This is a genomic window from Rhodococcus sp. IEGM 1306, from assembly GCF_036541985.1.
Lineage (GTDB): Bacteria > Actinomycetota > Actinomycetes > Mycobacteriales > Mycobacteriaceae > Rhodococcus_F > Rhodococcus_F qingshengii.
Window position 1 is genome coordinate 575769 of record NZ_JAZHFF010000003.1, and the last position, 57099, is coordinate 632867.

General features: G+C 62.2%; 51 protein-coding genes, 1 rRNA gene and 1 riboswitch (1 of these 53 cut by a window edge). Of the genes, 22 read left to right on the top strand and 30 right to left on the bottom strand.

The genetic code is table 11. The features are described from left to right. The 4 genes from V3587_RS12205 to V3587_RS12220 form a co-directional block, all read right to left on the bottom strand. Window positions 1-1627, bottom strand: the 5' portion of a protein-coding gene (locus V3587_RS12205; protein ID WP_283376456.1) for an NAD-glutamate dehydrogenase domain-containing protein. It extends 1565 nt beyond the left edge of the window; 1627 of the gene's 3192 nt are visible here — the first part of the coding sequence; the start codon lies at window positions 1625-1627; its stop codon lies beyond the left edge, outside the window. Between the two features lie 127 nt (window positions 1628-1754). Next, window positions 1755-3443: a flavin monoamine oxidase family protein gene (locus tag V3587_RS12210; protein WP_124568996.1), complete on the bottom strand. Its 1689-nt coding sequence runs from the start codon at window positions 3441-3443 to the stop codon at window positions 1755-1757. Next, entirely contained in the window at window positions 3440-4285 is an 846-nt protein-coding gene (locus V3587_RS12215) for a carbon-nitrogen hydrolase family protein (RefSeq protein ID WP_331700434.1), read from the bottom strand. The genes V3587_RS12210 and V3587_RS12215 overlap by 4 nt, the downstream gene beginning before the upstream one ends. Before the next feature lie 133 nt (window positions 4286-4418). After that, window positions 4419-5054: a helix-turn-helix domain-containing protein gene (locus V3587_RS12220; RefSeq protein ID WP_200314458.1), complete on the bottom strand. Its 636-nt coding sequence runs from the start codon at window positions 5052-5054 to the stop codon at window positions 4419-4421. Between the two features lie 146 nt (window positions 5055-5200). Between V3587_RS12220 and speB the strand changes: the two genes are divergently transcribed. Then, window positions 5201-6157, top strand: a complete 957-nt coding sequence (speB, locus tag V3587_RS12225) for an agmatinase (protein WP_124568998.1) — start codon at window positions 5201-5203, stop codon at window positions 6155-6157. Here the strand turns inward: speB and V3587_RS12230 are convergent. After that, window positions 6121-6795 carry a class I SAM-dependent methyltransferase gene (locus V3587_RS12230; RefSeq protein ID WP_283376455.1) on the bottom strand — a complete coding sequence of 225 codons (675 nt, stop codon included), beginning with the start codon at window positions 6793-6795 and terminating at the stop codon, window positions 6121-6123. The genes speB and V3587_RS12230 overlap by 37 nt on opposite strands. A 111-nt stretch (window positions 6796-6906) precedes the next feature. Here V3587_RS12230 and V3587_RS12235 point away from each other — a divergent pair, with 111 nt between their 5' ends. Together V3587_RS12235 and V3587_RS12240 are read left to right on the top strand one after the other, a co-directional pair. Then, complete coding sequence (locus V3587_RS12235; RefSeq protein ID WP_331700437.1) at window positions 6907-7344, top strand: hypothetical protein; 438 nt, start codon at window positions 6907-6909, stop codon at window positions 7342-7344. 163 nt (window positions 7345-7507) lie between these two features. After that, the gene (locus tag V3587_RS12240) at window positions 7508-9109 is read left to right on the top strand and encodes an ABC transporter substrate-binding protein (protein WP_283376453.1); all 1602 of its coding nucleotides are present in this window, start codon (window positions 7508-7510) and stop codon (window positions 9107-9109) included. A 41-nt stretch (window positions 9110-9150) separates the two neighbouring features. Here V3587_RS12240 and V3587_RS12245 read toward each other — a convergent pair whose 3' ends face one another. The 3 genes from V3587_RS12245 to V3587_RS12255 all read right to left on the bottom strand — a co-directional run bounded on the left by V3587_RS12245 (window position 9151) and on the right by V3587_RS12255 (window position 10877). Beyond that, window positions 9151-9555, bottom strand: a complete 405-nt coding sequence (locus V3587_RS12245; RefSeq protein WP_235171215.1) for a 6-carboxytetrahydropterin synthase — start codon at window positions 9553-9555, stop codon at window positions 9151-9153. Between the two features lie 11 nt (window positions 9556-9566). Further along, entirely contained in the window at window positions 9567-9932 is a 366-nt protein-coding gene (locus V3587_RS12250) for a metal-sensitive transcriptional regulator (RefSeq protein WP_206029789.1), read from the bottom strand. Window positions 9933-10130: 198 nt separating this feature from the next. Further along, a complete protein-coding gene (locus V3587_RS12255; protein WP_166812604.1) occupies window positions 10131-10877 on the bottom strand; it encodes a hypothetical protein in 747 nt (248 codons plus the stop codon). 312 nt (window positions 10878-11189) lie between these two features. Here V3587_RS12255 and V3587_RS12260 point away from each other — a divergent pair, with 312 nt between their 5' ends. The 4 genes from V3587_RS12260 (at window position 11190) to V3587_RS12275 (ending at window position 15577) form a co-directional block, all read left to right on the top strand. Next, window positions 11190-12620 carry an MFS transporter gene (locus tag V3587_RS12260; protein WP_095970775.1) on the top strand — a complete coding sequence of 477 codons (1431 nt, stop codon included), beginning with the start codon at window positions 11190-11192 and terminating at the stop codon, window positions 12618-12620. 73 nt (window positions 12621-12693) lie between these two features. Further along, window positions 12694-13221 carry a carboxymuconolactone decarboxylase family protein gene (locus V3587_RS12265; protein ID WP_124569005.1) on the top strand — a complete coding sequence of 176 codons (528 nt, stop codon included), beginning with the start codon at window positions 12694-12696 and terminating at the stop codon, window positions 13219-13221. Beyond that, window positions 13205-14539 (top strand): MFS transporter, encoded by a 1335-nt coding sequence (locus V3587_RS12270; protein WP_283376452.1) that lies wholly within the window; start codon window positions 13205-13207, stop codon window positions 14537-14539. The genes V3587_RS12265 and V3587_RS12270 overlap by 17 nt, the downstream gene beginning before the upstream one ends. A gap of 219 nt (window positions 14540-14758) precedes the next feature. Beyond that, the gene (locus V3587_RS12275; RefSeq protein WP_283376451.1) at window positions 14759-15577 is read left to right on the top strand and encodes a CPBP family intramembrane glutamic endopeptidase; all 819 of its coding nucleotides are present in this window, start codon (window positions 14759-14761) and stop codon (window positions 15575-15577) included. Between the two features lie 233 nt (window positions 15578-15810). Here V3587_RS12275 and V3587_RS12280 read toward each other — a convergent pair whose 3' ends face one another. Continuing rightward, a complete protein-coding gene (locus tag V3587_RS12280; protein ID WP_124569008.1) occupies window positions 15811-16089 on the bottom strand; it encodes a YHS domain-containing protein in 279 nt (92 codons plus the stop codon). A gap of 277 nt (window positions 16090-16366) precedes the next feature. On the opposite strand from V3587_RS12280, the gene V3587_RS12285 reads away from it, so the two are divergent. Then, a complete protein-coding gene (locus V3587_RS12285) occupies window positions 16367-17326 on the top strand; it encodes a DMT family transporter (protein WP_283376450.1) in 960 nt (319 codons plus the stop codon). On the opposite strand, the gene V3587_RS12290 is transcribed toward V3587_RS12285, so the two are convergent. Next, the gene (locus V3587_RS12290; protein WP_095973444.1) at window positions 17316-17990 is read right to left on the bottom strand and encodes a TetR/AcrR family transcriptional regulator; all 675 of its coding nucleotides are present in this window, start codon (window positions 17988-17990) and stop codon (window positions 17316-17318) included. The two genes, V3587_RS12285 and V3587_RS12290, sit on opposite strands and share 11 nt — an antisense overlap. Window positions 17991-18148: 158 nt before the next feature. Between V3587_RS12290 and V3587_RS12295 the strand changes: the two genes are divergently transcribed. Next, window positions 18149-19651 (top strand): MFS transporter, encoded by a 1503-nt coding sequence (locus tag V3587_RS12295; protein WP_283376449.1) that lies wholly within the window; start codon window positions 18149-18151, stop codon window positions 19649-19651. Window positions 19652-19990: 339 nt separating this feature from the next. Here the strand turns inward: V3587_RS12295 and V3587_RS12300 are convergent, their stop codons facing one another. After that, a complete protein-coding gene (locus V3587_RS12300; protein ID WP_095973445.1) occupies window positions 19991-21598 on the bottom strand; it encodes an ABC transporter substrate-binding protein in 1608 nt (535 codons plus the stop codon). A 184-nt stretch (window positions 21599-21782) separates the two neighbouring features. Then, on the bottom strand, window positions 21783-22361 hold the full coding sequence (locus V3587_RS12305) for a CGNR zinc finger domain-containing protein (RefSeq protein ID WP_095973416.1): 579 nt from the start codon (window positions 22359-22361) through the stop codon (window positions 21783-21785). A gap of 63 nt (window positions 22362-22424) precedes the next feature. On the opposite strand from V3587_RS12305, the gene V3587_RS12310 reads away from it, so the two are divergent. Beyond that, window positions 22425-22802 (top strand): hypothetical protein, encoded by a 378-nt coding sequence (locus tag V3587_RS12310; protein ID WP_283376448.1) that lies wholly within the window; start codon window positions 22425-22427, stop codon window positions 22800-22802. 94 nt (window positions 22803-22896) lie between these two features. Further along, a complete protein-coding gene (locus tag V3587_RS12315) occupies window positions 22897-23241 on the top strand; it encodes a hypothetical protein (RefSeq protein ID WP_095973418.1) in 345 nt (114 codons plus the stop codon). Here the strand turns inward: V3587_RS12315 and V3587_RS12320 are convergent, their stop codons facing one another. Next, a complete protein-coding gene (locus V3587_RS12320; RefSeq protein ID WP_283376447.1) occupies window positions 23242-24453 on the bottom strand; it encodes a saccharopine dehydrogenase family protein in 1212 nt (403 codons plus the stop codon). Further along, entirely contained in the window at window positions 24446-25444 is a 999-nt protein-coding gene (locus V3587_RS12325; RefSeq protein WP_283376446.1) for an alpha/beta hydrolase family protein, read from the bottom strand. The genes V3587_RS12320 and V3587_RS12325 overlap by 8 nt, the downstream gene beginning before the upstream one ends. Window positions 25445-25553: 109 nt before the next feature. On the opposite strand from V3587_RS12325, the gene V3587_RS12330 reads away from it, so the two are divergent. Beyond that, window positions 25554-26462, top strand: a complete 909-nt coding sequence (locus tag V3587_RS12330) for a PaaX family transcriptional regulator C-terminal domain-containing protein (RefSeq protein ID WP_095973420.1) — start codon at window positions 25554-25556, stop codon at window positions 26460-26462. On the opposite strand, the gene V3587_RS12335 is transcribed toward V3587_RS12330, so the two are convergent. From V3587_RS12335 to V3587_RS12370, 8 genes are all read right to left on the bottom strand, one after another. Then, a complete protein-coding gene (locus V3587_RS12335) occupies window positions 26441-27055 on the bottom strand; it encodes a hypothetical protein (RefSeq protein WP_124569017.1) in 615 nt (204 codons plus the stop codon). The two genes, V3587_RS12330 and V3587_RS12335, sit on opposite strands and share 22 nt — an antisense overlap. 210 nt (window positions 27056-27265) lie before the next feature. Further along, window positions 27266-28591 (bottom strand): aminotransferase class V-fold PLP-dependent enzyme, encoded by a 1326-nt coding sequence (locus V3587_RS12340; RefSeq protein WP_095973422.1) that lies wholly within the window; start codon window positions 28589-28591, stop codon window positions 27266-27268. 53 nt (window positions 28592-28644) lie between these two features. Further along, window positions 28645-28759, bottom strand: a riboswitch (SAM riboswitch). Between the two features lie 60 nt (window positions 28760-28819). Continuing rightward, entirely contained in the window at window positions 28820-30355 is a 1536-nt protein-coding gene (locus V3587_RS12345) for a PucR family transcriptional regulator (RefSeq protein WP_283376445.1), read from the bottom strand. Beyond that, window positions 30352-31410, bottom strand: coding sequence for a DUF917 domain-containing protein (locus V3587_RS12350; RefSeq protein ID WP_283376444.1), 1059 nt, complete (start codon window positions 31408-31410; stop codon window positions 30352-30354). The genes V3587_RS12345 and V3587_RS12350 overlap by 4 nt, the downstream gene beginning before the upstream one ends. A 6-nt stretch (window positions 31411-31416) precedes the next feature. Continuing rightward, window positions 31417-32526 carry a DUF917 domain-containing protein gene (locus V3587_RS12355; protein ID WP_283376443.1) on the bottom strand — a complete coding sequence of 370 codons (1110 nt, stop codon included), beginning with the start codon at window positions 32524-32526 and terminating at the stop codon, window positions 31417-31419. Beyond that, complete coding sequence (locus V3587_RS12360; RefSeq protein ID WP_235171199.1) at window positions 32523-34103, bottom strand: hydantoinase/oxoprolinase family protein; 1581 nt, start codon at window positions 34101-34103, stop codon at window positions 32523-32525. Before V3587_RS12360 ends, V3587_RS12355 begins: the two co-directional genes overlap by 4 nt. 27 nt (window positions 34104-34130) lie before the next feature. Beyond that, entirely contained in the window at window positions 34131-35498 is a 1368-nt protein-coding gene (locus V3587_RS12365) for a purine-cytosine permease family protein (RefSeq protein WP_235171198.1), read from the bottom strand. A gap of 165 nt (window positions 35499-35663) precedes the next feature. Then, entirely contained in the window at window positions 35664-36395 is a 732-nt protein-coding gene (locus V3587_RS12370) for an SDR family oxidoreductase (protein ID WP_095973428.1), read from the bottom strand. A 297-nt stretch (window positions 36396-36692) separates the two neighbouring features. Between V3587_RS12370 and V3587_RS12375 the strand changes: the two genes are divergently transcribed. Next, window positions 36693-36833, top strand: a complete 141-nt coding sequence (locus tag V3587_RS12375; RefSeq protein ID WP_003941170.1) for a hypothetical protein — start codon at window positions 36693-36695, stop codon at window positions 36831-36833. On the opposite strand, the gene V3587_RS12380 is transcribed toward V3587_RS12375, so the two are convergent. Next, window positions 36821-37147 carry a hypothetical protein gene (locus V3587_RS12380; protein ID WP_095973429.1) on the bottom strand — a complete coding sequence of 109 codons (327 nt, stop codon included), beginning with the start codon at window positions 37145-37147 and terminating at the stop codon, window positions 36821-36823. The genes V3587_RS12375 and V3587_RS12380 overlap by 13 nt on opposite strands. 39 nt (window positions 37148-37186) lie before the next feature. Here V3587_RS12380 and V3587_RS12385 point away from each other — a divergent pair, with 39 nt between their 5' ends. The 7 genes from V3587_RS12385 to V3587_RS12415 all read left to right on the top strand — a co-directional run bounded on the left by V3587_RS12385 (window position 37187) and on the right by V3587_RS12415 (window position 47720). Next, window positions 37187-37591 carry a hypothetical protein gene (locus V3587_RS12385; RefSeq protein ID WP_283376442.1) on the top strand — a complete coding sequence of 135 codons (405 nt, stop codon included), beginning with the start codon at window positions 37187-37189 and terminating at the stop codon, window positions 37589-37591. A gap of 125 nt (window positions 37592-37716) precedes the next feature. Next, window positions 37717-37944: a hypothetical protein gene (locus V3587_RS12390; protein WP_166812646.1), complete on the top strand. Its 228-nt coding sequence runs from the start codon at window positions 37717-37719 to the stop codon at window positions 37942-37944. A gap of 75 nt (window positions 37945-38019) precedes the next feature. Then, on the top strand, window positions 38020-39873 hold the full coding sequence (locus V3587_RS12395; protein WP_095973431.1) for a BCCT family transporter: 1854 nt from the start codon (window positions 38020-38022) through the stop codon (window positions 39871-39873). A 122-nt stretch (window positions 39874-39995) separates the two neighbouring features. Beyond that, a complete protein-coding gene (locus V3587_RS12400) occupies window positions 39996-43889 on the top strand; it encodes a Pls/PosA family non-ribosomal peptide synthetase (RefSeq protein ID WP_283376671.1) in 3894 nt (1297 codons plus the stop codon). Window positions 43890-43900: 11 nt separating this feature from the next. Then, the gene (locus V3587_RS12405) at window positions 43901-45202 is read left to right on the top strand and encodes a M1 family metallopeptidase (protein ID WP_172436802.1); all 1302 of its coding nucleotides are present in this window, start codon (window positions 43901-43903) and stop codon (window positions 45200-45202) included. A gap of 419 nt (window positions 45203-45621) precedes the next feature. Further along, complete coding sequence (locus V3587_RS12410; RefSeq protein WP_095973435.1) at window positions 45622-46137, top strand: DUF1449 family protein; 516 nt, start codon at window positions 45622-45624, stop codon at window positions 46135-46137. Window positions 46138-46148: 11 nt separating this feature from the next. Further along, the gene (locus V3587_RS12415) at window positions 46149-47720 is read left to right on the top strand and encodes a flotillin family protein (RefSeq protein ID WP_095973436.1); all 1572 of its coding nucleotides are present in this window, start codon (window positions 46149-46151) and stop codon (window positions 47718-47720) included. 47 nt (window positions 47721-47767) lie between these two features. Here the strand turns inward: V3587_RS12415 and V3587_RS12420 are convergent, their stop codons facing one another. After that, complete coding sequence (locus V3587_RS12420; RefSeq protein ID WP_124569028.1) at window positions 47768-49042, bottom strand: MFS transporter; 1275 nt, start codon at window positions 49040-49042, stop codon at window positions 47768-47770. Then, window positions 49042-49686 (bottom strand): GntR family transcriptional regulator, encoded by a 645-nt coding sequence (locus V3587_RS12425; RefSeq protein WP_283376441.1) that lies wholly within the window; start codon window positions 49684-49686, stop codon window positions 49042-49044. The genes V3587_RS12420 and V3587_RS12425 overlap by 1 nt, the downstream gene beginning before the upstream one ends. Before the next feature lie 175 nt (window positions 49687-49861). Between V3587_RS12425 and V3587_RS12430 the strand changes: the two genes are divergently transcribed. Continuing rightward, window positions 49862-50983 (top strand): GGDEF domain-containing protein, encoded by a 1122-nt coding sequence (locus tag V3587_RS12430; protein WP_283376440.1) that lies wholly within the window; start codon window positions 49862-49864, stop codon window positions 50981-50983. A 14-nt stretch (window positions 50984-50997) separates the two neighbouring features. On the opposite strand, the gene V3587_RS12435 is transcribed toward V3587_RS12430, so the two are convergent. The 4 genes from V3587_RS12435 to V3587_RS12450 form a co-directional block, all read right to left on the bottom strand. Further along, window positions 50998-51795: an SDR family NAD(P)-dependent oxidoreductase gene (locus V3587_RS12435; protein WP_283376439.1), complete on the bottom strand. Its 798-nt coding sequence runs from the start codon at window positions 51793-51795 to the stop codon at window positions 50998-51000. A gap of 38 nt (window positions 51796-51833) precedes the next feature. After that, window positions 51834-52532, bottom strand: coding sequence for a class F sortase (locus tag V3587_RS12440; protein WP_283376438.1), 699 nt, complete (start codon window positions 52530-52532; stop codon window positions 51834-51836). A gap of 130 nt (window positions 52533-52662) precedes the next feature. After that, a complete protein-coding gene (locus V3587_RS12445) occupies window positions 52663-54117 on the bottom strand; it encodes a hypothetical protein (protein WP_283376437.1) in 1455 nt (484 codons plus the stop codon). Between the two features lie 622 nt (window positions 54118-54739). After that, a complete protein-coding gene (locus V3587_RS12450) occupies window positions 54740-55198 on the bottom strand; it encodes a carboxymuconolactone decarboxylase family protein (RefSeq protein WP_283376436.1) in 459 nt (152 codons plus the stop codon). Window positions 55199-55247: 49 nt separating this feature from the next. Between V3587_RS12450 and pdxR the strand changes: the two genes are divergently transcribed. After that, window positions 55248-56639, top strand: a complete 1392-nt coding sequence (gene pdxR / locus V3587_RS12455; protein ID WP_283376435.1) for a MocR-like pyridoxine biosynthesis transcription factor PdxR — start codon at window positions 55248-55250, stop codon at window positions 56637-56639. Between the two features lie 161 nt (window positions 56640-56800). Here pdxR and rrf read toward each other — a convergent pair. Further along, window positions 56801-56917, bottom strand: a 5S ribosomal RNA gene (gene rrf, locus V3587_RS12460). Between the last annotated feature and the right edge of the window lie 182 nt (window positions 56918-57099).

Below are 57099 nucleotides of genomic sequence, written 5' to 3' on the forward strand. Positions count from 1 at the left end.
GGGCCGCACGCGCCTCGAGCGGAAGGCGGATCGACTTCGCGCTGCGCGGCCAGACGCCACCACCCGGCGACATCACGGTGCGGTCGAAGTCGTCCCAGGACGAGCGCGGCACGGTGAAGAGTCGAGCGCGTTCGGCGAACGTCGTCTCGGTGTCGGGGGTCGGGTCGATGAAGATGTGGCGGTGATCGAATGCCGCGACCAGACGGATCTTGCGCGAGAGCAGCATTCCGTTACCGAACACGTCGCCGGACATGTCACCGATGCCCGCGACAGTGAAGGGATCGGTGTCGACGTCGAGGTCGCGCTCGGCGAAGTGGCGTCGTACCGCTACCCAGGCGCCGCGAGCGGTGATGCCCATCGCCTTGTGGTCGTAGCCGGCCGAACCGCCGGAAGCGAAAGCGTCGCCGAGCCAGAAACCACGCTCGACGGCGATGCCGTTCGCGACGTCGGAGAACCGTGCTGTCCCCTTGTCGGCAGCCACGACGAGGTAGGAGTCCTCACCGTCGTACTCGATCACTTCGGCCGGATGTACTGCTGCGCCGTCGACGATGTTGTCCACCACGTCCAGCAGGCCGCGAATGAAGGTGCTGTACGACTCCTGCACCTGCGCCGGAGTCGGTGACGACGTGCCCCGAACCACGAACGCGCCCTTGGCTCCCGAAGGAACGATCGGCGAGTTCTTCACGCTCTGGGTCTTCATGAGACTCAGAGCCTCGGTGCGGAAGTCCTCGTATCGATCCGACCAACGCAGGCCACCACGGGCGACGGAGGAACTACGCAGATGCACGCCTTCGACATTGGGTGCGCTGACGTAGATCTCGCGGAAGGGAACGGTCTTCTGCGGAGTGGAGAGCAACTGCGAGTCGATCTTGAACGACGCGTACGGCAGCGGTTCGCCGCTCTCACCGCGCAGGTACCAGTTGGTGCGCAGAGTCGCCTGCAGGAACGAACGCACGCCGCGCAGAACACGGTCCTCGTCGAGAGTGTCTGCACCGTCGACTGATTCGTCGATGGCTGCCGTTGCGGTAGCCACAGCTGTCTCACGCACACCCGCCACGGCGGGGTCGAAACGCGCGGTGAAAAGTTCGATCGCCTGCCGTACGAAGAGTGGCTTCGCTGCCAACACTCCGACGATGTAGCTCTCGGACAAACCGATACGAGCCTGAGCGAGGAAACGGCACGCAGCGCGCAGCAACTCTGCATCGCGCCAGGTGATGTCTGCTCGTCCGATCAGACTGGAGAACGCGTCCATCCGGGTCTGTCCGGCGATGACGGCTTCGAAGGCGTCCGCCATCTTCTCCAGCGCACTGCCGTCGAAGGTGCTCGGCTCGAAGGTGAAGTAATGCGCCGAACCCAGAACGGTCGGAAGCGGGCGGTGCGTCGAAACTCGGAGTCCGAGAGACTCGAAGTTCTCGCACAGATCGGAGAGGGAGGGCTCTCCGGACGGCCACAGCACCACGCAGGTCAGATCGTCACTGTTCAGGTTGTCACCCTGACGGAAGACGAGTCGCTGGCCCGCTGCGGCCAATTCGGCGACCAGTTCGAGCGCCGGGTCACCGGATCGATCACCGCCTGCCGCTCTCGATTCTGCAGCTGCGGTCTTGGTCGCCGATGATGTGCTCGCCATTGAACACCCTCCTGGAAATTATTGGATCCGAACACTTTCCAGTGTTGCGTGGATCACCGGAAAGAGGTCGTGCCCGATAGGAGTACCAACCCCCATCGGGCACGACATTTCGGCAGTTGCGGTGAGCTCAGTCGCCCAACCTGATCGGAGCGAGCTCCTCGAACACGTCGCCGGGTCCGGGGTTCTCGGTAGGCGCAGCGCCGCCGAGATGGTTGACGACACCCCACACCGCGTTGATCGCGGTCTGGATCGCGCCCTCGGCCCAGCCGGCGGTCCACGACACGTCGTCACCGGCGAGGAAGATTCCCCGATGACGCGGTTCGAGATCATTCTGCACGAAGTGCGAGAACAGGCGTTCCTGGTAGCGGTAGTGCCCCGGAAGATTCGCCTTGAACGCACCCATGAAGTCGCGCTCGGTCTCCCACGACAGCGTCACCGGGCTCGAGATGATGTGGCTGCGGAAGTCCACGCCCGGGTAGATCTCTTCGAGAGAGCGCAGCATGATGTTCATGCGCTCGGTGGCGTCGAGCGCCAGCAGCTTGAGCGAGTCGTCCGACCAGGTGTACGACAAGCAGATCAGGCCGGGCTTGCCCTCACCTTGATCGAGCAGGTACGTGCCGCGACTCATGCGGTCGGTCAATGTCATCGACACCGAATCACGCCCGGTCTCGGGATCCTTGTCCTTCCAGAACGGGCGGTCGACGAGCACGAACACCTTGGTCGAACCCATGTAGTGAGTCCGCTCGATCGCAGTCCAGTGGTCGATCGGGAACAGGTCGTCGTCACACCTGATGTTGTTGAGCAGCATCCAACTCTGCACTGTCACAACGGCACTCGCATAGGTACGAATGAACCCGTCGGAGTCGGTGACCGTGATGTTGCCGGGCTCGGTACGGCGGAGTTCGGTGACGCGGGGACGGGTCTTGCCGTCGTTGAGCGAAGCGACCGTCGTACCGGCAGGCCAATGCGCCATCTGCGCCGGGGCGCGGTTCCACAACCGCATCGGCAACTGCTGCGATCCACCCACGATGCCGCGATGGTCGTCGTCGGCGGCCGTGATGACCACACGAAGGATTTCGAGGATCGAGTTGGGGTAATCGGTATCCCAACCGCCCGTACCGAATCCGACCTGCCCGAACACTTCCCGCATGTGGAAGGACTTGAAGTGCTTCGACGCGGCGAGGAATCCGTAGAACGTCTGGTCGTCGTAGCGCACCACGAGGTCGTTCCAGATCCGCTTGATTTCTGCGGTGTCGCGGTCACGAATGGCCTGCTGCAACGGAATCAGATCGGCATGCTCTTCGAGAGTGCGCTGCCAGGCCTGCGCCACCTCGGTGTAGATCGGCGGCAGATCCTCGAGAGTGTGCGCGTAGTGGCTCTCACCCTTGAGATCGATGACCGTGCTCGGTGTGACCTCGGCAAGGGGATTGGGGAACTCTTCGGTCTGCAGACCCAGTTCGTTCAGGTAATGGAACAACGTCGTCGACGACGGTGGGAAACGCATTGCGCCCATCTCGGCGACAACCCCGGGGTGCCCGTCGAACTCGACCGACCGCATCCGGCCGCCGATCTGATCGGCTTCGTAGACAATCGGTTTGAGACCGATCTTGAGCAACTCGTAGGCCGCGATCATGCCGGAGAGTCCGCCACCGATCACGGCAACCTCGGTACCCAGTGCCAGGTCGGGCACCGAGCCGACTCCCGCCGGACTGGAAACGTAGTCGTCGTACGGGAACGGAAAATCCGGTCCGAACATCGTGAGGGGCGGCTGCTTGCCGGGTTCCGAGGAACTGTCCGGAGCTACTGGGATGGTCATCTACGGTTCTCCTTGGAGACAGTCGTGACAGGAAGGTCTGGATACAGATCGAGGCGTCGATCGTCGAGATATGTATTGAGAGTGCGCGATTGCGCGACGGTGGCGGCGGCGATGTCCGCGAAGAGCAATTCCTGGTCGCCGCCGGCCCTCGCCAACTCGACACCGTCTGGTGCGATGGCGCACGAGAGACCGCAGTAGGTCAGCTCGGTTTCGGCACCGCAGCGATTGACGTAGGTGACGAACATCTGACTCTCGTAGGCGCGGGCCGGAACCACTTGCTGCGCAATGTGTTCGTAAGGAGTCATCAAGCCTGTCGGCACGATGAGCCATTCGGTACCGGCGTCGGCGTGTGCCCGAACCGCTTCGGGAAACTCCACGTCGTAGCAGATCAACAATCCGCAGCGGATACCCTCGAAATCGAACCCGACCACCAAGGTCTCACCTGGCCGAAAGTGCTCACGGTCGAGCGTGCCGAACAGATGCGTCTTGCGGTAGTGCGCAAGCGAGGTGCCGTCGCGGCCCACCACCTGCACACTGTTGTAGACATCTCCCCCGTCGAGTTCGGGGTAGCCGTAGACGATTGCGATGCCCGCACTGCGAGCAATCTCGGCGACGGAATCGAAGATCGGGCCGTCGGCCGGTTCCGCACGCAGCGACACCAGTTCGCCGATGTCGTAGCCGGTTGCAGACATCTCCGGGGTCAGAAGGATCCTTGCGCCGGACTCAGCAGCCTCACGGGCAGCGGTGTCGATCGCAGCGAGGTTGAACTCCACCGACGCAAAGGTGTCCGGTGTGGTGAGCGGACCTTGGAACAGGCCAACTCGGACAGAATCGACATGCATGGTTCGCTCCTTCAGGAGTTCCGTGACGCCAATTTTCGACGGTGCGTGTGACGGGGACAACTACCAGCGTGACGGGTGCCGCCAATCATGTCAACTCTTGTTTCCTAAGAATCAACATCTTCGCCGTCGAGCGTCACGAAGACGGAGCCCGAGGCCCTTCCGGCAACGCCGGATTCAAGACCCACAGAACCTTCGCCAGAACCGAGCCTTCGGCCTGAAAACTATGGTTGTGCGTCGGCGTGAATGTGAAGGAATCGCCCGCCGCAAGCACGACGTCCTCGGCATCGACGGCCTCACCGTTCGGATCCGTCCGACCGCCCTCGAACGAGACCCGCAAGCCGCCCTCGAGCACGTGCACGAAGTTCACGTCGATCGGCAGACTGTAGAACTCCTGACCACTTCCGCCGCCTGGTTCCAGCTCGCCGAGCAGCACCTGAATTCGACGCTCGTTGGTAGGCGTGAGCAGGTATTCCGTCATCTTTTCGCCGCCGAAGCTGATTTGCGGCATGGCATCGGCACGAACCACTTCACCGGCAGATGCGTTCTCGAACAGGGATCCGACAGGGATCTCGAGTACCGCACACACTTTGATCAGGGTTGCCACCGACGCATTGACGTGATCGCGCTCGAGTTTCGAGAGATACCCCTTGGTCACACCGCAGGCCTCGGCCAGGTCGTCGAGCGTCAACCGCTTCGATTGACGTGCCGCCTTGAGCCTCGCTCCGATGCGCGGACCGACCGGCTCGACCGCTTCCTTCGCCTTGGCCACTGAACCCACTCCTTCACGACCGCCGTGTCCCTTTCAGGAAACAGGGGTTGACAACCGAGCCTCTTGAAGAAACCATACTTGCTCAGAGAGCTACATCACTGAAGGGCGCGCGGTGTGCGCCGAATCGAGAGCAGGGACCTCTGCACATGGCTACCAACAACCCCGGATCGTTCGTCGGACCCGTCGACGCCACGCGCGTCCCCCGCTACGCCGAGCCGACCACCTTTGCGCGTCTCCCGCGCCTGGACGAGGTCTCGCGCGCCGACGTGACGATCCTCGGCATTCCCTTCGATTCGGGTGTCAGCTACCGCCCCGGCGCTCGTTTCGGTCCGGGCCACATCCGCGCTGCGTCGAAGCTGCTGCGTCCGTACAACCCGGCGCTCAAGGTCTCCCCCTTTGCCAACCAGCAGGTAGCCGATTTCGGTGACATCGGCGTCAACCCCTTCGACATCCAGGAAGCTCTCACGACGGTTCAGTCCGCCGTCACCGACCTGCGTGCCGACGGTTCATCCGTGCTCACGCTCGGCGGCGACCACACCATCGCACTGCCGATCCTGCGCTCACTGGCCCGCGATCACGGCCCGATCGCCGTCCTGCACTTCGACGCTCACCTCGACACGTGGGACACCTACTTCGGCCAGCCCTTCACCCACGGCACGCCCTTCCGCCGCGCCAGCGAAGAGGGCCTGATCGACATGGAGCGTTCTCAGCACATCGGTATCCGAGGACCGCTCTACAGCGAGAAGGACCTCGAAGACGACCGCGTCCTCGGCTTCCAGGTGATCCGCAGTGACGACTACGAGGTCGACGGCGTCGCCAGCATCGTCGAGCGCATGCGTAAGCGCCTCGACGGTGGCCCGGTGTACGTCTCCGTCGACATCGACGTACTCGATCCCGCCCACGCTCCGGGTACCGGAACACCCGAAGCGGGCGGCATGACCTCTCGCGAATTGTTGAACACACTGCGCGGATTGGTCGGACTCAACGTGGTCGGCGCCGACATCGTCGAGGTAGCGCCGGCGTACGACCACGCCGAGATCACCGGTATCGCAGCGGCTCACGTCGCTTACGAGCTGCTGTCGGTACTCGCGCTCAATCGCTGAAGCAGCACAACGGTATCCGTGGTGTGATGCATCTCGGGGTTCGCGGGAAGATCTCGTTCCCGCGACTCCGAGACCAACACCTTCCACCCGTCCGTGAACAACGACTCCACATATTCCGGGGTATGGAGCATGGCCCGATGATGCTCGGTCGGCGACTCGTGGGGTGAATGACCCACGATCAGCAGATGTCCGCCCGGCGCGACCAGATCTCCGAGAGCTCGGAACAATTCCCCGCGCGCGGGTTCGAGCATGTGGAAGAACTGCGCGGACACCAGATCGAACGAGCGACCCTGCGGATCCCACTTCGTCAGGTCGGCTTCCAGCCATTCGATGTCGACGCCCTCGCCCTCGACGTGTGCCTGGGCACGACCGAGCGCCACCGACGAGATGTCGGTGCCGGTGACCTTCCACCCGCGACGCGCCAACCACAATGCGTCGGCACCTTCGCCGCAACCGACGTCGAGTGCAGTGCCCGGTTCGAGGTCGGAGGCCTCGGCAATCAACTGCGGGTTGGGATTTCCGCTCCAGCGCGCGGGGCGTTCCTCGTACAGCGAGTTCCAGAATTGTGCGTCCGCCTTGGCGTACGGGTTCTCAGTGGTATCGGAGTTTTCGTGGTGATTGTGGTGTTCGTTGCTCATGCACCCAGGATGAACGACCTTCCACAATTCACGCAACCATCTTTGCTGAAACAGCAACTTCTCCATCTTGGCGCTCTGCTAACGTCACGCTTCGTGGCCGGTGGATTTCCCGTGTTTCGCCTGTACTCCAACTCGGAGAGCTCACACGTATTGTGTTGCGCGCATTTTCCCGAGTTCAGCGGTTCGAGCCCGAACGAAGAGTTCAGCACCCAGCGGAGTTTCGACCGCACCGTCGAGAAGATACTGCGCGAGGCATCCTTCGATCCGACGACCTTGACTTTGGTCGGCGAGCAGCAGGGATATCCCGTCGGAGACCGACTGTTCGATGCGACAGTTCCGCGCACCGGGACCGTCTCGTACGCGTTTCAAGAAGCCGGACCGCCGTGGATCGTTCTCGGCCTTGATGTTTCGGTGGACGAATTCTGGTCCGGAATCGACGACGACGAAGACCTCCACGGTCTCGGTCCCACCTCCCCGTTGAGGTCAGTTCCAGCAACCGTGCTCACGGAGACCGAGTGGCCACGACGAAGTGACCTCGACTCCCCGTGAACGGAACCAAAACTTCAACCTTCGTGAAATCGAACAAAAATCCGCCCGATTTTCGTGAAGATCGACCGAGATGCCCGTCACGTCCTACGCCAAGATTTAGCGGTCACACTCGACTGCGCCCTCACGATTCGTCCCGGGGCCCCGGCTCCTTCACGGAGGCACAATGAAACACCGCTCCTATTCGACGCTTGCCGCGACCGCGGGGCTCGCGCTCGTGTTGTCGGCTTGCAGCTCGGGAGGCACGTCCTCGGGCTCTGGCGGCGGTGAGCCTCTTACAGACGGAACCTTCCGGTACGCGTTGCAGGGCGATCCGGGTGCACTCAACCCGATCATGTCCGGCTCTGCGGCAACCGCGGAAATCTCGAAGCTGGCGTACGACTCCCTCGTCTACCAGGATCCTGAAACCAGTGAATTCAAACCATGGTTGGCCGAGAAGTGGGAAGAAACGCCGACCTCCGCGTCCTTCACCATTCGTGAAGGCGTGACCTGTACCGACGGGTCGACGCTGACCGCACAGACCGTCGCAAACAACATCAACTTCGTTGCCGACCCGGCCAAAGGTTCACAACAACGCGGCACCACGGTTCCCATCGGCGCTTCAGCCACTGCCGATCTCGCCACCCGCACCATCACGGTCACCACTCCGGCGCCGACCCCGTTCCTCCTCCTCACCATCAGTCGCCTCCCGATCATGTGCGACGCCGGACTCGAGCATCCGACCGCCTCGAACAACAAATCGCTGGGCTCCGGAATGTTCGAAGTCACCGAGGTCTCGGCCAATGACCACTACACGTTCGAGCGTCGTGACGGTTACAGCTGGGGGCCCGACGACACCACCTCCGACACACCGGGTGTCCCCAAGACAGTCATTGCTGTCATGGCACCCAATGTCAGCACCGCAGCAAACCAGCTCCTCTCCGGCGAACTGAGCGCATCTCCGATCGCCGGTCCGGACAAGGATCGCATCGATGCCGCCAATTTCGACTCGGTCCAGCGCCCACTTCCCGCCGGTCAGATGTACTTCAATCAGATCGCGGACAATCCGACCAGTGATCCCGCCGTTCGAAAAGCTCTCGTCCAGGCTGTCAATCTCGACGATCTCGCTGAAGTGATCACTGGCGGCCAGGGCACCCGTGCAACAAGTCTTGTCTCCGTCGAACCCCGCGCCTGCGTGTACGACTCTGTCGCAGGCAATATTCCGGACTTCGACCTCAGCGCAGCGAAGGCAACCTTGGATGCGGCCGGTTGGACCGCCGGCTCGGACGGCAAACGAAGCAAGGACGGAAAGCCGCTGGCCCTCCGCCTCTTCTACGCTGCCGGCGAAGATGCACGCAGCGCGGCAGCCGAGCTCACTCAGTCGGCATGGTCCGACCTCGGTGCGACCGTCGAGGTGACGGGAGCCGACCAGACCAAGGTTGTCGACGTCATGCTCAGTGGCAAGGACAACAACCAGTGGGACATCGCGTGGATCCAGATCAACAACTCGGTTCCCAGCGGGTTCGTCCCGTTCTTCTCCGGTCCTGCCCCGGCAGCCGGTAAGAATTTCTCTTCGATCAACAACCCCGCCTACGAAGCTGCCGTTGCCAAGGCATCCGGCTTGACCGGCGACGCAGCATGCGCGGAGTGGGCGGATGCCGAGTCGCAGATCACCAAAACGGTGTCCGCAGTCCCGTTTGCAGATACGGTCTTGAGCTTCTACTTCAACAAGGCCGGACTCGCATTCGGTAAGACCTTCATCGGGTCTGCACTGCGTCTCTACCAGTAGTCCGGTCGATCGAACGCTGTGCGTCAGCGAGATACGTCAGGTCAGTGCGATCTGACGTATCTCGTTGTTACACCTATTGTCTCGTTGTCGAGCTCGACGTAGTCCAGCTGAGGAATGCTGGGCGCCAGATCAGTGAAAGCCCACTTCGCAACGTTCTCGAAAGACGGACGGAAATCGAAAATCTCCGGCCAGGCACCGCCCGCCAACCGCTCTGCACATCGATCGACGGACTCGTCCAGAGCGTCCGTGTCTACGAACCATCCACGTTCTCCGAGTTGGTCGTCCTCGAACGAGAACCCCGCTCGCATCGTCACGCGAAAACCCTCGGCGGGCATCAGCGGCGGCAAGTTCTTTGCGTCCCGCACCGGCGCCGGAAGCCCTTGTCTCACAGCGAATGTACGACGGATCTCGACACTGAACATGCCCACCACGGTATCAACGTTCATCGAACACAGCTCTACGAGCGAACCAACCGCGCAATCGCGTCGTTCGCTTCCTTGATCTTCGCGTCCGCCTCGGGGCCGCCGGCAACCGCAGCTTTGACGACGCAGTGGCCGATGTGGTCCTCGAGCAGGCCCATGGCCACCGCCTGGAGAGCCTTGGTCATCGCCGAGACCTGCGTGAGAATGTCGATGCAGTACTTGTCCTCGTCGACCATGCGCTGTAGACCGCGCGCTTGACCCTCGATACGACGCAGACGCGCCAGGTAGTCGCCCTTGGCGGAGATGTAGCCGTGCGAATCACTTGTGCAGCACGCATCGCCGGTCGTATCACTGCCTGGGGCACTACCTGGAGTGCTGCCAACTTCTGTCGCTTCCGACATTCGGTGTCCTCCTGTTCGTCAACGCGTGACGTCGCAACAATTCTCATTCCCGGGGCGATGTGCGGATACTCTTCGGCTTCCGTTGTCCTGCAGAGCAATCACTGCGCACATCGCCACGCACTTCGCTACTGCACGAACAGATGGGTGCATGGCGATTAGCGATGCCCGTTTTCCCGCTGCTGCGAAACGCATACGGTCTCAGTGCCCGTGGTGGGCGTGATGCGCGTGTTCGGACTCAGGCGTGGTCGCGTTGTCGGCAGTCAGTGTGAATTCCGCGGTACGCACCACATCGCCGTGTTTGAAGTCCAAGAACAATCGGTAATCCTCGGCGCTCGGCATGTTGGCGTAGAAGGTGATTGCCGGTCCGGCCGGTGTGACGCCGTCACCGGGGTAGCCGTCCGGATGGACGTGGAGATACGCGAGGTCGGAGGCACGCAACGCGACCAGATGCCCGTAGGCGGCAAGGTAGGGCTGCAAGTCCGTGACGGGGATTCCGTCTCGACTGACCGAGAGTGTGAGCTTCGATGTCTGGCCCGCATGGGCTTCACCTTCGACAGAGACGGTGTACCCGTCGACCGTCGTGACACTAGCGGCGGCAGGCAACGGCCGAGGTTCGTAGGAGCCGGCGACGCGCGCATCTGCGCTCAGTGTGATTCCGTCACCACCGTCCGGCGTGAAGTCCGCGAAGACTCGATAGTCGCCTGGGTGATCGAAATCTACTGACACATGCCAGTTTCCGTTCTCATCCAATTCAGGATGCACGTGCTGGAATCCGGTCAGGTCCAGGCCGACCACGATCAGATGCAGCTGCTTGTCGTGGGTATCGGTGTACCGAGTCAACGGAGTTCCCGCCGAATCCAGGATCCGAAACTGTAGAGGCACATTGCTGCCGACTGATGCCTCCGACGTTGCCAATTCCAATGTGTAGCCGTTATTGCTGGACATCTTGCCCTCCCGAGCCTAGGTCGGCAGCACTTTCGTTGCCGTTTGCGTTGGGTTCTGAGTTCTTCGAAATCGAAGCTGTTGCAATTTGTACCATACCCCCCTAGGGTATGCAACGAACTACTCGAACACCGTGAATTCACTCGAAGGAGATCCGATGCGCACCCACGCCGAGCGTCGGCCGACCGAGTTCGAAAAGCGCCCCTTTCCCGTGCATTTCCTCGCAGCACTGCGCCGATGTCGCAGTGGCTCGCTCATGACGCCACCCTGACCACGCAAGCATCACCTATACCCCGTACAGGTAAGGAATTCAGAATGTCCACACAACCGAAATCCACACGTAAGTGGTGGGCGTTGGCGTTGATCGCCGCCGCTCAGTTCATGGTCATCATGGACACGTCGATCATCGGTGTCGCTCTCCCCCAGATGCAGAGCGACCTCGGCTTTTCCCAGGAAGGCCTGACCTGGGTCTTCAATGCATACGTCATCGCGTTCGGCGGGCTACTCCTCCTCGGCGGCCGCCTGTCCGACCTGTTCGGCGCTCGCAGAGTGTTCTCCGCTGGTTGGCTGATCCTGCTGATCGGTTCCGTTGTCGCCGGTGCCGCCGGTAACGTGGCCGTCGAACTTGCGGGCCGCGCAGTTCAGGGCGCAGGCGCAGCACTCATCGCCCCCTCGGCGCTCACTCTGCTGATGATGCTGTTCGGCAGCACGCAGAAGGAAATGACCAAGGCGCTGTCCATCTACGGCGCTGCCGCCCCGGCAGGCGGTACGGCCGGCGTGTTCCTCGGCGGCGTCATCACCGAATACACCAGCTGGCCTTGGGTGTTCTATCTCAACATTCCCATCGCCGTCGTCGCGCTGATCGCTACCCCCTTCCTGATGCCGAACGCACCGGCACGTACCGGTTCGATCGATTTCCTCGGCGCACTGGCCGTCACCGCAGGCCTCGCTGTCGGAGTCTTCGGCATCGTCAGAGCACCTGACGTCGGGTGGGGATCCGGGCAGACCTGGCTGGCGCTCGCCGTTTCGGCCGCTCTGTTGGGCGCATTCGTACTGATCCAGTCCAAGCGTCGTGAACCTCTCGTGCGTCTGGGAATCTTCAAGGCGCCCAACCTCGGTGCCGCGAACATCGCTCAGCTCGTGCTCGGCGCCGCCTGGATACCGATGTGGTTCTTCCTGAACCTGTACCTGCAGCAAGTGCTCGGATACAGCGCCTTCCCGGCCGGTGCAGCGCTGCTGCCCATGACCATCTTCGTCATGCTCGGCATGATCGTGGTGGCACCACGGGCCATGGCGCGATTCGGCGCGAAAGCAATGATCGTGGCCGGATTGCTGGTACTGGGAATCGGATTGGGGTGGATGTCGTTGATCCGGCCCACCGGCAACTTCTGGGTCGACGTACTGCCGGCGTCGCTGGTGGCTGCTGCAGGTATGACGCTGGCGTTCATTCCCTCACTGGGTACGGCGATTTCGGCCGCACGCCCGGAAGAGGGCGGATTGGCCTCCGGCATCGTCAACGTCAGTTACCAGGTCGGCTCGGCTGTCGGTCTCGCGGTGATGACCGCGATCGCAGCGGTGTTCGGCGCCGATCAACTCGGTGACCTGACGGAGTTGACGAACGGGTTCTCCGCGGTATTCCTCGGTGCAGCCGCCATCGCCGTAGTGGGCGCAGGTATCACCGCGGTAGTCATGCGCTCGCCCAAGGTCGACGAGTCTGAAACCGCTAGATCCAGCGTCAATTCTTGACCAACTCCGGTGGTGGGTTCGGCCGGCGATCACCGGCCGAACCCACCACCGTCGGAACCACTTAGGACTTGTCATGCCTCGCCTTGCACCTCTCACACCGGCCACCGCTGTCGGCACATCCAAAGACCTTCTCGCCGAGCTCGTCAACCGTCACGGACAGGTCGGCGACATGGTCGCGGCAATGGCTCACTCGCCCGCAGTGCTGGGCGGCTATCTGGAACTCAGCCGCGCAATGAAGCGCGCGAAACTCAGCCGCAAGATCACCGAGCGAATCTCGATCGCTGTGCAGGTCCAGCAAGGTTGCGCCGTGTGCCTAGAAGCCCACGTTGCCGCCGCGCACGCCAACGGCGTCGAGTTGGACGAGATCGAGCGCGCCCGCGCGGGCACATCGGCCGATCCCGCCATCGCGGCGATGATCGACCTCGGACTTCGCGTCTATCGGGAACCTGCCTCGATTTCGGACGAACACATCGCGGGCCTTCGAGCGTACGGCTACGGTGATCGCGAGATCGCCGACGTAGTCGGAATCGTGGCCCTCAATATCCTGACCGGAGCTTTCAATCTTGTTGCGGGAGTGAAACCAGATGAACCGGACCGCTAGGACCGCACCGGAGCGGAACAGCATGCGTCTGTTCTTGATTCGCGACTATCGCCTGCTCTTCAGCGCCCAGATCATCGCGCTGTTCGGCACCGGATTGGCGACGGTTGCCCTGGGTCTACTCGCCTACGAACTGGCCGGACCCAGCGCCGGAGCGGTGCTCGCCACCGCACTGACGATCAAGATGTCGCTGTACGTCGTGATCGCTCCGCTCGCGGCGGCGTACGTAGACCGGTTGCCGAGACGGGCTTTCCTCGTCGCGCTCGACGCCATACGCGCAGCTGTTGTGCTCGCCTTGCCCTTCGTCAGCGAGATCTGGCACATCTACGTGCTGGTAGGCGTTCTGCAAGCTGCGTCGGCAGCGTTCACTCCCACGTTCCAGGCGGTGATTCCCGACATCGTGACCGACGAGGCCGATTTCACCCGTGCGCTGTCGGCGTCGCAGGTCGCCTACACGATGGAGAGCCTGCTCAGCCCCGTTCTCGCCGCGATCGCGCTTTCCTTCATGACATTCAACCTGTTGTTCGTCGCCACCTCCGTGGGCTTTGCCGTCTCGGCACTACTCGTGCTGGCCACTCGAATCCCCAACGCTCGTCCCAGCGCTCACGGAAAGGCGTGGGATCGGATCGCGTCGGGAATGCGAATCTTCGTGACCACGCCGCGACTGCGCGGCATCATGGCCCTCAATCTCGTGGTGGCAGCGGCCGGCTCGATCGTCGTCGTCAACACCGTCAACTACGTCCGCGACGAGCTCGGTGGAACCCAATCCGACGTGGCGTGGATGCTTGCCGCGTCAGGCACCGGCACGTTGGTAACCGCGCTGCTTCTACCGCGCGTCCTCGACAGAACCGCCGAACGAACAGTGATGACAGCAGGTTCCATTGTGCTGGCCTTCAGTGCCGGCGCCGCAGCCTCCCTCGCCGTGGCAGGAATATTCACGTGGATACCGACTGCCGCAGTGTGGGCACTCGTCGGCGCCGGGATGGCCATGATCGTCACACCGACCGGAAAGGTGCTTCGGCGCTCCGTCGAACCCGCAGGTATACCGGAGGTGTTCGCAGCCCAGTTCTCCCTGTCCCACCTCGCCTGGCTCGTCACCTACCCGATCGCCGGGTGGGTTGGTTCGAGCGCGGGATTTGCGGTCACCTGGACCATCCTCGCCGCCCTGGCCACAGTGGGAGCCGTTGCAGGGTTCGCACTTTGGCCCCGGGAGACGGGCACCGAGACGCCGGCATCATCGAGCGCTGTTGCGACTTACGAAACGACGCAAGGAGAATGCACCCTGGCCGCGACCCAGTGCGCCTGCGCTCGCTCCGTCTGATTCGGCAGCCTGCCCCCAAGGAATCCGGTTGCGCCGGCAGTGCCGAATCACTCTGCAATAGAACGAAATTCGATGGGCTGCAACCCGAAAAGTGCGTCCACACCATGGAACTCAAGGTAAATGGCAGACTCCGAAACCTCCGGAGAGATTCATGACCAGGATTTCTCCCTCGGGGGTTTCGTTTGGTGCAACCGTGTACGGGCTTCTAGCCTCGATCCCATGACGACATCCCCGCCTTCATCCCGCACCGTTGCCGGCCGCCGGCTTTCCGTCGCAGCGTTCGTGGCCCTCGTGATCGTATATCTCGCTGTCATTCAAGGATTAGGGTTCCTGCTGACCCGAGACGAAGAAATCAGCTACGCAGCTCCGACCGACATCGACCAGTTGTGGCGTTCGCTCATCGTGCCGGTCGGAGCGTCGTTCGTCCTCGCATACGGGGCAGTCGCATGCCTGCGATGGTGGCGTCCGGTGTGGATCGACGACCGACCGGTACAACGCTGGTTGATCGTCGTACCGATCATGATGGTCATTTCGATCGCTGTGGTCACCGACTACCCAGGTCTCGCCGACCAGGACCTCACGTTCGTTGCACTCCTTCTTCTTACTTGCCTTCTCGTCGGCCTCACCGAGGAGACGATGTTCCGAGGAATCGGAATCACCTGCTTCCGCAGCAACGGCTTCTCCGAAAAGAAAGTTGCCCTGTGGAGCACCGTCATCTTCGGGTTGGCGCACTCGACCAACCTGTTCTCCGAAGGCCCCAAAGCTTTTCTCCAGGTGTTCAGCACCATCGTGGCCGGCTACTTCTTGTACATCATTCGGCGACGTACCGGGGGCCTGCTGATACCCGCCGTGGTGCACGGCTTGTGGGACTTTTCCTTGATCTCCGGTATGACGACCCCGGATCATTCGTACCCGCTCGCGATTGTCGCCGTACTGACCATGCTGGCCCTGGCGATCGTGCTCTTCGTCCGCCGCAAGCACATCGAACCTCACGATACCGAAGCCGCGCGAGGCCGTCACGAAACATCGAACACATAAAATCGTTGCTGCAATGAGAAATTGAAGGGATGGGGGCATCTACGACGATGCCCAAGCGATCGAGCAGATCACGAGTTCTTCGGCTACCGTCAGTCGATCTGACAGCGCGCCACGTGACCTGTCTCCACCATTCGGCACCGTAGGACCGCGGCGCGGAGTAACGGCGCAACTCATTCACTGCACTGACGGAAGAAAGTGGTGGTGCAGGCATCGCCTGCACCACCACTTTTTACTCAGCTCGCGTTGGCATACTTCCTGGGATTTGCGTCGAACCGTGGTCCACAACCCTTGCAGCAGAACCAGTACCGGTTGCCTTCGTAGTCACGAAACAGGCCCTCGGCCTCGGCACGCGTCTTTTCGATCACGCTACCGGGCATGACTCGACATTCGACGAGTTCGCTACTCCCCGAGTTGAGTAGGTCTTCTCCACCGGGTGGCATCGCCGTACCGACAGCGCCTACAGCACCGTTGTCGTCTGTCGTCGGGGTATTGCCACAGCCACAGCTACTCATTGCGATTCCTGTTCTCTAACGGACGGACGTGACCCGGGAAGCGAGCTCACACATTCCGAGCATACCCCCTATAGGTATGTGAGCCAGAAACCATAGTAGAGCCCTGTCGACATTTCACTCCTCTCGATCATGTAAGCCACTGCAGGAGAACGAAGAATCGATCACCAAGCCCTCACTCGCCTCCGACGCCACAAGGATGCGACATTGATACCTATAGGGGGTATAAGTTAGGTCAGTACACAGACCATACCCACGAGGTCTTCGACGAAGAGGCTCAATGAAGAACTGGAAAGCAATCGGTGGCAGCCGATTCGCCGTAGTTGGAGCTTTGCTGTTGGTCGGCGCGCTCTGGGGAAGCTCGTTCCCCCTGGTTGCTGTGGCGGCACCAACTCTCGGCGCCGTCGGCACGACGCACGGCCGCTTCATTGTTGCAGCGTTGGTTCTCGCGCTGATAACGGCTTCCAGCAGATCGACCTGGCGTGCGGTCGGTTCCCGGTTTCCCGCATTCCTACTGCTGGCAGCCCTCAACGTCGCCGGCCCCCTCACCCTCGTCGCAACTGCGATCGTCGGCCTCAACTCGTCGATGGCGTCGATCCTGAATGCCACGACGCCGATGTTCACCGTGTTCGTTGCCGCGTTCTGGCTTAGGCAAAAGATCACCTGGCGAAAAGTCTCGGGTGTCGCGATCGGCATTGCCGGCGTCTCGGTGCTCGTCGGCGGGATTCCGTCAGCGATCGACAGTCGCGCAATGCTGGCCATCGGCGCATCTTTGACTGCGGCACTGCTGTACGCAGTCGGTGGTGTCTACACACGAAAATCGTTCCAGGGCACCCCACCGATGACACTTGCCCTCGGCCAGCAGCTTGCCGCGGTTGTCCTACTGGTACCTGTGTCCGCCATCGCTCCCCCGCCGGGGCCCGTGACCGTCGGTCCACTGATCGCAGTGACCGCCCTGGGACTGGGGGCTACCGCCGGTGGCTACCTGGTGTACTTCTGGATAATTCGCCAGGCGGGTCCTGTCGCGGCGTCAGCCGTCACTCTTCTGGTTCCGATTTCGGCGTCGGCCATCGGAGTGCTGTGGTTGAACGAGCCTGTCACCTTCGCGCTCGTCAGCGGGCTTGTCATCATTCTTGCCGGAGTCGGCCTGCTCCTGGATCTTCCACCGACACGGGGTCCGTTGCGCAGTGTTCCTCCGGAGCAGGTGGACAGCGCCGGAGAACGGTCGGTCAGCGGGTGATCGGGGCAGTCCAAAGACCCACCAGCGCGTCGACGAGGTCGGTGGTGAAGTCCTCCCACGACGTGACCTCGTCCGGCCCTGATTCTGCAAGCGCGCGCTCACGTTCGGCGAACATGTGCACGATCGCATTTCGTCCGATGTCTGCGCGGGCACGTCGAACACTCATCGGCATGTCAGTCAGACAGGCCGAAAGTCCACGAAGGGTCTCCTGAAGAGTGGGCGAGGCCAGCACCTCGTCGTAGACGATCTTCCGCAGGACCGGATCGGTGAGAATCTGCGCGCTGAACCGCGCGTACCACGTCGGGCCACCCATTTCGGCGTAGTGATCGGTCGACGCCCGAACCAGACACGAAATCCAGTCACGAACATCCTCGGACCCTTCGATCTCACGCAGCAGTTCACCACGCTTCTTCTCCACCTGCCGGGAATGTTTGTTCACGATCGCCCGGACCAGATCGGTCTTGGTCCCGAAGTGATAACCGACGGCGGCGTTGTTGCCCTGGCCCGCCGCCTCACTCACCTGACGGTTCGACACCGCGAAGACTCCGTGTTCGGCGAACAACTGCTCGGCGACGGCGAGGATGCGGTCTCGGGTTGCGGCAGAACGCGCGGAGTTTGCCGCGCCGCCGGCGTCGGCCGTCGCATCCTCAGTCCTCGTAGTCATGTCCACCATCATCCTCGACCGTCCGAAATTGCTCGGCACCGGAGACGTTCGTCACGATCGCCGGCGCACCCTTCCATTGAGTCAGTCACTTGATTTAACTTTAGTTCAAGCAACTGACTTAAACCATAATTCGTTCTTCCTCCGATGGAGTTACCGCAATGTCGTCAACCACTTCTCCACCACCGACAACGCCGCCACAGACGACGAAGTCACCAGCCACCACGGCAGTGGTGGCTGTACTGGCGTTTTCCGGCATCGTCGTCTCGCTCATGCAGACGCTGGTCATCCCGATCATCCCGCACCTGCCCGAATACCTGAATGCGCCGGCGTCCGATACCGCGTGGGCTGTGACCGCCACGCTGCTCGCCGCCGCCGTCGCCGTCCCGACCATGGGCCGCTTGGGTGACATGTTCGGCAAACGCCGTCTGCTCCTGATCAGCATGGCGCTGTTGGTGACCGGTTCGGTGGTCGGCGCACTCAGCTCGAGTGTGATCCCGCTCGTTGCGGGCCGAATCCTGCAAGGCCTTGCCGCCGGCGTCATCCCGCTGGGTATCAGCGTGATGCGCGACGTGCTTCCGTCGAAGAAGCTTGCCGGCGCCGTTGCCATGATGAGCGCTTCGCTGGGAGTCGGTGGCGCTCTGGGTCTTCCGATCGCGGCTGTGATCGCGGAATACGCAGACTGGCACGTTTTGTTCTGGGCATCTGCAGTTCTCGGCGCACTCGCGGCCTGCCTCGTTGTCGTCCTGGTCCCCGAATCGACGGTTCGCACGGGTGGCACGTTCGACTTCGGCGGGGCAATCTCGCTTTCGGCAGCCCTCATCGCTCTACTCCTTGCTATTTCCAAGGGCGGCGACTGGGGTTGGACGAGCACGCTCACGCTTTCCCTGTTCGGCACCTCGATCGTGATATTCGGATTCTGGGCCTGGTGGGAACTACGTACCCCCAAGCCCCTTGTCGATCTACGCGTATCCATCCGCCGCCAGGTGCTCTTCACCAACCTTGCATCCATCGTGTTCGGATTCGCGATGTTCGCCGCCAGCATGGTCTTTCCCCAGGTCGTCCAGTTGCCTGAAGTCACCGGTTACGGCCTCGGCGGTTCGATGCTCACCGCAGGTCTGGTCATGGCTCCCTCCGGCATCATCATGATGCTCATCTCTCCGCTGTCCTCACGCATCACCAATTCGCACGGCCCCAAGGTGACGCTCATGCTCGGCGCCGTTGTGGTCGCAATCGGTTACGGCATCGGTATTTTCGCCATGCACTCGATTTGGGAACTGGTTGTGATCGCCGTGATCATCGGTGCAGGCACCGGTATGGCTTACGGCGCAATGCCCGCTCTCATCATGGGCGCTGTTCCTCCGTCCGAGACCGGCGCAGCCAACAGCTTCAACACCCTGATGCGCTCCCTCGGTACATCATTCGCCAGCGCCATCGCGGGTGTCGTCATCGCCCAGATGACCATGTCCATCGGCGGGGCAACGCTGCCGTCGGAGAACGCTTTCCGCGTCGTCATGGCTCTCGCTGCCGGATCCGCCGTCATCGCGCTCGTCCTGGCCGGCTTCCTCCCTCGGTTCAACAGCTCCAACTCCCGCAAGGAGATTGGTAGCGATCACTCCGATACCTCCCCGACCACGTCGAAGGAATCCGTCCCGACGCGCTGAGCCAGCGAGCAAGACGCATTGTCGGCCCCGGCGGAGTTCAACTCCGCCGGGGCCGACGCGTTCGAGGCGTTTTGCGGTTGATACACCTGCGGACGACAGTTTCGTGACATGCTCCGTTGAGATGAGTGCTCGTTCGATACTCGGGGAAAGGATGCCGCGATCGCCGCTCCTCGTGCTGACGTCGCCCTTGCCGTCGCCGCTGCTGCCGTCCTCGGCATAGGCGTCGGTGTTCTACTTGCCGATGTCGTCGCCGGCCTGGCTGCAGGTGCGGGTGCCGCGGTGGTATTTCGGTTTGCACTTCGGATGATCAATACCCGAAAGTGAGCGTTAGCGGGTGGTCTACTTCAAGACCCGGATCGCCGAGCCCGGAAGGATTCCGCTCGAAGGTGGGTAGATCGACGTTGCTCCGTTGAAGAACATGTGAGCGGGTGTCGTCGACACCGGAAGCAGGTCGATGTCGTTGAACAATGCCCGCTCACTTTCCTCCCAGATCTTGCAAGACTCGTCGCCGGGAAGAAGCGAAGCCTCAGTGGACAATTCGATGTACTTCTTGTTGTCGAGGGAAGCGAAGTTCACTCCTTCGGGCTTCGGCGGGCCGGTGAAGTACTTGGCAAAGATACTCGGCGTATCACTCCCCAGCGTCAAACCGATGGAAACGTCCCACGACGACAGGTCGGTGGTGCTGAACGTGTTGGCGATGACGAAACTGTAGTCGCCGCCGGTCAGTTTCACCTTCGCACCCAGTCCTTCCCACTGGGTTGCCACGTATTCCGCGGCGGCAGAGTTCGTATCGCGCGAGTTGTTGAAAATCACGTTGAGTGCAAGCGGTCGCCCGTCCTTCGTCAGGACGCCGTCGGCCCCTGCCTTCCAGCCGGCGTCGGACAACGTCTTCTTTGCCGCGTCGACGTCGAATTCGGGGATCGTTCCTTCGACACTGTTGTAGTCGCAGGCAAGGGGTTCCGAAACCGCAAGGGCGCGTGCGCGGGTTCCTTTTCCGCCGGTGGTGATCTCGGTGTAGTCGTCCAGATCGACTGCTTGAACGAGCGCCTGCCGCACAGCGCGGTCCGACGTGGGTAGAGACGCGAAATGATTGAAGATGAACTCGCCGGACAACGTGGTGTAGGTCTTCGAATCCAGACCTGCGGCCAAGACTCGTTCCTCGTCCGAACCTGTCACTGCCGCGGCATTCACTCCGCCGGTGAGAACAAGATTCGCGGTCGTACTCGGATCGGTGACAATCTTGATCGTCACCGTCTTCGGTACCCCGAGAGTGTCGGAAGTGGTCTCCCCGTTCGGACTCCAGGTGTAGCCGTCGCGGCGTTCCATCGTGATGTGATCGTTGGGAACAACTTCGGTGACCTTGAACAGACCCGTTCCGTTACTACTCGAACGGATACTGGCCGGGTCGTCGAGCGTCGCAGCGCACGGCAGCCGCAACGCGCCGATTCGAGAGAGCAAGAAGGGTGCCGGTTCGGCTGTAGTCACCGTCAGTTCGTCACCGTCCGCGGACGCGACCGTCGACAACGGTACGGTGGAGCCGCGTAGCGGTGAAGCGTTTTCAGGGTCCATGACCCAGTTGATGTCATCGGCCGCGGTCTGTGCGGTGAAGGAAGTGCCGTCGGCGCACGTAATACCCTTCTTGAGCACGAACTTGAGTGTGTTCCCTTCTTCACTCCAGCTTTCTGCCAGATACGGACGCACAGTGCGTGTTTGCGCGTCTATGTCGATCAACGAATCGTACGAGTACGCGTTCACGATCTGAGTCGACGTAAGGTTGGTGATCAGAGGGTGCAGATTTCCGGGATCGGCGTTGATGACGGTCGTGAAACTGCCGTCCTGTGCATACTCACCGACCGAACCTTCGGGACTGGATGCGCCGCCACACCCGGCCAGGGTGAATACGCCAACGCTGATAACTGCTGTCGCGGAGACAGAACGGGCTTTCATACGAGCCGCCATCTACTAGAAGTTGCCATGGCGACAATCGTGCGGGACTGACGTGGTCTGTATCTCGTTGAAGTGCCCCATACAGTCGGTCGTACTCTGTTCGATTGTCACTATCGACCGAGCGAGCGCAGAGGCTAAGTACGACGCTGTCGTTGACGGCTAAGTACGACGCTGTCGTTGACGACTAAGTAGAACGCTGTCGTTGACGGTGATTCGCGACGTTGATTCGATTGCCGCACAACGCAGGCATGCAGTAGCGGCGTCGCCCTCCCCGACTCGTATCGACGAACACCCCGTTGCATGTCGGCGACGCGCATGGGCGGAATCGTTCGTACCCCAATGTGCGCAGAGTTCCCAGCAACGAGTATCCGATCGACAACGTGAGTTCACCCGCGAGATCGATTGTGCCGTCCGGTAGTGCATTCCACCGATAGTCGTCCTGGGAATCAGGCACGAGCCGAACGTGATGCGGGACGGTTTGCAGGAGTCGATGAGTGCGATCAACGAGCTCGTCGCAGGTCGGAGCATCGAGAATCGAACGAATCTCCTCTCTGAGCGCCTGCACGTCGGCAAGTTCACCGCGGGTAGGCCGACGCCCGTTGGGGAGCGCATCCGGCGAGAGTCCGTGTTCACCGAGTAGATCGTGAAGCGCCTGAGGGTCAGGCAACGCGTCCCCTGCCTCCACCCACACTCGGGGTGAGGTATTGACCAGGTCGGTCGCGAACGACGCACCGGCGACGTAATCGTCTAAAACTACTTGCATCCCTTACCGCCCTGCTTTACCGTAATTGAATAACCCAACTTTACACCTTACGAAGGCGGCGGGATGGAACACTGCGTAGACCACAGACTGCCGGAGATACTCCTCGACACCCATCACCGTTTGCGCCGCGCCGGCACCGTGGCATCGGAGACACCCATCGTCGCCGCCGATCTCTACTGGTCGATCGGCGCACTCGCCCAATGCCTGGCCGCAATGGACGAGGTCATTTCGCAACTTGGCACCAACGCCCGAAAGCAGTTGCGAAGCGGAAAGTTCGACGTCGAGAGCGGGCCGTTCGCAGGCGAACCCGACGCCGCCCTACTCACCGCGATTCTCGCCCTCGCCAGAGCGTCGAGCAGTTGCGAACCAGTGCAGACGGCAATCGGCAATGCGCAGATCGCGGTCAGCGATCTCGTCGCCACAAGGCACATCAGAGCCTGACACACGCCGCAAGCGTCCCGACTCAGTAGAAACTGTATGGTTGGTTTTCGGGAAACCTCCAAGTACATCGAACAGCAGGAACCGGGTTATCACTGTGAGTGCAGGGACATCGACCATCTACGAGGACAGGACGGTCCGGATCGGCGATCAGGGCGTCACGATCCGCCACTACTACTTTCCGTTTGTCAGCAAGTTCGTTCCGTACTCGCAGATCGAAACCGTCGACCTCGGCGTCATGTCATGGCTGAGTGGACGCCTACGAATCTGGGGAACAACAGATTTCAGCTCGTGGTACAGCCTGGACCTTTCACGCCCGTGGAAGGAGACCGCAGTGGTACTCACCCTCGCCGGTCGCGGAGCGCCTTCGTTCAGCCCCAAAGATCCGGATCGTGTCGAGACCGAAATCCGAAGTCGCATCGGATCACACGCCGCGAACTGACTAGCTGAACTCGGATTCGACGGTGACGATCTCACTCCAGTCGGTTCGATCGAACAACCGCGCCAGTGCAGTGAACAGAACTTCCGGGTCGATGGCGCTCTCAGCTGAGTGCACACCGACCCGATCAGAAATCGTTCCGTCGGCCAGCCGCGACACCACCTGAGCAAGGCCGAGCGCCAAGGGGATTCCGGTTGCACCGGCCATGTCCGACAGCAACTCCGATACCGATGAATCATCAGCGATCCGTGCCACGACGCGCGTCTTTCGTCCATCGAGCACCCCTGTGGCCGAGGCGAAGAACGACGGCAACGATCCGTGGTCGGCGCGCGTGAGCATGCGAGGCGCAGCACGGATCATCCGACTGAGCGAGGGTTTGCCCAATTCTTCAGCGGCCGAGTCGAGATCGATTCTGCCCTTGTCGATATCCGAACGTAGAACGTCGAGAAACGCAACGGTTTCCGGTGTGATCACCATCAGATTTGCCGAATGACCTGAGGGGCGGAAGGTTCGATGAAACATCACCGGCTCCGGATGCCCGACCACGTAAGCGTTTCCGCGGCGTCCGCCGGGCAGTTCCAGTGAGATGGAACGCAACGGTGCTTCTTTGACGATTCGTCCCGCACGAACGACCGGCACCTTGCCGCTGATCTGCTGCATCCAGTGAACGGCGGCTGCACTCAATGTGTCTACCGACTCGTCCTCGCCTTCGACATCAACCGGCCAGGCTGTGTACAGGTCGTCGACCACGTCCAATCGCGAGACTGCCATCGCGGCCAGGAGATTACTCATCCCGGGACTTGCGCCCATGCCCACTACCGCACAGATTCCGGCTTCCCTGGCAGCGCAATTCAATTCCAGCATGTCGACGGCCGGTTCCCAGTCGTCGCAGATGTCGAGATAGTGAGTCCCGGTCTCGATCGCTGCCTGGAGAATGCCGACACCGAAACGGAAGAACGGGCCGACGGTATTGATGATCACGTCTGCGTCGTCCAACAATTCACGTAGCGTGCGACCGTCTGTGACGTCGATGCTGCGCGCCTCGACTTGCGCTGATGCCTGAGCCAGTTCAACTGAAAGACGATTCGCAGCATCGATATCACGATCCGCGACTACTACGCTGCCGATTCCCGGCAATGTTGCAGCCAGTCGAACTGCTGCCGAGCCCATCGCACCGGCGCCGCCCAGTGCGACAACCGTAATTCCGTCAGCCATGAATTCCCTCCAAGAATGCAGTCTGATCCGCTAGATAGCCAGGAGCGAAGATCGAACGGGGAGCAAGAACGGCTACCAGAGCCGACATCACTTCCGAGTCTTCGAGGTTCTTGTCCACAATCGAATGGGTTGCGTCGGGATACTTCTCGACCACCAATTGCCCTGGAGCGTCGAGCACTTCGCGATACACCCTTTCGGTGTCTGCCACGTCGACGTTGACGTCTTGTCCGCCGATGATCAAGAGCACCGGAACCTTCACGGTTTCGAGATCGGCTCGCGCATCCGATCGGTAGTTCTTTCGGATGAAGTTCCATCGGTCTTCGGTGAGACCGTCGGCCTCGCCGGAGGCCACGAGATCGCCGAACGTTGCATCACGGGCCAACTGATCCAAGTTCTTCGCACGATCGACCCGCGCTTTCTCGAATTCGTCGGCCGACGCATTTCTCTCGGAAAGTTCGGCAAGAGTATTGAATTCGCCTTGTTGGAGCCAGTTGATCGCCGGACCCACGGCAATGACGAACGCTACGTCCGGGTCGAGGTTCACCACCTTGGGCATCACCCACCCTGCCTGGCTCGCACCCCACAGACCGATACGAGACGGATCGATGTCCGAACGGCCCCGTGCCCACTCGATTGCCGCTTCCGTTTCCGCCGCCCGATCGTCCATGCTCTGATCGAGCCAATTGCCCGGTGCCCCATTCACCCCCGGCTTGTCCCAGGAGAGTGACGCGTACCCGGCCTTGGCGAACGCCTCCCAGACCGGCCTGTAAAAGGTCTCGTGTGTTGCATCGACCGGCCCGTCTCCGTGGACGAAAACCACGAGCCCGAAGGGACCGTCACCGTGTTCGGGCAGTGCAAGGACTCCCTGGAGCGGCACCGATCCCCCGGAGATCGTCACTTTTTCCTCACGGATGTCATAGGTGTTCTGGTACAGCGTCCAGCCCACCAGACCCACGATCAGAACAACGACCACTGCCAGGGAAGTAACCATCCACCTGCGTAAACGATGGCCACTCTTCCTCTCACTCACCGATCCGACTGCCATCTTCCCGCCTAACGTACGAATTTGAAACGATCGTATTGCATTCGATAGTACAGTTATGGGCGAAGATGTCGAGAGGCGAGGAAAGGACACGGCAATGACGGACAGGGACGTCGATGTGCCCACGAGGATCTTGATCGAGGGTCTACTGCGCACAGACGGAACTGTCGACGGGCGCACCCTCTATGCCACCGCCGACGCCCTCGACAAAACAGATCAACAGGTTCGGCTGTGCATCAAGCGGTTGGTCACCGAGGGGAAGTTCACTCAGGAAGGTCGCGGGCGGCAGGCCACGCTACGAGCAACGCCGAAAGCCGTGCGCGAGATGGAACCCGACGTCGAATTCGTTCGACTGGCCTATCAACAAGATCGCAACACTGCGACACCGTGGGACGGGTATTGGCATCTGGTCGGATTCGCAATTCCGGAGTCGTCACGGAAAGCACGAGATGCGCTGCGCACCAGGGTCGTATACCTCGGCGGCGCGCTCGTCCAGGGCGGTCTGTACGTCTCGCCGCACACCTGGGAACCGTACGTTCTCGATGCGGCCGCCGAACTCGACGTCGAACAGCACCTGTCTTCTCTCACCACTCGGGATCTGAAGGTGGGCAGGCTCGAAGACCCCGTGAAAATTGCCGCACAGTTGTGGCCGCTGGACGAGATCGCAGCCGGATACGAACGGCTGCTCGACGTAGCGACTGTGCGCCTGGAGAAACTGCAGAACACTCCGGGCACCGATGCTGTCACGATGACCATCGAACTCGCGGCGGAATTCACGCGAGCTATGGAGCCGGACCCTCTGCTGCCGCCGGAACTGCTGCCAACCAACTGGATCGGCACGCGGGCGCGCTTCGTCACGGCACAGTGCTGGGCGCTTCTGGCACAGGTGGACGGTGCAGACGAATTACCGTCGCTGTTCCACCTGTACGCAGATGCGATCGGTGATCAGGACGCGAGCGTGCGCTGACGGGGCGGCAGTCCGAAACGACCGAGCACTTCGTCGACTGCGGTGGACGGTGTGACAAGTCCGCGATCCTGGAGCCACGGAATGGTGCTGTCCACCAGATGTTCGAGTGTGCGGGGCAATGCGAGGGGGAGCAACGTAACGCCGTCGGCGACCTCGGCAGCTCGGATATCGGCGATCAAACTGCCGAGCCCGGAGGGTGTTCCGACGTAGTGAAGCGAAACCGGGACCCGCGGAGCAGTCAACGCACTGTCCAACTGTGCAAGCTCTTTTCGGGCGGAGCGAGCTTCCGGTGCGATCAGAATCTCGAGATCGACCAGCACTGCGACACTGTCGGGATCGCGGCCTTCTTCGGCGACAGCAGCACGGATCCGGGCGCGTTCGAGCTGCGCCTCACGCAGATCCGCAGCGCGAATCCGAACCACATTGGTAGGGAATGAAGCCAAATCGAGAGCCCTGTCGCTCTCGGTGAGGTCCACCCAGTAGTCGCCGCCGATGATCGGCAGGTTTCCTGGTGCGCCCTCAGCGGCCGGATGGTGACCGGATCCGGTCAACTCGACCGCCACGTGCAGAGAATGCGAAGCGAGTGAAGACATGTGTGACCTCCGAAAATCAGAAAAGTGTGGGATGAGCGAGACGAATCGTCAGCTCGAACACATTCCTGACGAGGTACGGCACAGATCGACATGACGACGGCACCACTGACCGAGAGTGATGCTCACTCTCGAAGGGGTGGCGGGAAAATCCGCTGGTGCCATGGCTGCCATGCTAGTTGTCCATTCGAGTTTTCGGGGACCGAGCTCAGCTCAGACGCACTCGGCTGCGCCGGCGTTGTCGTCGGCAGCTCCGAGGAAGGGGCGGGTCTCGGGCACGGGGTTCCACGCTCCGGCCGTCTTCGCGTACTTCCAATCACGCTGATTCGAAACCAGGATGTTCACGGCGTCGACCAAGCGCGTCACGTCGTCCGAGCTGCTACCCAGCCCGAGGCTGGCGCGGACGGCGCCGCCGGAGAGACCGAGGCGCGCGAGAACCGGGTGTGCGCAGAAGCGACCGTCGCGAACTCCGATGCCGTGTTCTGCGGACAGGAATGCGGCGATCTCGCCGGCTTCGAATCCGTCGACGGTGAAGGTGACGATTCCGACGGCGTCCGGTGCGTCGTTCCACAGTCGCACCAACGAGACTCCCTCGATGGCGGACAATCCGTCGGTGAGCTGCGCGGTGAGTGCCTTCTCGTGCTCGGCGATGACGTCGAAGTCCAGGGCGTGCAGGGTTTCGCATGCGGTCGCGATTGCTGCCGCACCGAGCACGTTGGGGGAACCGGCCTCATGACGTGCAGGCGCGCAAGCCCATTCGGTGGACTCGACGGTCACCTCACGCACGGCGCCTCCGCCGGCGAGGTAGGGCTGAGCTTCGTCGAGCCAGTCACGGCGTCCGACCAGTACGCCGGCGCCGAACGGCGCGTAGAGCTTGTGGCCCGAGAACGCCACGTAGTCGACGCCGCATTCCTGCAGGTCGATGCGACGATGGGGAGCCAATTGAGCAGCGTCGACGAGAATACGTGCGCCGCAACGGTGCGCGATGTCGGCCAAGCGTGCAATCGGCAGGATCTCGCCGGTCACGTTGGAGGCGCCGGTGATTGCGAGCAGCGCAGCAGGCTTGGTGCACAGTTCACCGATCAGACGCTCGATCGTCTCTTCGATGGTGTCTGCAGCGGTGACGATACGAGCGTCGTTCCACGGCAACAGGTTTGCGTGATGCTCGACGTCGAGGACAACGGTGCTGCCGGGGACGCACTGGGCCAGCAAGTTGAGCGAATCGGTGGTGTTCCGGGTGAAGACGACGACCTGATCGTCGGCACAGTTCACGAAACGGGCAACGGATTCACGAGCGTTCTCGTAGGTGAGCGTGGAGATCCGGGACGCGTACCCGGCACCGCGGTGAACACTGGCGTACGTCGGCAACAACTCGGCGATACGGTCGGTGACCTGGGCCAATGCCGGCGCGCTCGCGGCGTAGTCGAAGTTGGCGTAGGAGCATTCGCCGCCCTGAACCAGCGGAACCTGCAGGTCGGCACCCGAAACCTTGGCGATCGGAGCGGTGCAGCAGGTGTCGGCACTCAATACAGCAGTCATCGAAGACAATCCTCACGTTCAAGGACTCGTTCGTCGGGAGATGGCCCCGGAAGAGTCCGCGCTTGCCGCATTCGTTTTCGAACGCAGCCGGGTCGTCACCCGGAGCACCCCACCGCGGAGGAGGGTTGCCGACCAGCAAGCCGGGGCTGAACACTGGTACTCGTGACCTGGCAACGAGGATGGCAGGAACCTCCCGTGCTTGTCAAGACGAAGCTGGGAAGACCGTCGTCACGGCGCGATCGTCCGACAGGCGAGGTGGAGCGCAAGCCTGGTTTCCGGATCGGCCAGATCCACCGAGAGAAGTCGCTGAATTCGATCGATACGACTCGATACGGTGTTGCGGTGCAAGCCCATTCGAGTGGCGGTATGAGCCAGAGACGATTCTTCGTCGAGGTACGTCGAGAGCGTCTCCAGCAACTCCCCACTCGCATCTCGTAGCGGCGCGAGCAGTGCTGCGGCCGCGGGCTGAAACGTGTCGGTTCGCGTCCACGCCAGTAGCAACTGCGCCAACCCCAGGCGGTCCACGTGCAGGAATCGGCCCGTTTGTGACCGGGAACCGGCGAGCCGAGCGGCATCCCCCGCCTCCGACAGAGACGCTCCGATTCCGGCTGGCCCATCGTGCGCGCGTCCCACTCCCACCCATGTCTCCATGGTGGGCCCCAATCGGGCTTGACCTGCACGAATACTCTCGGCAATCCTGGTGATCGCCTCCGGACGCGGCTCACCGGGCAGAGTCGTCCACGCCGCCCAGCCGTCAGCCTGTTCGACGACGGTGGCGTCGATTCCCTCGGCGGCGAGGGCGTCTGCAACTTCACTGCGCCTGGCGACCAGGTCGACCTCACCCACCGCCAGGACTTTGATGCCGATGTGCCATCCGTCCAGCACCCAACCCGCGTCGAGTGCGCGCCGGAGTAGTCCGGGTGTGGCATCTGCGGACGTGTCGATCAGTTCACCGAGCAACGCGCTGCGCCGGCGCGCTTCACGCTCGTCGACCATGCGTGCAACGGCCAGGCGGTGCCCGACAGCCAACGAGGCAACGTCGAGAACCACTGAGAGAGAAGCCTCTTCGACGCTCTGTCGCACCGGAAGCAGTACAGCCAGCCAGGGCTCTCTGGCCGCGCCGGACGTCACCGGGCACGCGATCAGGACCCCACCGGAGTCCAACTCGACGGTGGTCGGTGCCCCACGACCCGACAACGTACCCGCGCCTGCACGATCAGCCTCTGACAAGAGCTCAGCGCCCCTCAGCGGACGTCCGGACGAGTCCAGGAGAATGAACGAACGCTGAAAGGTGTTCAGTAACACCGACAGAAGATTCTCGACGCTTCCGCCGGCTCGTTGGCCCGCGTGTGTCGCCCGCAGTACTGCGTCAGCCATCACCGCACGCGAATTCGAGAGAAGATCACGAAGATCCACGCTGAACTGCCAAGGGTCGGAGACGCCGAGCACCACCAGTCCGAGCCGATCCGCGAGCAACGAGAGACTCACATCCTCGGTCGCACCACTGTGAACAGCGACTACCTGGCACCCGGTCGCTGCCGTGCGTCGAAGGAGCGCATCGAATCTCCACTCCCCCACATCGATTCGATCGAGAATCACCAGAACCGATCCCGAACCCGCCGCACCCGACACTGCCTCCGCCGACTGTGCCGATTCGCCGGTGAGTGCCCCCACTGTCGTGACGACGGGGTCGCCCTCGCCCGCGAGTCGATACAACCCGACAAAGACCGGGTTGTTCAGCAACGCCGAAACACTCGCGCTCATCGCGCCTCCATCAGCACCGCGTCATGGTCGATTCCGAACGCCCGCGGGCCGACAACCTTCAATCTGCCCACCTCGTCCGCCCACCACGGTGGGCCGGGCAGGACCAAGACAGCTACATCCTGACCCTGGTGCACGGATTCACACGAGACGAAGGCACCGGTCCGGACGTCGAGCAGCGTCACGATGTCCGGGCATGTTGCGATCATCTCGCCATCCAACGCGACGGTCAGGAATTCACTCTCGAATTCGACTCGCATCACCGCAGAATCGTGTTCGAGAATCACGTTGCCTCGACGATCGTCTGCGCCCGGGCGGCTACGACGCACCGCACGCACTCGGCCTGTCCCCAGCACCCGCGCTCCGGCGCTTCCGGCGATCTCCTGCCAACTGCCGAGGGCACCGATGTGCTGCCCCAATTCGTGCGCTCGGGAGAGAGTTCCCGGAATACAGGCCTCCCGCACGGTCCGCGCATCGATCGACGCGATCGCCAGAGCTCCCCAACCGCTGGTTCGCCCGATCAGAGAGCGCACTGCTACCTCGGCGCCCAGCACATCCACTCCGTCAATAACGGTGATCAGGCCGCCTGGCTGGGCGAGGGTGACCGGGCACAATTCCAATCCGGCTGCGGCGAGAGAGAAGTGATCGAGCCGCGGCATCGCCCGACCGAGCAGGTCCGCGTCGACGACGGGAACTCCCAACGCCAGCGCCGCCGCAATGCCGGAAAGAGCGTTGAGTCCACCGCCTTCGAACGTCATCACTGCGGTCGGACGCTTCCCGGTCCACCGAGTCAAAGCTGCTGCAGTATCGGAAAACTCACGCCCGGATGGCAATTGCTCCTCCAAAGCCAGAGCCGATCCAACGATTCCCACCGGCATGACCAGTGCCCCGTCGGGCAACTTCTCCGGCGCGATGACCTCTACCGAAGTGGACGCAATGAGTGGACGAAGCATCTCCACGAACAGGCGTGGATCGCCGCCCCCGCCGCAGCCCAAGACCACCGCCCCCGCTGCGATCGCGTCGAGGTCGGCCTCCCGGACCGCGTGCAGGCTGCTCACGGCTCGTTATTCTGCCAGCACGGGTTGCTCGAGCGTCTCCACCGGCCGGAACGGCCGATCGAGTCCGAAACTCGCCGGACCGAAGACCGCCAGTGCCTCGGGTGTTCTCATGATGGGTGGAGTCGCGATCCCGATGACCGCGACGCGCTGCCCGTACCGCAAGCCCTCGGTGGTGATGGGTTCGGCAGTGTCGGCCTCGACGATGCAGATCAAGTCAGGCACGATGGCCACCAGCACTCCGGATTGCACGGCGATCAGATTTTCGTTCTGGAATTGAACTTCCAGCTCTTCGTCTCCGACGCCGGCGATCCGCACCGAACCTCGAGCGAACCCCTCATCGGTTCGCCGGTCGACATCGATCACCTTGCCGTGAAAGAGAACTCGCCCGTATCCGTAAAGCGTGTCGGAGAGACCGTCCACCAGCGCCTGAACCGGGTCCACCCGCTGCTCACGTGAAAGCCTGATGGACCGACCGATGGCCAAGGCCAACGACAGAGTCCGTGGGATCGCCGTCCGCTTCACATCTGCACCCGTCATCGAGTACTGCGCGATATGCGCCATCCCACCGAACCTCGACGTCACCCCGCGAGCGAGGCCCTCCAATCTGCTGTTGTCGCTGCCGGTGTCGAAGATCGCCACCTCGTCGTGCTCGTTCGCCATGGCGAGCGGACTCGCCGAAATCCCGTACACCGAGAAGGTTTCCATCTCGAGCTGAGGAAAGGCTCGTCCCATCCCGTCGGCGTCGACAACCGGCAGTCCGCGCCGCGCTGCCACCAGCAACGGAATCATCGAATTGATCCCGCCGCACTCCATCGGCATCGTGGCATCTGCAGTTCGCCCCGTGTGCTTCTCCAACGTGATCAGCGCCAGCTCGGGTTCGGTTCCGCGCGGCATCTTCTCGACCACGACGGTCGGTGCACCCATCTGCGCGACGGGGATCACCCACGCGTCGTCGTCGAGCTCCTCCGGATCCAGAATCGTGATTTCACCGGCTTCCCCGAGCGCCTGCGTGACCAACATCTTGCCGACGAACGGATCTCCCCCGCCGCCGGTCCCCAACAGAGCTGCGCCCCTGGCGAGGTCATCGAGGTCTGCCGTTCGTAGTGTCCAACTCATCGTGAGCCCTCCTGACCGGTGGAGACCAGACCACTGTGCAGTGCCAGGTCACCGACTGCCTTCACTCGAATACGTGTTGCGTTGCCCGGCAGGTACGGAATCGGGACCTCGTCGAACTCCACGATCTGCACGGACTCGGGTCGTGCGCCTGCGGCCACCGCCCGATCGATCGCCTCTTGACGGGCGTCGTCGGCAAGAACGTGACGGTGACCGTCCCGCACCGCTTCGACACGATCGACTTCACCACTGACCTGCGCGATGGCGGCGCCGATCGCGTTGGCGACGTCGAAACGCTCAGGGCGAATCACCGTGCCCAGGCCGGGAAGTTCACGCTCCAGCAATACCGATCCGCCCCCGACCGCCACTACCGGTAGCGGATCCGACGTGGTTCGCATCTGCTCCACGGCGTCGGCGACTCTCCGCGAGATCCGTTCGAGCGCCGCCGACACCAGGCTGCGGTCGAGGTGCGCCACCGCATGGCGATCGCCGACGTCGGCCAAACCTGCCGCAACGGCGATGTCGGTGGCCGTCAACGTGTCTCCACCGAAGACGAGTGCCCGTGAACCCAATTCATATCCCACCGATCCGGGCCCCACCGTGAGTCCGTCTGCATCCACCAACGAACCACCGCCGATGCCGATCGAGAACACATCCGGCATACGGAAATTGGTCCGCACCCCGGCCACGGTCACCTCGGTGGTTGCTTCTCGCGGAAAACCGTTGGTCAGTACACCGACGTCCGTGGTGGTTCCGCCGATGTCGATCACCGCACAGCTCGCCAGACCGGACAGCACAGCGGCACCGCGCATGGAGTTGGTCGGTCCCGACGCGAAAGTTGCTACCGGATAACGCCTTGCGTACTCGATGTCCATCAAGGTGCCGTCGTTCTGGCTCAGATACAGCGGTGCGACGATGCCGTGCTCGACCAATGAACGGGCGAGTCCGTCGACGATGTGATCGGCGAGCTCGCGCAGAGCAGCATTGATGATGGTCGCGTTCTCGCGTTGAAGCAGACCCACTCGACCGATCTCGTGCGAGAGCGAAATTGCGACGTCCGGTCCGAGTTCCTCTCGGATGATTTCAGCGGCAGCAACCTCGCATTCGAGATTGACCGGAGAGAACACCGAAGATATTGCGACCGAACGAGTACCACTGCGAGCCATATCGGCAGCATGGCGACGAATCTCGTCGGGATCCAGCGGCGAGATACGACGACCGTCGAACTCGTGCCCACCGTGAGCGAGGTAGTGCCTTCCCTGCACAGCGGAGACCAGGTCTCGCGGCCACCCCACCATCGGGGGCAGCGCGGCAGTCGCCGGAAGTCCCAGTCGCAGCGCCGCGGTGGGAGCAAGCCCGCGCTGCTCGATGAGAGCATTGAGAAAGTGCGTCGTACCGATCATCACTGCTTGAACAGCATTGGGAGAGAACGAGTACTGCTGCTGCAGCGCCGTCAGCGCTCCGCCGATTCCGCCGGTGATGTCCTTGCTGGTCGAGTGTTTGACATGCCCGATGACGGTGGTCCCGTCCATCAGGACTGCGTCGGTGTTGGTGCCGCCGACGTCGATTCCGATTCGCATCGCGAACTCCTTTCTACAGTTGTAGTGCTAGTGCGTGAGTGCAGACGAGCCCGAAGGCTTCTGCGGCGCTTCGGTTGCGGTGCGTCCGACTCCGCGAATCAGGCCGAGTCGACCCGCGACGACATAGAGAACAAATGCCGAGGCCACCGCGTTGATGGATGGCAGTCCGAAGGTGCTGTAATGACCGATCAGCGCCGAGACTATCCAGATCACCAGCGTGGCCGGTACCCAGGTGGGTGCCGAACTCGGTAGGGTGCCGGCGGTGCGACTCTCGTCCAGATCCTTGCGCCAGGTCTTGACGATGAAGTATTCCGCCACCATGATCCCGGCAATGGGCGGGAAGCCTACGCCCAACAGGATCAGGAAGTCGGTGAACGAGTTCAGGATTCCGGCGGCGGCGAGGATCGAACCGGTGACGCCGACAACTGCCGTGACAACGGCGCGGTTGATCCTTCGACCGAACACGACGTCGATGAAGTTCACGATGCCGAGACCCGAACTGTAGAGGTTCCAGTCGTTGATCTTGAAGGTGCCGAGAACGATGATCAGAACGCCGACCCAGCCGACCGACGAGAGAATGATCGTGGCGATGTCGGAGCTGCGAACGGCATGCGCGAGAAGTACGCCGGTCAGCCCGATCACGTATTCACCCAACGTGATTCCGACGAGCGTCTGCTTCACGACGTCGCCTGCCGTGCGATTGAAGCGCGTCATGTCGGGTGTGATCACCGCGCCGGCGATGAAACCGCCTGCGACGATGGTGGTTCCCGCAAGAAAGCTGAGCTCCGGCCCGGCCGGAGCAGATGTCATCAGATCCGACAGCGAGTGATTACGTAGTTCGGATATGACGGCCCATCCCACCAGGATCAGGAACAGCGGAACGGTGATGTTGGCGATCAGCTGCATGGAGCCGAACCCGCGCAGGACTATTGCAGTGATCAGGAGACCGAAAGCCAAAGCCCACGCCCATTGCGGCAGGAACGGCATGATCCCGTGCAACCCTGATGCAGAGACGGCCGATTGGATGCCGAACCAGCCGATCAGGCTGACCCCGATCACCAGTCCGATCACCGCCGAGCCTGCATGACCGAACCCGCACCAGCGCGCGACCACCGACGTGTTGAGCCCCTCACGAACTCCGATGATTCCGATGAAGATACAGACGACTTCGAGGATCACCGCGCCGACTGTCAATGCCCAGAAGGCATTCCAGAACGTCATACCGTAACCGAGCGTCGCACCGAGCAGGAACTGCGCGAGTGCCGACACCTGACCGAATCGCTGTACTGCCACCGAAAACCACGAATACCGTGCTTCGTCGGGTACGCGGGTGAGCGCGTAGTCGTCACCGTCGGACACCTCGCCGCCGCCGGCGGTTGTCGATGCTTTGTTCATGACGGACTCCTCGAATAGTTGGGAAGTGTTCTCGGAGAAGACGGTACGAATGTGTCCGGGGTCACGCCTATGGGCGAATCGACGTTTCTTCGTGTTACGACAATGCATTTCGCACAGTCTCGATTTCACGCAGTCGCGATTCCACAGTCGTCATGTGGCACGGGTCTAGCGCAACGCGTACCCGCCGTCGGGGTAGAGGGTGGAACCCGTTGTGTACGTGTTGGTGAAGAGATAGAACACTGCTTGTGCGATCTCGTCTTCGTTCCCGACGCGGCCGAGGACGTTGTTCTCTGCACTCCACGTGAAGGCCGCCTCGCGAACCTCTGCCGGGCGCTGAGCCCAGAGATGCCCGTCGATGGTTCCGGGCGCGACGGTGTTGACGCGAATCGGCGACAGCTCGACCGCCAACCCGCGTCCGAGCCCCTCGATTGCCGCATTGGCTGCCACATATGCCGCAGCGGCCGCTGGCGGCCGCACACTGGCAGCGCCGGACATGAGGACCACCGACGCGGTAGGGGTCAGCTTGTCGAGCGCAGCGTGTACGACGCGGTACTGCCCCCAGAACTTCGATGTGAACGGCGACGCCGCATCCTCGACACTCTGTTCACGAAATGAGCCGACCTGGTAATCGGCAGCCGTGGTGAAGAGCGCGTCGACGCTGGGGATGTTGGTGAAGAACGCTTTCACCGAGTCGTCGTCCGAGGTGTCGACGGTGAACCAGTGTGCGGCTTCACCCAGCTGCGAGGCCGCTGCTTCGAGTTTGGATGCGGTTCGGCCACCGAGCACAACCTGCGCGCCGGCGTCGACGGCAAGCTGCGCCACTCGCAGCCCGATGCCCGTTCCGCCGCCGATCAGGACGACGGTCTTGCCTGAAAGAAGAGAAAGTGTAGTTGTCATGCAGTGACTGTAGAAGCCGCTAAAACGACCCGATATGTGCAGAATGCACCGATTTCACGACCACACGGGGCAAAGTGCCCAGACTCATGTGGTCCAGCGTCCTGGCGGAGGTTCCGCAGATGTGTCGTCAGCGAGCGGAAGCGGTTGGTCGCCGAGAAATGCCTCCAACAGCCCTCGACGACGTTTGCTGCGTCGACGTTGCCATCGCATCTGCTCCCGTTCGAGTTCGCTTGTAACAAAACAACTCCCACAGCCGAAAACATCGGTGAACCGCAACAGCGAAGGGAAGTAACGAATATGGGATCAGCAGACGTAATGGCCTGGCTCGCCGAGGGTTACCTCGCCGGCGATCCGATTCGCTATCCGCTCTATGTCGGATCGATGTTCCTGGCAATGCCGTTCCAGCTGATCGGCGTGATTCTGGGTCACCCCTTCTGAATCGTCACATCAGGCCAGGGCGGTCGACGTAGAACGGCCAGAGTCGCGATCACGGCGGCCGCCAACCCGATGAACTCCCCCATCAGAGCCGCCCGGGTGTGATCGACAGCCGGTGACCACGACGGCTCACCCTCGTGGATCGAGAACACTCCCACTGGCACCGGTATGGGGTCTCCGCGCCACCGCCGATGCAGACGCGAAACCGTGATGATCGTCGTTCCGTCGCTGGTCTGGTGCGGTTCTCCGAAAATCGTCGAGGCCCCTGATTCCCCTCGAAATCGCTCCACCGCATCACGAATCTCCATGATCTCCATCGTCGCACCGAAACAGCACCCCTGTGCGAGTATCGATCGATGGCCGAGTGGTGGAATCCGAGCAGGCGCGTCGAGCGATGGTGGCAGACGATCACGCTGGCTTGGCTGCTCGTTTTCTTCGGCCCAAGCGCCTTCGACAAGGTCATCACGGAACCCACAGCTTGGAATTGGGTATGGTTCGCGATCTGGCTTTTCGCGACGGTCGGATCTGCTTACTACACCGTCCAAGCCTGGCGAACCAGGAACAATCCGCAGCCGGCGTGGCAGGACGGGACAACTGCCCCCTCCGAAGTACCCGCCGACGACGTCCGCAATGCACTCGCGTCGACTGACGACCGCATTCCGGCAATCAAGGCACTACGCGAACTACATCCGGGCTTGGGCCTGAAGGATGCGATGGATCTGATCGACGCCCAACGAGGCGAACAGGGCCCGCAGCACTGATAGTTGCGACCATCACAATCACAGTTAGGTATCGGCGTCTCACTGCCGGGATCGAGCGAGCACGCCAGGAGTTAACCACCTGACAGACAGGCTGTTTCACCGAGTTTGACAGATACGATCGATCAGTGAGCGTCGACCTGACCGATGCAGCTCACCGTACCAATCGAATTCGCCTTTCGGCGTTCCACGAACAGCTCAATTCGGCTATTGTTCAACGATTTACAACAAGATCAGCGTCTACCCACGACAATTTTCGCGACAGTGCAGCATCATTCGCTCAGTTGAGTTTGACCGAACCTTGGCGTTACGTTGAATTTCAAAGCAATAGCCCGGTCTTGACTGCGATGGTGTGAGCGAAACGCCCACCTACGCGTGACACGTGGCCGCCCTGACGGGCGCTGTGAATGCCTGAACGTTCGAGGAGTGGAATGACTGCGGTCAAAACTGCGTGGCGTGAACTACGGAAACCCGTGTTCATTCCCGCGTCGATAGTGATCTTTGCCCTGATCGCCTTTGCCGTGATCTACGCGGGAACCGCCGCGGATGCTTTCGAAACACTCAACAACGTGATCAGCGACGGCGTCGGCTGGTGGTACATCCTCTCCGCGACCGGGTTCGTGATATTTGCTCTCTACTGCGGAATCAGCCGTATCGGCAACATCCGATTGGGACGCGACGACGAGCAGCCCGAGTTCGGAATGCTCTCGTGGTTCGCGATGCTCTTCAGCGCAGGCATGGGTATCGGCCTCGTGTTCTACGGAGTAGCAGAACCGCTTTCGCACTACGTGACTCCTCCCGTCGCCGGGCAGATCGCCGGATCCACGGATGCCGCGGCCAATCAAGCAATGGAACTGACGCTGTTCCACTGGGGCCTGCATGCATGGGCGATCTACGTCGTCGTCGGTCTTGGTCTGGCGTACATGACCTACCGCAAGGGTCGTCCACTGTCGATCCGTTGGCTGCTCGAGCCACTCCTCGGACGCGCTCGCATCGAAGGAAAGATCGGCCATGCCATCGACGTCGTCGCCATCGTCGGCACGTTGTTCGGCGTCGCTACGTCGCTGGGATTCGGTGTCCAGCAGATCTCGGCCGGCCTCGACTACCTCGGCTGGGTGGAGACCGACAACTGGTTGGTCATCACCATCATCGTCATCGTGACGGGCATGGCCACCTTCTCGGTGGTCTCCGGCGTCACCAAGGGCCTCAAGTGGCTCTCCAACATCAACATGATGCTCGCTGCAGCGCTGGCCCTGTTCGTCCTGATTTTGGGACCGACACTGTTCCTCATGCAGTCGTGGGTGCAGAACCTCGGCGGATACGTCCAAGCCTTGCCCGAGCTGATGCTGCGCACGTCCCCGTTCGCCGAGGACGGCTGGCAGGGCGCATGGACCATCTTCTACTGGGGTTGGTGGATGAGCTGGGCACCGTTCGTCGGCATGTTCATCGCGCGCATCTCACGCGGCCGCACCATCCGCGAATTCGTCTTCGGCGTGCTGCTCGCCCCCACGCTGGTCGGTTCGCTGTGGTTCACGATCTTCGGTAACTCCGGCATCCTGCGTCAGCGCAACGAGGGCACGATGCTCGACGCATCCGGCGCCGTGGACACCAACACGTCTCTGTTCACGCTTCTCGACGGACTTCCGCTCGGAACGATTTCGAGTGTCCTCGCGATCGTCGTGATCGTGTTCTTCTTCGTCACGTCCGCGGATTCCGGCTCGATCGTCATCGACATCCTCGCGACGGGTGGCAGCCTGGAGACGTCCAAGATCACGCGCGTCTACTGGACGTTCCTGTCGGGCGCCGCCGCCGCGGTTCTCCTCATCGTGGGTGGCAGTGGATCGCTGACCGCGCTGCAGACCGTTGCCATCGCCACCGCTGTGCCGTTCTCGGTCATCATGGTGCTCGCGTGCCTGTCGATGCTGAAGGCGTTCCGGTACGAGGTCGCTTCGGCACCGCGCTACCTGCGAGTTTCGACCAATACCCCGGCGTCGACCGACGTTCCACAACCCACCGAGAAGCGGCTCCGCGATCTGAAGATCTCGTCGACCTTCGCCGGTCTGACCCCGTCGCAAAACGGGATCACGACGGAACCCTCCGACGCCCACATGCTCGTCGCGGTGCACGAAGTTCCCGCCCATGCGGTCAACATCGACCCGGACACCGGCGCCGTCGACTTCTCCGAGGATTCGAAGGTCGTCGATCCGCTGGGCGGAGAGGTGTTCGACACACCCGAGTTCGCCGACTCGGCAGAAGGCCACGCGCAAGCTGCCAGTACGGACTGACCGGCACGTTCGGCATGTTGCATTAGGCATATCTGTTCACCAACTCGCAAACTTGTCATGAGACTTTCAACTCGACAGTTCGCAGGACTCTAAGTTTCGTGAGTAGAACAGGACCAACGGGTTTGCCACTCCAGTCGCAGTCGGAGACGGAACAGTCTTTCGGGATTCCGTCCGTATTCCTACGGTCGGCGCATGCACCTGCGCCGCGCACGCTCATCGACATCGTGCGGGCCTCAGCCGAGGCCAACCCGGAAGCACCTGCCATCGACGACGGCGACACCACACTGTCGTACTCGGAGTTGCTCGACGAGATCGAGCTCGGCGCACGCTGGCTCGGTGATGCCGGCGTCGGCGCAGGTGACCGCGTCGGAATCAGGATGCCATCAGGTTCACGGTCTCTGTACGTGGCGATCCTGTCGATCCTCGCAGCGGGCGCAGCGTACGTGCCCGTCGACGCCGACGATCCGGAAGAGCGCGCCGAGTTGGTCTTCGGTGAAGCGCAGGTAGCGGCGATCATCACCGGCGACGGTATCCAGCCGGGGACGGCGCCGAAGCGGCTCGAACATCCTCCGGTTCGCGAACCCGAACCCGACGACGACGCCTGGATCATCTTCACCTCCGGGTCTACCGGCACCCCCAAGGGCGTCGCGGTCACGCATCTCAATGCCGCGGCGTTCGTCGACGCCGAGGCGCGCATGTTCCTCCAGGACGAGCCCATCGGACCTGGTGATCGCGTCCTCGCGGGACTGTCCGTGGCATTCGACGCGTCCTGCGAGGAGATGTGGCTCGCGTGGCGTCACGGCGCCTGCCTCGTTCCGGCGCCTCGTTCCCTGGTCCGCAGCGGCATGGACCTCGGCCCGTGGCTGGTCTCGCGTGACGTCAGCATCGTCTCCACCGTGCCGACCCTTGCCTCGCTGTGGCCGGCCGAAGCTCTCGAAGCCGTTCGGCTCCTGATCTTCGGCGGCGAAGCCTGCCCACCCGAGCTGGCCGAGCGCCTCGCCGTCGAGGGCCGCGAGGTCTGGAACACATACGGGCCCACCGAGGCGACCGTCGTGGCCTGCGGCGCGCTGATGGACGGCAAGAGCCCCGTCAGCATCGGACTCCCCCTCGACGGTTGGGACCTTGCCGTCGTCGACGCGCAGAGCAATCCCGTCGCGGTCGGTGAGGTGGGCGAGCTGGTGATCGGTGGCGTCGGCCTGGCCCGTTACCTGGATCCCGCGAAGGACGCCGAGAAGTACGCGTCGATGCCCTCGCTCGGGTGGGAACGCGCCTACCGAAGCGGCGACCTGGTCCGGCTCGAGACCACCGGCCTGATGTTCCAGGGCCGCGCGGACGATCAGGTCAAGCTCGGCGGCCGGCGCATCGAACTCGGTGAGGTCGACAACGCCTTGCAGAACCTGCCGGGCGTCAGCGGCGCTGCCGCCGCCGTGAAGAAGACGGCTGCCGGCAATCAACTCCTCGTCGGGTACATCGCGAGCACGGATCCCGACTTCGACCTCAAGGCAGCTCACGCTCTGCTCAGCGAGCAGCTACCAGCGGCCCTCGTGCCGCGTCTGGCGTTGATGGACGAACTTCCGACGCGCACGTCGGGCAAAGTCGACCGCAACGCGTTGCCCTGGCCGTTGCCCGGTGCCGGTGAGGACGCCGGGGCCGCGTTGGGGCTCGACGGCACCGCTGCCTGGGTTGCCGGTCTGTGGGGTTCGATCCTGGGCGCGCAGATCACCGGACTCGACGACGACTTCTTCGAAGTGGGCGGCGGATCCCTCTCCGCTGCTCAGTTGGTGACCGCCCTGCGCGAGCGGTTCCCCGAAGTGACCGTCGCACAGCTCTACGACCATCCACGGTTGGGGTCGCTCGCCGAATATCTGGACGAATTGGCGCCCACCGCAACTGTGGAGCCCCGCATCGTCGCTCCCACACCGTTGAAGACTCAGCTGGCGCAGATCGCCGTCACCGTTCCGCTCACGACGCTCACCGGACTGCAGTGGGTGACGTGGCTGGCGATCGCGAACAACGTCCTCGGCTGGTTCGTCGACATCAGCTGGGCTCCCACCGTCTCGTGGTGGTGGATCCTGTTGGCGTTCATCGTCTTCATCACGCCGATCGGGCGCATGACCATCGCCGTCGTCGGAGCGCGCCTGCTCCTGCGCAAACTCGAACCGGGTACGTACCCGCGAGGAGGTAGCGAGCATCTGCGTCTGTGGATCGCGCTGCGGCTCACCGAAGCCAGTGGCGCAGCCAATCTTTCGGGTGCTCCGTGGATGCTCTACTACGCACGTGCCCTCGGCGCCGACATCGGCAGCGGCGTCGATCTCCACACGCTTCCCCCGATCACCGGCATGCTCGAACTCGGTGACGGCTGCTCCGTCGAACCCGAAGTCGACCTCTCCGGCCACTGGATCGACGGCGACGTCATTCACATCGGCGAGATCAAGATCGGCGACGGCGCCTCCGTCGGTTCACGCTCGACTCTTCTGCCCGGCGCGCGTATCGGTCGGGACGCCGTCGTCGAACCCGGATCTGCGGTGTTCGGTCGGGTGAAGGCAAACCAGCAGTGGGCCGGCTCCCCCGCCACCAAGGTCGGGAAAGCGAATCATCCGTGGCCGGCCGAACATCCGAAGCGCGCACCCGGTTGGGTACCGGTATACGGCGTCACCTCGGTCTTCCTGGCCGGAATGCCGATCTTCGCTCTGATGGCGGGAATCGCGTTGATCGGTTGGTGGATTCGCGACACCGACACGCTCGCGAGTGCCGTGCTCCAATCGCTGATCATGCTTCCGGTCGCGACCATCTTGAGTTTGCTCGTCTTCGCAGTCATAACACTGGTGGCCGTTCGTCTTCTCTCGATCGGGCTGACCCCCGGTTACCACCCTGTCCGCAGCCGCATCGGCTGGCAGGTGTGGGCGACCGAACGCCTGCTCGACTCGGCCAGAACCTTCCTCTTCCCGCTCTACGCGAGCCTGCTGACGCCGGGATGGCTCCGCCTCCTCGGCGCCAAGATCGGCAAGAACGTCGAAGCATCCACCGTGCTCCTCCTTCCCAAGTTCACGACGGTCGCCGACGGCGCATTCCTCGCCGACGACACCATGGTTGCGAGCTACGGCCTCGGCGGCGGCTGGATGCACATCGAACAGGCGAAGATCGGCAAGCGCGCGTTCCTCGGCAACTCCGGTATGACCGCTCCCGGTCGACGCGTCCCCAAGAACGGTCTGGTGGCGGTTCTGTCGGCTACCCCGTCCAAGGCGAAGTCCGGGTCATCGTGGCTGGGTAGTCCACCGGTACGACTGAGAAGGGCTGCGGGGGACACCGACGCCGCCCGTACGTTCAATCCGCCGATGCGCCTCAAGATCGCCCGCGGAGTGGTCGAAACCTGCCGACTGCTCCCCGTGATGGTCACGTTCGGCATCGGTCTCGGTGTTCTGTTCGCCCTCGAAGCACTGGTCGGTGCAGTCGGATTCTGGTTCGCTGCGCTGCTGAGCGGGGTAGTTCTGCTCGTCGCCGGAGCAGTGGCGGGCGCGATCACCATCGCCGCCAAGTGGATCGTCGTCGGACGCATCGCCAAGGTCGAGCATCCGCTGTGGAGTTCGTTCGTCTGGCGCAACGAGGTAGCCGACGCATTCGTCGAGACCGTCGCAGCGCCGTGGTTCGCGCGGGCGGCGACTGGTACCGCCGTACTGAACATCTTCCTACGTGGGCTCGGGGCAAAGATCGGCAAGGGCGTTTGGTGTGAGTCGTACTGGCTACCCGAGGCAGATCTTGTGACTTTGGGCGACGGAGCAACGGTGGAACGGGGGTGCGTCGTGCAAACTCACCTCTTCCATGATCGGATCATGTCCATGGATACCGTCACCCTGGGAGCAGGAGCAACGCTGGGACCGCACTGTGTCGCGCTACCCGCAGCCGGCATCGGCGCGGGAGCGACGGTAGGGCCTGCATCTCTGGTGATGCGAGGTGACACCGTTCCGCCCTCCACCCGCTGGCAGGGCAATCCGATTGCGCCGTGGGTGGCGTCGTGAAGCCGAACAGAATGCTCGAGGAGCCCATCGATCCGTACCTGCCACACAACGGCAACCGCGGTTACCGCGTGTCTCGGTACGAACTGGAACTGACCTACAAGGTCTTCAGCAACCGGCTCGCCGGCAAAGCTGTCATCACCGCAGTCACCACCGAGAGCAGATCCAAGTTCAGCTTCGACCTCGCACAGAACCTGCAGGTGTCGAAGGTGTCGGTCAACGGTGCCCGCGGCACGAAGTACGCGCACCAGAACAACAAGCTGACCGTCACGCCGTCCGCCAAGATCCCCGCCGGCGGTGCATTGTCGGTCACCATCGCCTACAACGGCAATCCCGAGCCGATCAGGAGTCTGTGGGGCGAAGTCGGCTGGGAGGAACTCGACGAAGGAATCCTGGTCGCAAGTCAGCCCAACGGCGCGGCGTCCTGGTTCCCCTGCGACGACCACCCGATTTCCAAAGCGTCGTACCGCATTTCGATCACCACCGATTCACCGTTCTACGCTCTCGCCAACGGCAAGCTGATCCGCAAGCAGACCCGCGCGAGTCAGACGACGTGGGTCTACGAGCAGACCGAACCGATGGCAACCTACCTGGCCACCATTCAGATCGGCCAGTACGAGCATCGGCAGGTGAGCGCCGGCCCGGTGCCGGTCTTCGCCGTTCACCCGCCGCGGCTACGCGCAGCGTTCGACATCGATTTCGGTCGTCAGCCACAAATGTTGGAAGTCTTCGGAAAACTGTTCGGCCCGTATCCTTTTGCCGACTACACGGCTGTCGTCACCGACGACGAGCTCGAAATCCCCATCGAAGCGCAGGGGCTTTCGATCTTCGGAGCCAACCATTGCACAGGTAGGCGCGGCTCCGAACGTCTTGTCGCGCACGAGCTTGCCCACCAGTGGTTCGGTAACAGTCTCACCCTCGGACAGTGGTGCGACATCTGGCTACACGAAGGCTTTGCCTGTTACGCGGAGTGGATCTGGTCCGAGAATTCCGGTGGCCCGTCCTCTGACCAACTGGCCGCCAACGCCTATCAGGGACTCCGGCGGAAACCCCAGTTCTTGATCATCGGCAATCCCGGTCCCGCCCACATGTTCGACGATCGAATCTACAAGCGGGGCGCGTTGACTCTGCACGCCCTGCGCGGCGTTCTCGGAGACGAGAAGTTCTTCGAACTGATCCGCCAGTGGACCACGAAGCATCGACACAGCACGGTCAGTACCGAGCAATTCACCGATCTCGCTTCACGTTTCACCGATACTCCACTGCGGCCTCTGTGGGACGCTTGGCTGAATCAACGCCTGTTACCGCGGCTGTGACGCACTGGTTTTTGACGAACAGGCTTCGACGAACGGACCTCGACGCGCGCCGCCCGATGATCTGAAACAGTCGGGCGGTGTGCATGTACGGCCAGCGCGCCGTCGGCGACCGGCGCCATCACGGCAGGCAGTGCGCCGATCCCTTTCGGAAGATCCAGCACTTCGCTGTTCACGAAGTCCATCGATGCACTCACACCAGCGGCATCGGCACGACCTGACGCAATGTCGAGCATCGCCGGGCAACAGTCGACCGGGGTGACCTGATTTCCGTTCCGCAACGAGCCGCTGCACACCACGCCGAAACATTCCGAATGCGCCGATTGGCTTTGTCTTACCTTTACTATATAGATGGGCCGAGGGACGACCCCGACAACAAAAACTTCAGGGCGCGCTTCCTCGACAGGTAGATCGGGGGATCGATGTTCGTTGTATTCACAATATGTTTCGTGATCGGAGTTGTCGCTCTGATCGGAGCCTTTGCCGTCGGCGAGGTTGCGGATCTGGGAGGCGGCCACGCAGACGGGCTGCCATTTCTGAGCCTGACAACGTTGGCCACAGCACTTTTCGGCTTCGGCGCCGGCGGCGTTGCTGCCACTCTCGCGGACGCTCCGACGTTGGCAACAGTGACTGCAGCACTCGCACTCGCCGCCGTTCTCGTTGTCGTCACGCGCGGCCTTCTCCTTCCCTATCTCCTTGAACAACAAGATAATTCGCACATCGGGCGAGCTTCATACTCCGGGCTGTTGGGCACGGTCACCCTCACCATCGCAGCCGAAGGTTGGGGAGAAGTCTCGTTCGTCGACGCCGAAGGCAATCGCGTGCAGGCCAAGGCCGTCAGTGCACAGCCGATCGCGCTCACCACCGGCACCACCGTCTACATCGCCGATGTAGACGATCAATACCTTCACGTCGTCACGGTTGACGACGCGATCTAAGGACTCGATACATGCTGCCAATCATCATCATTGCGGTTGTAGTCGCGGTAATCATCTTCATCGTTCTCCCCGCGATCTACGTGAAGAACTACGTCAAGGTCCCGCCGAACGAAGTGGCGGTCTTCACCGGTCGAGGCAAGCCGAAAGTGGTACGCGGCGGTGCCCGGTTCAAGATTCCCGGCATCGAACGCGTCGACATCATGTCGCTCGAGCCGTTCAACGTCAGCATCAACCTCAAGAACGCGCTCTCCAACGACGGTGTTCCGGTCAACGTCGAAGCAGTCGGACTGGTACGGATCGGCTCCGCTGACGAAGCGGTTCAGACTGCCGTGCAACGATTCCTGACCTCCGACCTCGACGAACTCCAGCAGCAGATCAACGAAATCCTCGCAGGTAGCCTGCGTGGAATCACCGCAACCATGACCGTCGAGGACCTGAACTCCAACCGCGACTCCCTCGCCCGCAGTGTGGTCGAGGAGGCCGGCGGCGACCTCGCCCGCATCGGCATGGAAGTCGATGTCATCAAGATCGCGGGAATCTCCGACTTCAACGGGTATCTCGAATCGCTCGGTCAGCGTCGAATCGCCGAGGTCAAGCGTGACGCCGCGATCGGAACCGCTGAAGCCGAACGTGATTCGCAGATCCAGTCGGCAAAGGCGCGCCAGGCAGGGTCCGTCGCCCAGGCCGAAGCCGACACCGCGATCGCGAGCGCGAATCAGAAGCGCGACGTCGAACTCGCTCGTCTGCGAGCACAGACCGAAGCCGAGAACGCCGAAGCCGACCAGGCCGGACCTCTCGCGCAGGCAACAGCGGAGAAGGCCGTCGGCATCGCACGTGAGCAGGCCGAGGCGGCCCGCGTCGAAGCTCGCACCGAGGTCGAGCGTCGACGCGCCCAGCAATCGGAAGCCGCATTGCAGGCAGACGTCATCGCGCCGGCCGAGGCCGAACGGCAAGCTTCCATCGCACGCGCAGAGGGCGAGCGACAGGCTGCGATCCTCCGCGCCCAGGCACAGGCCGAGTCCGCGAGGCAGGCCGGTGGCGCTCAGGCCGATGCACGAAAGCTCGTCGCCGACGCCGTTCGCTCCGAGCAGCAGGCTGACGCAGACGGTCTGCGAGCACGTCTGGAAGCCGAAGCTGACGGCCGCAAGGTAGCGGCCGACGCAGTTCGCGCCGAGCAGCAAGCCGAGGCAGATGGTTTGCGCGCCAAACTCGAAGCGGAGGCTGCGGGTAAGCGTCAGATCGCCGAGGCACTCAACTCCTACACCCCGCAGGCCGCGCAGTTGCTCACTCTGCCTGACGTTCTGGCGGCGCTGGTCGACGCCACCGCGGCGGCAGCGAAGCCGGTCGGCGACATCGATCGCATCTCCATCGTCGGGGGAAGTGACGGGGCGCAGGGTTCGATCGGCTCGATCCTGGGCATCAGCCCCCAGGTGATTGCCGGCGTCATCGAAACTCTGGAGAGCTCAGGCGTCGATATCACCGGATTGCTCAACGGCCTGAACAAGACCGCATCGGTTCCGGCTGGTACGGCACACAGTTCGGTTCACAGTTCTGAGAACGGGTCCGCAACTGTAGACGCGTGATTGATCCCGGTCCGCCGACTCTCACCGGAGTCGGCGGGCCGGCGGCATCAGAGAGCCGGAAGATGCGAACGTGACTTGAAGAGGATCAGCACAAGGCAAGCAGCCGCGGCAACGGATCCGAACAGGAGCGTCACCGTATAGCTCAGCGCCGGAATGCTTTCCGACAGCATCGCCAGCAGTGCCGGCACGGCAAACCCGATATAGGTGATCGAGTAGAACACTGCCGTCAGCCCTGCCAGATCATCCGGCCCCGCAATTCGCTGGATCTCCAGCAATCCGGACACCAATGCCATGCCATACCCACAGCCGAGAATCGCTGCAGCGACGATCGCAACCGCCACGGTCAGCGTCGACGCGACCAGAGCGGCAGCCGCCATACCGACCACCAGAAACACCAGCGCCACCAGAGCGCCCCGCGCGCTGCGGTCGGTATCGATCTTGCGCCCCAATGACTGAATCGCGAACCCGCACGTCAGCGCGACCATGCACAGCAGAGCCGAAAAGGCCACGGGCGCATCGCCACTGTGCCCGGTCATCAGCGATGGAATCACTGCATACGCGACACTGGCAGCACCGAACACCCACGGGGCCAAGGGAACAACGACGTAGAGGAATCTGCGATGACCTGCCGAGGGGATCTTGAGGTCGTCGATCAACCTGCGTCGCTCGGATTTCTCCTGCGCCGGCCGGGTTTCGGGCGCACGCCACAGCGCCACGCCCGCAACCACGGTGATCACGATGTGCAGCACGTACGCCAACGCACTCGGCATGGGCGCCCACTGCGCCAAGATTCCCGCAGCACCCGCACCCAAAGCGAAGCCGGCGGTCAGACTCATCGCCGCTCGTCGGGCGCCCGCACCTTCCGACGCCGCCGAATCCCAGGGCTGCGTGGACAACTCCTTCACCCACGAACCGCCGACGGCCATTCCGATCCCCAAGGCGATTCCGCAGAGGATCCTTCCCAGAATCAGGACAGCGGCGGAGTCGGCACCGAAAGCGAGGAGCGTCGACCCGGCGATCGCGATGATCGGCGCCGGAAGCATGATCGGGCGTCGGCCCAATCGATCGGACAGCGGTCCGCCGAGCAGGAGAGCCGGCACGATCCCGACCACGTAGGCGAAAAGGAAGAAGTCGACCATCACCGGCGAATAGCCGTGGTCGAGTCGGTACATCACCAGCAGTGGCGTGAACTCGTTACCACCCCACGCTGCAGCGAACATGCTGGCGGCGACGGTCAGCCACAGCCATTTTCCGCCGTCGGCGCGTGCACTGTCGAGACGAGGTTCGGCCGCGGTCCCAGCGCCCATCGTTTGGGTGCTCATCACAGAGTTCCTTCGAAGCCGAGTCCATGCACCTGGCGCATGTGCGTGAGTACGGCAGTGTTGTATCCGTCGGCATCGCCTGTTTCGACAAGGTCGGTCAGCGCGGTGTGATCGACAAGGATGCGAGAGAGTTGGCCGGGGTCGCGTGAGATCGACCGCGCTGTCATCCGCCGTTGCCTGTCGCGCAGACTCGCGTAGAACGAGTCGAGCAGTGGGTTCCCACCGGCGGCAACGATCATCTTGTGAAAATCCGCATCGATCGCGCTGAACGCGGCAACGTCCCCGCGATCAGCAACCTCACGTTGCTCGATCAGATTCGCGCGCAACGCTGCGACAAGCGCTTCGCGTGCGTGCGGTCGGACCGACACCACTCGAACACTCTGAGTCTCGACGAGTTGCCTGGCACTGACCACATGTTCCGCCTCCCCGTCCGCGACCGGGACGATCAACGCCCCCTTCTTCGGGTAGAGGCGCATCCAGCCTTCCGCTTCCAGTCGCAGAAATGCCTCACGCACCGGCGTTCGGCTCACATTGGTCCGTGCGGCGATGTCACCCTCACTGATCAACTCCCCTCCGGCGAGCTCGCCGGACAGGATCAGTTCCTTGACTTCGCGGAAGACGGTTTCGGAAGCGGAATACAACATAGACACAAGATGTATTTATACTCCACGCTGGCCCAACCCAGACATGCGGGTCGCCGATCCGAACATCTCGGTCCAATGCGGCATCGATCCAGTTAGCATTGCAAGGTGCCAGACAGCCGAGGAGTCAGTTCGCGATGATTGGCGCACGCTCCCGCCTTCGCAGACTGAAGCACTCATGACGTCGCAGATGAAGTCCATGAGGACGCTGACCCGCGAGTGGTTAGCTCTTCCCGATCAATACGACCGCTTCACTCGCTATCTTCGCGACAACGGCCTCACCACTGCCACCCGGCTATTACTTGGCATCATCGTCATCGGGTTGGGCGTGTGCGCGCTACTCAACAGGTTCAGCCCCGCCGGTCCGACGAGCACTATCGCGCTGTTCTTCAACTCTGTCGTCGTGATCTCGTGCTTCGTGGTCGGAGTCTCCTGGTGGGTCTTCGGCCCGACCAAGCGGCGTTCGTTCGGATTCGTGGTGTTCTGCGATATCGCAGTCACGATCTCCGTGGTCGGGGATTCCTCGCAGCTTGCACGATTGCTCACCTGCGTCATTTTTGCGCTGATCGGCATCTACATCGCCTATTTTCACAACCCGAAGCTGCAGGTTGCCCACCTGGTCTTTTCAGTAACGATAATCGGGATCGCGGCGCAGCCGATACTGTTCGGCCCGGACCGCGATCCGGCACTGGGTGCTTCGAAAGTGCTGGTCGTCGTCACCGCACTTGTGGTCTGCGCGTTCATCTCACAGATCGTGCTGACGATGCTCAGCATGGACGCATCCAGCTCCGACCTCGACCCCCTGACCGGCCTCCTGAACCGTCGCGGCCTCGATCGCCACGTCGAGAAGGTACTCGCGGAGTTCCAGCGCCAGGAATCGGCAGCCCTACTGGTGATCGCAATCGACATCGACAGGTTCAAGACGATCAACGACGTCCACGGTCATGACGTAGGCGATCGCATCATTCTTCGGGTGGCACAGCGCTTGTCGGCCTGGGCGCATGCTGATGCTGTCGTCGCGCGGGTCGGCGGCGACGAATTCATCCTCGCTCAAAGACTTTCCGTGCCGGCAATCGGTCCGATGCTCGACTCGATCGGGCCTGCCATGCACTCGAATACCGACGAGATCCCGTCGACGTCGAGCATCGGAATCGCCGTGCGCACACACAAATTGACCGCAGGTGAGGCGCGGGCAACCGCGTTCACGGATATGCAGAAAGTCGCCGATTCGGCGATGTACGAAAGCAAGAGACTCGGCGGCGGACGCGTGCACACGATCGTCACCACCGCGAGCAGGTAGCAGCACGCGAGTTTTCAGTAGTAGACCGGCCCCGGCACTCCTCCGCCCGCTGCCACTGCGTCACCGGCGATAGCGATGCTTCGCGGCGATGCCAGGAAGGTCACGACGTCAGCCACCTCTTCCGCGTCGATGATCCGGTGTATCGAGTTCGTCGCGATACCCCGCTCCACCTCGGCCGCCGAGCGGCCCGACTCTTCCGACTCGCGGGTAATCCGTGCGGTCAACCTTTCGGTTCTCGTCACACCCGGATGGACGACGGTGACGTTGATTCCCTTGGGGCCCAGCTCGTCTGCAAGATTCTTGGTCAGCGCAGAAACACTGACGTTGCGGATCGTGTGGGCGATCGAGGTGGCCTGCCTCGCGCCCAACCCACTGATGTTGATGATCCGACCCCAACCCTGATCGATCAGATACGGCGCCACAGCCCGTGCGGTTCGCAGGTACCCGAGTACTTTCACTTCGACTTCGTCTCGCACGACGTCGTCGGTGGTCGCCTCGAAATCCGTCGGCTTTCCGGCGCTGAACGGAGTCGCTGCGGAGTTGACCAGAATGTCGACACCGCCGAACTCCTTTACTACTTGCCGCACCGACGCCTGAACCGCGTCGTCGTCGCGTGTATCCGTCACGACTCCGATCGCACGAATTCCGAACTCCGAAACCAAATCTCGTGCAACGCTTTCGACCGTTTGCTCAGTGCGTGCGAGTATCGCGATGTCGACACCTTCAGCGGCCAGACCCCTGGCGATTGCCAGACCGATCCCCTTGCTACCACCGGCAACGATCGCACGCTTTCCAGACAGGTGAAGATCCATACCTGCGACACTATCCAACGGGCACGATTTCCAATGCGTCAGACCATCAGGTCCGCGTACAGATAGACGTTGTCGGCGTAGTTGCCCACACCATCCTCGAATTGCAGTTCGCCGCCGCAGGTTACGACTGCCAACTTGCGAGGGCCTTCCGGGCCGGCCAGCACGCTTTCCTCCACACCATCGGCCTTCGGGCGCGTCGTAACCGCAGTCACCTTCCACGACGTGCTCTTGCCCGTCGCGTCTGATGTACGGATCACTTCACCCGGCTCGATCGTGCCCAGGTCGAACAGCGCACCGTTACCCTGGCCGGTCAGATTGACGTGTCCGGCAATCAAGGTCGTGCCGGTGGCGGAATCGAGAGATGCACCATCGAGCCAGATTCCGACGTTCTTGACGTTCTCCGGCGGAGTGAGAACTCCTTCCGGCACGGTGGCGTCCACGATCGGCGCCTGAACCCCGACCGGGTCGAGCGAAAGGGTGTTGGGAGTCATCAACTCATCAGTGGGCGCTGCCGGATTCGCGGAGTGCGACATGACAACTCCCGGACTCAGCGGGATCGCGCCACTGTCATCGGATGATCGCAGGCCGACGAAGGCCATGAAAGCACCAGCGACAAGCACCGCGACAACGGCCAGGATGTACGCGACACGACGCCCCTTGCCGGTGTTCGCGGGCCGATCATCGTTGGGATCGTCGTATGGATTGGATGGATTGGGATCCGACTCGTACATGGTCATCGAACTGTCTCCTGCGGGATGAGGTGCCCCCGGCACCTCTTGCGAATTGACGCCCCCCTGCGTCTGATCAGTGCCGGCACCGATCACACAGCCTGTGATCGGTGCCGACGTCTACTGCATGTGCCTGGTGTCAGGAACGCTTACGTCGGAGAGCAACTGCTCCGGCAGCAGCCATTCCGACAAGCCCGAGGCCGGTCACTGCGACGGCGACGTTACGGCCCGAATTCTGTTCAGCAGCACCACCGTCGATGGCAACCGGGCGAGGTCCGGTGGCAGGCTTCGGAGTCGTCGGCGCCGGAGTTGCCGGCGTGGCAACGGGCTGCGAGGGAACAGGGACACCCGGAACTACCGGCACGACCGGCACAATCGGAACGATGGGCACGATCGGAACAATCGGCACGATCGGAACGACCGGGGTTACAGGCGTCGTAGTGGCCGGGGTCGTCGTCGACGGTGTCGTGGTTGCAGGTGTCGTTGTTGCGGGTGTCGTCGTGGGCGCTGCGGCATATCCGACGCTGGCAGACGCATTCATCGAAGCCGGCCGAACGGTGTCGAACGACGCGAAGATCTGGCACTCTGCCCCGGCGGTGTTCCAGTGCAGGTTCTCGACCGAATCCGGAATGACACTTGCGGTCACGGAGTAGTCCCCGGCGTTTGCGGCGGCGAGGCAAAGATCAACGGCAGTCGGTGCATCTCCGCGACCGTCAACGGTCAACTGGTTTCCACTCAGCGTCGCCTTGGCATTGTCACCACAGACAGTGAGTTCCGTTCCCGCCGAGGACTGAACAGTGATCGGCTTCCGGTACATATTCGTGTTCAGAGTGAAGACGGCGGTCTCCCCGGCCTTCAGAGTGCCCGTCGCCGGCGTCTTGCGGGCAAGGTCAAGCGTTTGCGTCACGTTCATGATCTCGACGATGCGAGCTCGCTCGTCGGCGCCGATGTTCCTGTCGCACAGGCCTTTGAAGTCGGCCATCAGCGGATTGTCGTAGTCCGAGACACACCACACCAGCGTCTGGCGCGCCGAACGTGCATTCTCACTGCCATTGCCCGAAACAGTGCCGTCGAGTTTGGCGGGATTTTGCAGCAACCAACTGATGACAGCGAGATCGTCGGCCGACAAATCGGGATTGCCCGAAGACGGCACCGTCGCGCCCATCTCGTCGTTGTGCTTGTCGACCGGCAAACCATTTTCGTCGACGCCGGAACACGGATCGAGATCGAAGTCCGTGCAGTACATCCATTCCGACTTCGCAATTCCGTCGACGTCGCGGACACCGCAGACCGGAGCATCCACCGCCGTCGAGGTACCTCGATCGGTGGTGCCGTACATCGGCACGATGTTGCCGTCGTTGTAATGGTCCAGTCGAACGCCGGAGATGTCGAGCATCTGCTCCGAGGGTGTGTACTCGGTGCCCTCGCACAACCCGGCGGTGAACGCCGGAGCGGCAGCGGTTCGCACCGGCAGTGGCGCGGAGACGGCCGGCGAAGCAAAAGCAACGCTACTGCCGGCCACCGCTACGGCAATAGCTGCGGTTAGCGAGAGTCGGAGAGCAAGCGGCCTCCGCCGTGAACCAGACACAGTCATCAAAGCTTCCCTTTCAAGACATTTCGGTAGCGGGGAGGTTGCCTGGAATTCCAAGACCACGCCGTCCAGCACTCACTTCCGAGAGGATCGGCCAGCTACTTTTGGCAACCGGCCAGTTACTAGATGGCAATGTAGTGCATGTTTCAAGAAAGTCCACCCATGCTCCGAGCAGGCGAACGTCGCGAGGCACTACGGTCGACAAGTTAGCCAAGTCGGTGACTGGAATCTTGTCCAACCGCACAACCGTCACGATCAACCCAAAAATGGCTCACACAACCCCGAAGATCACGGCAATCCTCGACTGCTAGCCAGTCGATAACTCACGGTTTCCCGGGAAACCCACAGGAAGGGGCGCTTTCGGTCCGCACACAAAAGAAGGGGCCCGCATGGCGGGCCCCTTCAGTGGATAATTCAACAGAGACTGCTTTGTCGGAATCCCGACAATCTGCGGGCGTCCGGCATAGCCTTCCGACCCAAGGCTATGTGATTTGCATCACATTCAAAGATTCAGTCGGTTTTGTTCACAGCAGAAAGCAATCTTTTGGTCCTCTTTGGAGTGATTGCCCAGATCTCCGACCGAGACAGCCGGTCGCCGATCGCACGTGACGAATGCGGCTCGGGGTCAGCTCCGTACCCGCGGCGCCTTCCTCGTGGTCACCGCGATGCGATTCCACGCATTGATCGTCAAGATGACGCTGATGAGCTGGGCCAGTTCCTCGTCCGTGAACTCTGCGGCCGCCTCGCTGTACACCTCGTCCGGAACGAAACCGTCGGTAAGGACTGTCACGGCCTCGGTCAAGGCGAGTGCGGCGCGTTCGCGATCGGAGTACATCCCTCGCGCCTCTTCCCACGCGTTCAGTAGGTAGAGCTTCTGCTCCGTCACTCCGACCTTCCGAGCATCACGCGTATGCATGTCCAAGCACCACGCACAATGATTCAGCTGCGACGCGCGCGTGAGTACCAGCTCGACGAGCGTCGGCTCCAGCCCCTTTCGCGCAGCGGCATCCAACGCAATCATGGCCTTGTAGACCTCGGGCGCCAGCTTTGCGATATCCAGTCGTTGTCCTGTTGCTGTAGTCATACTCAAACCGTAATCCCGGAAAGACCCCGAAACATGGTTCAATCCGGTGATGAATTCATGGGCCAATCTTGGGTTCGATCTACATATCGAGTTGCCACAGGGAATCGGGGTTCGCACTGCGCTGCTTCAGACGCTTCGCGACGCGATCGACAGTGGACTGTTGAAGCCCGGCACCAGACTCCCACCTTCCCGCACCCTCGCCGTCGACCTCGGAGTTGCCCGAAACACTGTTGCGGACTGTTACGCCGAGCTCGCCGCAGCTGGGTGGCTTGTCACACGGCCGGGTTCCGGAACCGTGGTCGCCACACTCGCCAGCACACACAGTCGCGAGGTCGAGCCGTCACCGACCCGACGGCGCTTGACCTACAGCCTTCTCCCCGGATCGCCGGACGCGTCGGCGTTTCCCCGCACTGCATGGATTTCGTCCGCCAGACGTGCTTTGACCACCGCACCGACCGACGCATTCGCGACCACTGATCCCAGAGGCCGAGTCGAACTCCGAAACGCCCTCACCACATACCTGAGCCGCACCAGAGGCGTTCGCGTCGATCCGAACCGCATTGTGATCAGTGCCAGCTCGGGTCACGGGGTCTCCCTCCTTGCCCGTGCACTCGGAGGAACGATTGCCGTCGACGCCTTCTGCCTTCACCTGCACCGACAGCTACTTGCCGACGAAGGGCTTCTGACGATTCCCATATCGGTCGACGAATCAGGCACTTGCACAGACGAATTGGCGTCAACCTCTGCTGAGAGTGTTCTGCTGACACCGACCCATCAGTTCCCCCTCGGAGGCCCCCTCACACCGGCGAGGCGCGCGACCGCTCTCGAATGGGCCGCGACTACCGGCGGCGTCATCATCGAGGACGACTATGACGGCGAATTCCGTTACGACAGAAAGCCGGTCGGCGCACTCCAAGGAATTGCGCCGCAGCACGTTGCGTACCTGGGCACTGTCAGCAAGACACTGTCGCCGGCCATTCGCATCGGATGGATGGTGTTGCCGGACAGGCTGATCGATCCCGTCCTCGCAACAAAGGGACCCTACGAACGCTGGGTCAGTTCAACGGATCAATTGACCTTGGCGGACTTCATCGAGTCCGGAAGATTCGACAGTCATATTCGAAAGATGCGGACCTCGTACCGACGACGACGCGATCAACTGGTTGCGACCCTTGCGCAGCGAGTACCCCAGGTCAAGGTCGAGGGGATCTCCGCGGGACTTCACGCTGTGATCCGTCTTCCCTCCGGCACCGAACAATCTGTGCTTGCAGCGGCGAAGGCGCGCGATCTCGGGCTCGAAGGGCTGTCCGTCTTCCGACATCCCGACGTGTCGTCAGTCGGCGGTGACGGCATCGTCGTCGGCTACAGCACGCCGACGCAGTCGCAGTACTCGAGGACGCTGGACGTGCTCTGCGAGGTGCTGCAGGCGGCTCTGCGATAACGCCTGTCGGCCCTGCCCTGCCCTGCCCTGCCCCGATCGTGTGAACGGTACGTTCGGTCGATCTGAGGCGATGAAGGTACCGTTCGCTCGCGGTCGGGGTGTGTTTTGGGTATGAGAAAGCCCCCCAACCATGACTGGTTGGGGGGCTTCTCTTACAGTGTGTTCGGCGGTGTCCTACTCTCCCACACCCTGTCGAGTGCAGTACCATCGGCGCTGAAGGGCTTAGCTTCCGGGTTCGGAATGGGACCGGGCGTTTCCCCTTCGCTATGACCGCCGTAACTCTATGAAACTGTCACAGTAACCAACCTGTGATCCAGATCCTCCACACACCCACCACCGGTGAATATCTCAGGGGTGGTCGATGATGGATGATCGAAATCAAGGTATCTGTGTGTTGTTTCAGATACCGCACAGTGGACGCGTAGCTTCTTTGTGGTAAGTCCTCGGCCTATTAGTACCA

Excerpts from the sequence above, each read along its gene's own strand:
- V3587_RS12310 (WP_283376448.1), top strand. The coding sequence starts at position 22,425 with ATGGAACACTGCGTAGACCACAGACTGCCGGAGATACTCCTCGACACC.
- V3587_RS12330 (WP_095973420.1), top strand. The coding sequence starts at position 25,554 with ATGGGCGAAGATGTCGAGAGGCGAGGAAAGGACACGGCAATGACGGAC.
- V3587_RS12280 (WP_124569008.1), bottom strand. The coding sequence starts at position 16,089 with ATGAGTAGCTGTGGCTGTGGCAATACCCCGACGACAGACGACAACGGT.
- V3587_RS12215 (WP_331700434.1), bottom strand. The coding sequence starts at position 4,285 with ATGCATGTCGATTCTGTCCGAGTTGGCCTGTTCCAAGGTCCGCTCACC.
- V3587_RS12430 (WP_283376440.1), top strand. The coding sequence starts at position 49,862 with ATGACGTCGCAGATGAAGTCCATGAGGACGCTGACCCGCGAGTGGTTA.
- V3587_RS12385 (WP_283376442.1), top strand. The coding sequence starts at position 37,187 with ATGGCCGAGTGGTGGAATCCGAGCAGGCGCGTCGAGCGATGGTGGCAG.
- V3587_RS12405 (WP_172436802.1), top strand. The coding sequence starts at position 43,901 with ATGCTCGAGGAGCCCATCGATCCGTACCTGCCACACAACGGCAACCGC.
- V3587_RS12420 (WP_124569028.1), bottom strand. The coding sequence starts at position 49,042 with ATGAGCACCCAAACGATGGGCGCTGGGACCGCGGCCGAACCTCGTCTC.
- V3587_RS12230 (WP_283376455.1), bottom strand. The coding sequence starts at position 6,795 with ATGAGCAACGAACACCACAATCACCACGAAAACTCCGATACCACTGAG.
- V3587_RS12245 (WP_235171215.1), bottom strand. The coding sequence starts at position 9,555 with ATGAACGTTGATACCGTGGTGGGCATGTTCAGTGTCGAGATCCGTCGT.
- V3587_RS12380 (WP_095973429.1), bottom strand. The coding sequence starts at position 37,147 with ATGGAGATCATGGAGATTCGTGATGCGGTGGAGCGATTTCGAGGGGAA.
- V3587_RS12375 (WP_003941170.1), top strand. The coding sequence starts at position 36,693 with ATGGGATCAGCAGACGTAATGGCCTGGCTCGCCGAGGGTTACCTCGCC.
- V3587_RS12260 (WP_095970775.1), top strand. The coding sequence starts at position 11,190 with ATGTCCACACAACCGAAATCCACACGTAAGTGGTGGGCGTTGGCGTTG.
- V3587_RS12275 (WP_283376451.1), top strand. The coding sequence starts at position 14,759 with ATGACGACATCCCCGCCTTCATCCCGCACCGTTGCCGGCCGCCGGCTT.
- V3587_RS12440 (WP_283376438.1), bottom strand. The coding sequence starts at position 52,532 with ATGACCATGTACGAGTCGGATCCCAATCCATCCAATCCATACGACGAT.
- V3587_RS12295 (WP_283376449.1), top strand. The coding sequence starts at position 18,149 with ATGTCGTCAACCACTTCTCCACCACCGACAACGCCGCCACAGACGACG.
- V3587_RS12305 (WP_095973416.1), bottom strand. The coding sequence starts at position 22,361 with ATGCAAGTAGTTTTAGACGATTACGTCGCCGGTGCGTCGTTCGCGACC.
- V3587_RS12370 (WP_095973428.1), bottom strand. The coding sequence starts at position 36,395 with ATGACAACTACACTTTCTCTTCTTTCAGGCAAGACCGTCGTCCTGATC.
- V3587_RS12250 (WP_206029789.1), bottom strand. The coding sequence starts at position 9,932 with ATGTCGGAAGCGACAGAAGTTGGCAGCACTCCAGGTAGTGCCCCAGGC.
- V3587_RS12395 (WP_095973431.1), top strand. The coding sequence starts at position 38,020 with ATGACTGCGGTCAAAACTGCGTGGCGTGAACTACGGAAACCCGTGTTC.
- V3587_RS12435 (WP_283376439.1), bottom strand. The coding sequence starts at position 51,795 with ATGGATCTTCACCTGTCTGGAAAGCGTGCGATCGTTGCCGGTGGTAGC.
- V3587_RS12285 (WP_283376450.1), top strand. The coding sequence starts at position 16,367 with ATGAAGAACTGGAAAGCAATCGGTGGCAGCCGATTCGCCGTAGTTGGA.
- V3587_RS12340 (WP_095973422.1), bottom strand. The coding sequence starts at position 28,591 with ATGACTGCTGTATTGAGTGCCGACACCTGCTGCACCGCTCCGATCGCC.
- V3587_RS12425 (WP_283376441.1), bottom strand. The coding sequence starts at position 49,686 with ATGTTGTATTCCGCTTCCGAAACCGTCTTCCGCGAAGTCAAGGAACTG.
- V3587_RS12325 (WP_283376446.1), bottom strand. The coding sequence starts at position 25,444 with ATGGTTACTTCCCTGGCAGTGGTCGTTGTTCTGATCGTGGGTCTGGTG.
- V3587_RS12320 (WP_283376447.1), bottom strand. The coding sequence starts at position 24,453 with ATGGCTGACGGAATTACGGTTGTCGCACTGGGCGGCGCCGGTGCGATG.
- V3587_RS12450 (WP_283376436.1), bottom strand. The coding sequence starts at position 55,198 with ATGACTACAGCAACAGGACAACGACTGGATATCGCAAAGCTGGCGCCC.
- V3587_RS12270 (WP_283376452.1), top strand. The coding sequence starts at position 13,205 with ATGAACCGGACCGCTAGGACCGCACCGGAGCGGAACAGCATGCGTCTG.
- V3587_RS12345 (WP_283376445.1), bottom strand. The coding sequence starts at position 30,355 with ATGAGCGCGAGTGTTTCGGCGTTGCTGAACAACCCGGTCTTTGTCGGG.
- V3587_RS12445 (WP_283376437.1), bottom strand. The coding sequence starts at position 54,117 with ATGACTGTGTCTGGTTCACGGCGGAGGCCGCTTGCTCTCCGACTCTCG.
- V3587_RS12300 (WP_095973445.1), bottom strand. The coding sequence starts at position 21,598 with ATGAAAGCCCGTTCTGTCTCCGCGACAGCAGTTATCAGCGTTGGCGTA.
- V3587_RS12365 (WP_235171198.1), bottom strand. The coding sequence starts at position 35,498 with ATGAACAAAGCATCGACAACCGCCGGCGGCGGCGAGGTGTCCGACGGT.
- V3587_RS12355 (WP_283376443.1), bottom strand. The coding sequence starts at position 32,526 with ATGAGTTGGACACTACGAACGGCAGACCTCGATGACCTCGCCAGGGGC.
- V3587_RS12210 (WP_124568996.1), bottom strand. The coding sequence starts at position 3,443 with ATGACCATCCCAGTAGCTCCGGACAGTTCCTCGGAACCCGGCAAGCAG.
- V3587_RS12360 (WP_235171199.1), bottom strand. The coding sequence starts at position 34,103 with ATGCGAATCGGAATCGACGTCGGCGGCACCAACACCGACGCAGTCCTG.
- V3587_RS12240 (WP_283376453.1), top strand. The coding sequence starts at position 7,508 with ATGAAACACCGCTCCTATTCGACGCTTGCCGCGACCGCGGGGCTCGCG.
- V3587_RS12415 (WP_095973436.1), top strand. The coding sequence starts at position 46,149 with ATGCTGCCAATCATCATCATTGCGGTTGTAGTCGCGGTAATCATCTTC.
- V3587_RS12265 (WP_124569005.1), top strand. The coding sequence starts at position 12,694 with ATGCCTCGCCTTGCACCTCTCACACCGGCCACCGCTGTCGGCACATCC.
- V3587_RS12255 (WP_166812604.1), bottom strand. The coding sequence starts at position 10,877 with ATGTCCAGCAATAACGGCTACACATTGGAATTGGCAACGTCGGAGGCA.
- V3587_RS12335 (WP_124569017.1), bottom strand. The coding sequence starts at position 27,055 with ATGTCTTCACTCGCTTCGCATTCTCTGCACGTGGCGGTCGAGTTGACC.
- V3587_RS12290 (WP_095973444.1), bottom strand. The coding sequence starts at position 17,990 with ATGACTACGAGGACTGAGGATGCGACGGCCGACGCCGGCGGCGCGGCA.
- speB (WP_124568998.1), top strand. The coding sequence starts at position 5,201 with ATGGCTACCAACAACCCCGGATCGTTCGTCGGACCCGTCGACGCCACG.
- V3587_RS12410 (WP_095973435.1), top strand. The coding sequence starts at position 45,622 with ATGTTCGTTGTATTCACAATATGTTTCGTGATCGGAGTTGTCGCTCTG.
- pdxR (WP_283376435.1), top strand. The coding sequence starts at position 55,248 with ATGAATTCATGGGCCAATCTTGGGTTCGATCTACATATCGAGTTGCCA.